Annotated in this window: 51 protein-coding genes and 1 pseudogene (1 of these 52 running past the window's edge); 47 read left to right on the forward strand and 5 right to left on the reverse strand. The window is 56.4% G+C overall.

Going from position 1 to position 57,671, the window contains the following annotated elements; translation table 11 throughout:
* Positions 1 to 366: 366 nt before the first annotated feature.
* The 5 genes and pseudogenes from ACEE09_RS05650 to ACEE09_RS05670 form a co-directional block, all read left to right on the forward strand.
* Positions 367 to 645, forward strand: a pseudogene (locus ACEE09_RS05650) (transposase family protein); the annotation flags it as partial.
* 652 nt (positions 646 to 1,297) lie between these two features.
* A complete protein-coding gene (locus ACEE09_RS05655; RefSeq protein WP_449082860.1) occupies positions 1,298 to 1,570 on the forward strand; it encodes a type II toxin-antitoxin system RelB/DinJ family antitoxin in 273 nt (90 codons plus the stop codon).
* Complete coding sequence (locus tag ACEE09_RS05660; protein ID WP_449082862.1) at positions 1,570 to 1,866, forward strand: type II toxin-antitoxin system RelE/ParE family toxin; 297 nt, start codon at positions 1,570 to 1,572, stop codon at positions 1,864 to 1,866. Before ACEE09_RS05655 ends, ACEE09_RS05660 begins: the two co-directional genes overlap by 1 nt.
* A gap of 150 nt (positions 1,867 to 2,016) precedes the next feature.
* On the forward strand, positions 2,017 to 3,300 hold the full coding sequence (locus ACEE09_RS05665; protein ID WP_449082864.1) for a carboxylesterase family protein: 1,284 nt from the start codon (positions 2,017 to 2,019) through the stop codon (positions 3,298 to 3,300).
* A 168-nt stretch (positions 3,301 to 3,468) separates the two neighbouring features.
* Complete coding sequence (locus tag ACEE09_RS05670; RefSeq protein ID WP_449082866.1) at positions 3,469 to 4,017, forward strand: HIT family protein; 549 nt, start codon at positions 3,469 to 3,471, stop codon at positions 4,015 to 4,017.
* Positions 4,018 to 4,149: 132 nt separating this feature from the next.
* Here the strand turns inward: ACEE09_RS05670 and ACEE09_RS05675 are convergent, their stop codons facing one another.
* Complete coding sequence (locus ACEE09_RS05675) at positions 4,150 to 5,139, reverse strand: hypothetical protein (protein ID WP_449082867.1); 990 nt, start codon at positions 5,137 to 5,139, stop codon at positions 4,150 to 4,152.
* 116 nt (positions 5,140 to 5,255) lie between these two features.
* Between ACEE09_RS05675 and ACEE09_RS05680 the strand changes: the two genes are divergently transcribed.
* The 10 genes from ACEE09_RS05680 to ACEE09_RS05725 all read left to right on the forward strand — a co-directional run bounded on the left by ACEE09_RS05680 (position 5,256) and on the right by ACEE09_RS05725 (position 16,427).
* On the forward strand, positions 5,256 to 6,563 hold the full coding sequence (locus ACEE09_RS05680) for a MurT ligase domain-containing protein (protein ID WP_449083053.1): 1,308 nt from the start codon (positions 5,256 to 5,258) through the stop codon (positions 6,561 to 6,563).
* On the forward strand, positions 6,563 to 7,342 hold the full coding sequence (locus tag ACEE09_RS05685) for a type 1 glutamine amidotransferase (protein ID WP_449082869.1): 780 nt from the start codon (positions 6,563 to 6,565) through the stop codon (positions 7,340 to 7,342). Before ACEE09_RS05680 ends, ACEE09_RS05685 begins: the two co-directional genes overlap by 1 nt.
* A 63-nt stretch (positions 7,343 to 7,405) precedes the next feature.
* Positions 7,406 to 8,164, forward strand: coding sequence for a YebC/PmpR family DNA-binding transcriptional regulator (locus ACEE09_RS05690; protein ID WP_449082871.1), 759 nt, complete (start codon positions 7,406 to 7,408; stop codon positions 8,162 to 8,164).
* Positions 8,165 to 8,187: 23 nt separating this feature from the next.
* On the forward strand, positions 8,188 to 8,859 hold the full coding sequence (gene ruvC, locus ACEE09_RS05695; protein WP_449082873.1) for a crossover junction endodeoxyribonuclease RuvC: 672 nt from the start codon (positions 8,188 to 8,190) through the stop codon (positions 8,857 to 8,859).
* A 41-nt stretch (positions 8,860 to 8,900) separates the two neighbouring features.
* Positions 8,901 to 9,518 (forward strand): Holliday junction branch migration protein RuvA, encoded by a 618-nt coding sequence (ruvA, locus tag ACEE09_RS05700; protein WP_449082874.1) that lies wholly within the window; start codon positions 8,901 to 8,903, stop codon positions 9,516 to 9,518.
* Between the two features lie 7 nt (positions 9,519 to 9,525).
* Positions 9,526 to 10,563: a Holliday junction branch migration DNA helicase RuvB gene (ruvB, locus tag ACEE09_RS05705; protein WP_449082875.1), complete on the forward strand. Its 1,038-nt coding sequence runs from the start codon at positions 9,526 to 9,528 to the stop codon at positions 10,561 to 10,563.
* Positions 10,564 to 10,702: 139 nt separating this feature from the next.
* Positions 10,703 to 11,053, forward strand: coding sequence for a preprotein translocase subunit YajC (gene yajC, locus ACEE09_RS05710; protein WP_449082877.1), 351 nt, complete (start codon positions 10,703 to 10,705; stop codon positions 11,051 to 11,053).
* 86 nt (positions 11,054 to 11,139) lie between these two features.
* Positions 11,140 to 12,846, forward strand: a complete 1,707-nt coding sequence (gene secD / locus ACEE09_RS05715) for a protein translocase subunit SecD (RefSeq protein WP_449082878.1) — start codon at positions 11,140 to 11,142, stop codon at positions 12,844 to 12,846.
* Positions 12,839 to 13,915: a protein translocase subunit SecF gene (gene secF / locus ACEE09_RS05720; RefSeq protein WP_449082880.1), complete on the forward strand. Its 1,077-nt coding sequence runs from the start codon at positions 12,839 to 12,841 to the stop codon at positions 13,913 to 13,915. Before secD ends, secF begins: the two co-directional genes overlap by 8 nt.
* Positions 13,916 to 14,048: 133 nt before the next feature.
* The gene (locus ACEE09_RS05725; RefSeq protein ID WP_449082882.1) at positions 14,049 to 16,427 is read left to right on the forward strand and encodes a RelA/SpoT family protein; all 2,379 of its coding nucleotides are present in this window, start codon (positions 14,049 to 14,051) and stop codon (positions 16,425 to 16,427) included.
* Here the strand turns inward: ACEE09_RS05725 and ACEE09_RS05730 are convergent.
* Both ACEE09_RS05730 and ACEE09_RS05735 read right to left on the reverse strand, forming a co-directional pair.
* Positions 16,424 to 17,176 carry a hypothetical protein gene (locus tag ACEE09_RS05730; protein ID WP_449082884.1) on the reverse strand — a complete coding sequence of 251 codons (753 nt, stop codon included), beginning with the start codon at positions 17,174 to 17,176 and terminating at the stop codon, positions 16,424 to 16,426. The two genes, ACEE09_RS05725 and ACEE09_RS05730, sit on opposite strands and share 4 nt — an antisense overlap.
* A 160-nt stretch (positions 17,177 to 17,336) precedes the next feature.
* Positions 17,337 to 18,626, reverse strand: a complete 1,290-nt coding sequence (locus tag ACEE09_RS05735) for a DUF349 domain-containing protein (protein ID WP_449082885.1) — start codon at positions 18,624 to 18,626, stop codon at positions 17,337 to 17,339.
* Between the two features lie 304 nt (positions 18,627 to 18,930).
* Here ACEE09_RS05735 and hisS point away from each other — a divergent pair, with 304 nt between their 5' ends.
* From hisS to ACEE09_RS05885, 30 genes are all read left to right on the forward strand, one after another.
* Positions 18,931 to 20,283 (forward strand): histidine--tRNA ligase, encoded by a 1,353-nt coding sequence (gene hisS / locus ACEE09_RS05740; protein WP_449082887.1) that lies wholly within the window; start codon positions 18,931 to 18,933, stop codon positions 20,281 to 20,283.
* Positions 20,284 to 20,390: 107 nt separating this feature from the next.
* A complete protein-coding gene (gene aspS / locus ACEE09_RS05745; RefSeq protein WP_449082889.1) occupies positions 20,391 to 22,163 on the forward strand; it encodes an aspartate--tRNA ligase in 1,773 nt (590 codons plus the stop codon).
* A 118-nt stretch (positions 22,164 to 22,281) separates the two neighbouring features.
* Entirely contained in the window at positions 22,282 to 23,676 is a 1,395-nt protein-coding gene (locus ACEE09_RS05750; protein WP_449082891.1) for a replication-associated recombination protein A, read from the forward strand.
* 199 nt (positions 23,677 to 23,875) lie between these two features.
* A complete protein-coding gene (locus tag ACEE09_RS05755) occupies positions 23,876 to 24,736 on the forward strand; it encodes a hypothetical protein (RefSeq protein ID WP_449082893.1) in 861 nt (286 codons plus the stop codon).
* A gap of 251 nt (positions 24,737 to 24,987) precedes the next feature.
* The gene (locus ACEE09_RS05760; RefSeq protein WP_449082895.1) at positions 24,988 to 25,791 is read left to right on the forward strand and encodes a hypothetical protein; all 804 of its coding nucleotides are present in this window, start codon (positions 24,988 to 24,990) and stop codon (positions 25,789 to 25,791) included.
* Between the two features lie 336 nt (positions 25,792 to 26,127).
* Positions 26,128 to 26,760, forward strand: coding sequence for a 30S ribosomal protein S4 (gene rpsD, locus ACEE09_RS05765; protein ID WP_449082897.1), 633 nt, complete (start codon positions 26,128 to 26,130; stop codon positions 26,758 to 26,760).
* Between the two features lie 144 nt (positions 26,761 to 26,904).
* Positions 26,905 to 27,333 carry a DUF948 domain-containing protein gene (locus tag ACEE09_RS05770; protein WP_449082899.1) on the forward strand — a complete coding sequence of 143 codons (429 nt, stop codon included), beginning with the start codon at positions 26,905 to 26,907 and terminating at the stop codon, positions 27,331 to 27,333.
* Positions 27,333 to 27,803, forward strand: a complete 471-nt coding sequence (locus tag ACEE09_RS05775) for a peptide chain release factor 4 (RefSeq protein ID WP_449082901.1) — start codon at positions 27,333 to 27,335, stop codon at positions 27,801 to 27,803. Before ACEE09_RS05770 ends, ACEE09_RS05775 begins: the two co-directional genes overlap by 1 nt.
* Before the next feature lie 45 nt (positions 27,804 to 27,848).
* Complete coding sequence (alaS, locus tag ACEE09_RS05780) at positions 27,849 to 30,536, forward strand: alanine--tRNA ligase (RefSeq protein WP_449082903.1); 2,688 nt, start codon at positions 27,849 to 27,851, stop codon at positions 30,534 to 30,536.
* 28 nt (positions 30,537 to 30,564) lie between these two features.
* On the forward strand, positions 30,565 to 31,083 hold the full coding sequence (ruvX, locus tag ACEE09_RS05785; RefSeq protein WP_449083055.1) for a Holliday junction resolvase RuvX: 519 nt from the start codon (positions 30,565 to 30,567) through the stop codon (positions 31,081 to 31,083).
* A complete protein-coding gene (gene mltG, locus ACEE09_RS05790; protein WP_449082905.1) occupies positions 31,076 to 32,296 on the forward strand; it encodes an endolytic transglycosylase MltG in 1,221 nt (406 codons plus the stop codon). The genes ruvX and mltG overlap by 8 nt, the downstream gene beginning before the upstream one ends.
* The gene (locus ACEE09_RS05795; RefSeq protein ID WP_449082907.1) at positions 32,296 to 33,225 is read left to right on the forward strand and encodes a shikimate dehydrogenase family protein; all 930 of its coding nucleotides are present in this window, start codon (positions 32,296 to 32,298) and stop codon (positions 33,223 to 33,225) included. The genes mltG and ACEE09_RS05795 overlap by 1 nt, the downstream gene beginning before the upstream one ends.
* A gap of 101 nt (positions 33,226 to 33,326) precedes the next feature.
* Complete coding sequence (aroC, locus tag ACEE09_RS05800; protein WP_449082909.1) at positions 33,327 to 34,541, forward strand: chorismate synthase; 1,215 nt, start codon at positions 33,327 to 33,329, stop codon at positions 34,539 to 34,541.
* Between the two features lie 2 nt (positions 34,542 to 34,543).
* On the forward strand, positions 34,544 to 35,164 hold the full coding sequence (locus tag ACEE09_RS05805) for a shikimate kinase (RefSeq protein ID WP_449082911.1): 621 nt from the start codon (positions 34,544 to 34,546) through the stop codon (positions 35,162 to 35,164).
* Entirely contained in the window at positions 35,161 to 36,255 is a 1,095-nt protein-coding gene (gene aroB, locus ACEE09_RS05810; protein WP_449082913.1) for a 3-dehydroquinate synthase, read from the forward strand. Before ACEE09_RS05805 ends, aroB begins: the two co-directional genes overlap by 4 nt.
* Before the next feature lie 184 nt (positions 36,256 to 36,439).
* Complete coding sequence (gene efp, locus ACEE09_RS05815; RefSeq protein WP_449082915.1) at positions 36,440 to 37,003, forward strand: elongation factor P; 564 nt, start codon at positions 36,440 to 36,442, stop codon at positions 37,001 to 37,003.
* A gap of 5 nt (positions 37,004 to 37,008) precedes the next feature.
* Complete coding sequence (gene nusB / locus ACEE09_RS05820) at positions 37,009 to 37,419, forward strand: transcription antitermination factor NusB (protein WP_449082917.1); 411 nt, start codon at positions 37,009 to 37,011, stop codon at positions 37,417 to 37,419.
* 175 nt (positions 37,420 to 37,594) lie between these two features.
* On the forward strand, positions 37,595 to 38,215 hold the full coding sequence (gene pyrR, locus ACEE09_RS05825) for a bifunctional pyr operon transcriptional regulator/uracil phosphoribosyltransferase PyrR (RefSeq protein ID WP_449082919.1): 621 nt from the start codon (positions 37,595 to 37,597) through the stop codon (positions 38,213 to 38,215).
* Between the two features lie 2 nt (positions 38,216 to 38,217).
* Positions 38,218 to 39,201 (forward strand): aspartate carbamoyltransferase catalytic subunit, encoded by a 984-nt coding sequence (locus ACEE09_RS05830; protein WP_449082921.1) that lies wholly within the window; start codon positions 38,218 to 38,220, stop codon positions 39,199 to 39,201.
* Positions 39,202 to 39,221: 20 nt separating this feature from the next.
* Positions 39,222 to 40,526: a dihydroorotase gene (locus ACEE09_RS05835; RefSeq protein WP_449082923.1), complete on the forward strand. Its 1,305-nt coding sequence runs from the start codon at positions 39,222 to 39,224 to the stop codon at positions 40,524 to 40,526.
* Positions 40,527 to 40,545: 19 nt separating this feature from the next.
* A complete protein-coding gene (locus ACEE09_RS05840) occupies positions 40,546 to 41,076 on the forward strand; it encodes a PH-like domain-containing protein (RefSeq protein WP_449082925.1) in 531 nt (176 codons plus the stop codon).
* Positions 41,077 to 41,128: 52 nt separating this feature from the next.
* Complete coding sequence (gene carA, locus ACEE09_RS05845; RefSeq protein WP_449082927.1) at positions 41,129 to 42,292, forward strand: glutamine-hydrolyzing carbamoyl-phosphate synthase small subunit; 1,164 nt, start codon at positions 41,129 to 41,131, stop codon at positions 42,290 to 42,292.
* A gap of 12 nt (positions 42,293 to 42,304) precedes the next feature.
* Positions 42,305 to 45,610 carry a carbamoyl-phosphate synthase large subunit gene (gene carB, locus ACEE09_RS05850; protein WP_449082929.1) on the forward strand — a complete coding sequence of 1,102 codons (3,306 nt, stop codon included), beginning with the start codon at positions 42,305 to 42,307 and terminating at the stop codon, positions 45,608 to 45,610.
* The gene (pyrF, locus tag ACEE09_RS05855) at positions 45,610 to 46,452 is read left to right on the forward strand and encodes an orotidine-5'-phosphate decarboxylase (protein WP_449082930.1); all 843 of its coding nucleotides are present in this window, start codon (positions 45,610 to 45,612) and stop codon (positions 46,450 to 46,452) included. The genes carB and pyrF overlap by 1 nt, the downstream gene beginning before the upstream one ends.
* A gap of 238 nt (positions 46,453 to 46,690) precedes the next feature.
* Positions 46,691 to 47,005, forward strand: coding sequence for an integration host factor, actinobacterial type (gene mihF / locus ACEE09_RS05860; protein ID WP_449082932.1), 315 nt, complete (start codon positions 46,691 to 46,693; stop codon positions 47,003 to 47,005).
* A 7-nt stretch (positions 47,006 to 47,012) separates the two neighbouring features.
* The gene (gene gmk / locus ACEE09_RS05865) at positions 47,013 to 47,588 is read left to right on the forward strand and encodes a guanylate kinase (RefSeq protein WP_449082933.1); all 576 of its coding nucleotides are present in this window, start codon (positions 47,013 to 47,015) and stop codon (positions 47,586 to 47,588) included.
* A 155-nt stretch (positions 47,589 to 47,743) separates the two neighbouring features.
* Entirely contained in the window at positions 47,744 to 48,130 is a 387-nt protein-coding gene (gene rpoZ, locus ACEE09_RS05870; RefSeq protein WP_449082935.1) for a DNA-directed RNA polymerase subunit omega, read from the forward strand.
* A 13-nt stretch (positions 48,131 to 48,143) separates the two neighbouring features.
* Entirely contained in the window at positions 48,144 to 49,415 is a 1,272-nt protein-coding gene (gene coaBC / locus ACEE09_RS05875; RefSeq protein ID WP_449082937.1) for a bifunctional phosphopantothenoylcysteine decarboxylase/phosphopantothenate--cysteine ligase CoaBC, read from the forward strand.
* A 32-nt stretch (positions 49,416 to 49,447) separates the two neighbouring features.
* Complete coding sequence (gene metK, locus ACEE09_RS05880; RefSeq protein WP_449082939.1) at positions 49,448 to 50,653, forward strand: methionine adenosyltransferase; 1,206 nt, start codon at positions 49,448 to 49,450, stop codon at positions 50,651 to 50,653.
* A gap of 14 nt (positions 50,654 to 50,667) precedes the next feature.
* On the forward strand, positions 50,668 to 52,761 hold the full coding sequence (locus ACEE09_RS05885; protein WP_449082941.1) for a primosomal protein N': 2,094 nt from the start codon (positions 50,668 to 50,670) through the stop codon (positions 52,759 to 52,761).
* Positions 52,762 to 52,792: 31 nt separating this feature from the next.
* On the opposite strand, the gene ACEE09_RS05890 is transcribed toward ACEE09_RS05885, so the two are convergent.
* The gene (locus ACEE09_RS05890; RefSeq protein ID WP_449082943.1) at positions 52,793 to 53,905 is read right to left on the reverse strand and encodes a glycosyltransferase family 4 protein; all 1,113 of its coding nucleotides are present in this window, start codon (positions 53,903 to 53,905) and stop codon (positions 52,793 to 52,795) included.
* A 1-nt stretch (position 53,906) separates the two neighbouring features.
* Positions 53,907 to 54,824, reverse strand: coding sequence for an alpha/beta fold hydrolase (locus ACEE09_RS05895; protein ID WP_449082945.1), 918 nt, complete (start codon positions 54,822 to 54,824; stop codon positions 53,907 to 53,909).
* A 176-nt stretch (positions 54,825 to 55,000) separates the two neighbouring features.
* Here ACEE09_RS05895 and leuS point away from each other — a divergent pair, with 176 nt between their 5' ends.
* Complete coding sequence (gene leuS / locus ACEE09_RS05900) at positions 55,001 to 57,496, forward strand: leucine--tRNA ligase (protein WP_449082947.1); 2,496 nt, start codon at positions 55,001 to 55,003, stop codon at positions 57,494 to 57,496.
* 123 nt (positions 57,497 to 57,619) lie between these two features.
* Positions 57,620 to 57,671, forward strand: partial view of a DegV family protein gene (locus tag ACEE09_RS05905; protein WP_449082949.1) — the 5' end (the start) only. It continues 857 nt past the right edge of the window; only the first 52 of its 909 coding nucleotides appear in the window; its start codon is at positions 57,620 to 57,622; its stop codon lies off the right edge, out of view.

Genomic DNA, 57,671 nt, shown 5'->3' on the forward strand with positions numbered 1-57,671 from the left:
GGGTTGTATGGGCGGGTGTTTGCGGTGGTGCGGGGGTTGGTGTTTTTGGCTGCGGGTGGGACTTTTGAATAAGCCTCATAGCTTCCAGCAATTTTAGCCAAATAGCGTCAATTTAGCTTCTGACACATTGAGGCTTATTCACAAGTAGGAACACACCCCACACCCGCCAACTAAATAACAGCCCCACCAGTAGCAAAAAATGAGCATTAAACCTCTACACATAACCTTACACCAACCGGAAAAGACCGTTACCCCACCAACGTACAACCAGGCTAACAACTACGCAAAACACCCACGCTACTACACGCCCTAAACAACCATCTCACCTAGGGAAAACCAGGAGGCAGACCACCAGCGCTCACCCTACCCCAGGCACTCAAAGCTACTTTGCCCTACCACCGGCACAACCTCACCGACGAGCTCCTCCCAGCCCTCTACGGCATATCCCAACCGACAGTTTCAAGAACCATCAACCGGATCAAGACGGCACTGGATAAAATCCTCACACCACTGATCCAACCCCTAGACAAAGCACTCAAAGCACCAGGTTCACTGGTCATCAACAGCACACTGGTACCGGTTTGGAACTGGCGAGGTGAAATAAACTTTTCAGGCAAAGATAAACGTGTTGGCTACAACCACTAGGTCATCTGCACCATTGACGGTAGACTCCTTGTTATTACTGACCGGCTACCTGGTGCTTGGCGTGATGTTTATGCCGTCAAGGAGCACGGTTTTACACAAGTATGTGGAGGAGATGATCCTTGTTGATAGGGGCTACCGTCGGGTTGAGGTTGTTGAATCCCTTGCTCAGTGTAAGTCTGGGGTGAAAACGCTCACTTGAGGCTGTAAAGGAGATAGTAGCCGTATTATCGATAAGCTGTGAGCGGTGGTGGAATGTCATTGCGCAGGTGAAGATTTAGGGTGTTTTGTAATCGGGTTTTCGGCGGCTGCTTGGGGTCTTGTGGGTAGGTGTTTTTGGCGGTGGGGGTGTTTTTAGTTGTTGGGCACTCTTTATGAATAACCCTCAGCTTTCTGCGAGCCAGACTGAGTGCGTGCTTTTTTGAAACGCCCTTGGGCTTCTGCATCCCAGTCAAAGAGTTCCTGGGTGTCCTCTTCAGACAGCCTGCCTAATCTGACATCGAGTAAAGGAATGACCTTGAACTTATTCTGCGAGACAAACATTAGCCGGTAGTCGGGTATAAAAAAGCGTTTCTAGATTGCCAGCAGGGGGTGCCACCCCACCACTATGATGCTACGCTGTATATACAGTGTATTTTTCTTTAGGAGGTTTGTAGTGGCTACTACCAGTATTAGCGTCCGTATGGATGCTCAAACGAAACAAGAAGGCGAGGCTCTCTTTAAGGAGCTTGGGCTCAACATGTCCACCGCAATCAACATGTTCGTCAAGCAGGCTATCAGAGAGAACCGAATCCCCTTCATGGTGGGCGACCCCAAACCCAATGCCGATTCGCTTGAAGCTATTCGGGAAGCAGAAGAATTCTTCGCCAGCGGTCGAAAAGGTAGGTTCACTAACGCTGAAGAGCTCTTCAACGACCTGGGTATCTAATGGGCCTTACCGCAGATTACAGCTCTGCATTTCACCGAGACGTAAAGCGTTTAAAAAAGAAGCATACGGATATGGCTCCCTTGCGAGAAGTCATCAGCCTAGTGCTAGAAAATACAGCCGAGGCTCAACAGGTACTACGTCAACGGCACCGAATACATTCTCTCAAAGGTGAGTGGCTGGGGAGCCAAGAATGCCATATAGCTAATGCTGGCGACTGGTTATTAATTTGGTACGAAGATAACAAGACTGCCTACTTCCAGAGAACTGGGACACATGACCAGCTGGTCAGGAAATGAAGGGGCACCCCGCACACATACAGGGGTACTCTTTGCTGCAATCATCGAACATCGCAACCACTCAACAGTTGTTGACCACAGCAACCACCTGATTCTGTGGAACATCAGCACAGTCATCGCTGATATACACCTACCTGCAAGGACCACCCTATGAACATTGCCCGTCTCGGTGAAACAATTAAGGCCGCCCACTACTATCGCGGTATTCCCTACGCGCGGGCAGAGAGGTTTGCGTCGCCGCGTCCGCTCGGTTTAGAGAACTTACCCGCAGACTTCACCGCAACCGACCCGGCACCTGCTGCACCCCAGCACGTGCGCCCCGGCAAAAAGGGTATGCGGCAGACGGCGCACCTGAGCGAAGATTGCCAGAACCTCACCATCGTCACCCCGGCCGGTACAGCGCCGGGCGAGAACCTGCCGGTCATGGTCTTCTTCCACGGTGGATCCTACATTTACGGCTCCGGGGACGGGCAGCGATACGACCCCTACCTGCTGGTCATCGAGCACCGCCTGATCGTGGTCAAAGTGACGCACCGGCTGGGCTACCTGGGGTTTATGGGCGGCACGCCAAGCCGCCCGGCCAACTTAGGGTTACTTGATGCCCGCCAGGCCCTGCGCTGGGTGCAACGTCATATCGCAGACTTCGGGGGAGACCCTGACCGCGTCACCGCCTTTGGCCAATCAGCCGGTGGCGACCTGGTAGCCCGCCTCATGATCACAGACGGCGTGGCCCAAGAAAACCTCTTCCAGCAGGCCATCATTCAAAGCGCCCCCTTGCACCTTATCCACGGCAAGGACGCCATGACCCGCCACCTACTCACCGCAACTCAGGGCATACCGCAGGGAGCACCAGCACAAACCTGGGGAGAAGCCGCCCACAAGCACGTCATGGCCAATCCTTTCCGTTTTGGCCTTGACCGCGCCATGATGCCCTTCGGCTGCCAGTACGGGCACTACCCCCTACCTGCCGAAGAGGACGAGGACGCCGCCTACCGGGCCGTCGCAGGGAAGTTCAAGGTGCTGGTGGGGTCCATGGAACGAGAATCCGGCTATTTCACCCCGCACCTAACTGGGAGGGCAGGGCGTGCCCAGCGGGCCGTCCTTGACCGGTTGATCTGCCAGTTCTCCCGCAGGCTCTACGCCCAACCGGCCCGTCACTTTGCCCAGCGGCACCAGGACGCCGGCGGCCAGGCCCTTGCCTACCAGCTGGCAACAGGCGCAGTGGGGCACCCTATGGAATCTGTTCATTGCACTGATTTGGCTCTGCTCTTTGATAACCCTATCTGGGAGGGTAGTAGCCTCTGGGCTGGGGCAGACCGGGCCCAGCAGCAGACCCAGGGGGAGGCTCTGCGCGCTATCTGGGCTGGTTTCGCGCATACGGGGCAGTACCCCCGGGAGCATTTCGAGGCCGCCAGGCTGCGGGAGATACCCTAGAGTGGTGTAAACGCGGGGGAGACTTACCGCAACAAAGCCTTGACCAACTAAATTGGAAACTGTGAAAGCCACACCCGAAACTCTCAAAGAGGCAGTTGCGCTATGAGCCGTCCACGCGCACCCGGCGCTAGACGGCGTCCTGCCTGCACCTCGGGATAAACTGGGTTCATGGTAGAAAACCCCAGCTACACCACCGACGATTTTGAGCTCCCCGGCGTCCCAGATGCTTTTCAGCGTCTCTGGACGCCCCACCGCCGCGCCTACGTGAAGGGCGGGCAGAAGGATTACACCGAGAACACCTGCCCCTTCTGCGAGGCCCCAGCCCGCAGTGACGCTGAGTCGCTGATTGTGCACCGTGGCGAGCGCGCCTACGTCATTCTTAACCTCTACCCCTATAACCCGGGGCATCTGCTGGTCTGCCCCTACCGGCACATCCCGAATTATGATGACGCCACGCCTGAGGAAACCGCTGAAATTGCTGCTCTCACCCAGAAGGCTATGGGCATTTTGCGGCAGGTCAGCAGGGCGGAGGGGTTCAACATCGGTATGAACCAGGGCAAGGTTGGCGGGGCAGGGGTTGCTGCTCACCTGCACCAGCATATTGTGCCGCGTTGGAGCGGGGACACCAACTTCCTGCCCATTGTTGCGGGCACCAAGACGGTTACGCAGACTCTGGGTGAGATTCGGGATCTGCTCAGTGCTGCCTGGGATTGCTAAGCGGAGGCAGCAGGAAAGCTAAGTAAGCCCGCTGGCTCGGGGCTGGCGTGAATGATATCGAGCGCCCCAGCGCGAGATATCAGAGGGTCGGCGGGCGTTTGGCTTGCCTGCTGCCTTATGGCGACTATATTTCTAGAACAGGGATTCCTGCACGGACGCTGGGGGAGTGAGTTCCCCGAAGCTGCGGCAGGCCCTGTTGGAGAGTTCTGCGGTGTTGATGAGGAAGGTCTGGTCGGGGTCCCCGAAGTGGGCGGTGAGGAATTTGCCGGTGCCGCCGCTGATGTAGAAGCCGTGTGCGCCTTCTGTGAGGGTGGGGTGGGCGCTGAGCGGTTCGGGGTTTTCTGCCCGTAAGGACGCGTAGGCGCGGCTCATCGCAGCTGAGGGCACCCAGCGGTTTGCGGTGATGTCGAAGCCGTCGATGGTGTCTTGGGCGTTGTCGAGTGCCCAGGTGGCGTTTTCTACGGCCATGTAGTGTGCTGATTTGAGGTGTTCGGTGCTGGCGGGGTCTACCCAGGCCTTGTATTTGGTGGAGGCGTGTTTGAACTGGGTGAGGTTGGCTTCGTGTGAAACGAGGTCTTCTAGCTGGCGTATGATGATGCCGGTGTCAGCTCGGGCTACGAAGGTTGCGGCGGCGACTGCCTGGTCGTCTAGGCGGCGTGGGTTGGAGTGTAGGGAGGCGGTTCCGACTTTGGAGGTGCCGTCGGGGAAGGTTGCTATGTAGAGGTAGTGTTCTAGGTTGACGTAGGCTAGGGCTGCTTCGGTCATGCGGGAGCCTATGTGTATGCGGTGGATGGGGGCGAATTCGTCCCGTGCGAAGCATAGGTTGCACTGTTTGCCTTTGGTGAGTGTGGCGTGGTGGGGGCAGGGGACTTGGTGGAAGCCGATGCTGTCGGTGTTGGCTTTGGCGTAGCCGGTGCAGTAGGTGCCTGCGCCGCGTGCGTCTGCTGGGAGGGTTTGCAGGCCGAGGAAGCTGCCGGGGGTTATGGTGATAGTTTCAATCTTGCCGCTTGGTTGACCGTCTGTAAGGGGCTCAATTTTGAGGTAGGGGGCGCGGTTGCGCCAGGTGATGTCACGCCAAATAAATTCGGGGTGGGTTACGAGTGGGTTGATGGGGTTATTCATGGGTGTGGTAGGTTTCGTTGGTCGGCGTTTTGGTGTTCTCTTTTCTCAATTTTACGTGTGGTAGTACGTAGGGGGTAGGTGCGTTCTCTCTTGCTGCCTGGTGTGTGCAAGGTATGATAGTCACCATGTCACGACCTGTTGTTCGCCTTGTTGGCCAAGGCATTCGTTATGCGACCAAGTTGCGTGGGGGCGGTTCTGCTTTCCCGGGCTTGGTGATGGAGAAGTTGCACCCTAATTTTGTGGCTGAGGAGCTTGCTAAGCTGCCGCGCGGTGTGGTTGTTGTTTCGGGTACGAACGGTAAGACCACCACAACCAAGATGGTTGTGCAGTTGTTGGAGGCTCAGGGGCTGAAGGTTTTCACTAACCGCACTGGCTCTAATTTTGTGCGTGGTGTGGCTGCGGCTTTGCTGGGTGAGATGAGCCTGAGCGGCAAGCTGGATGCTGATATTGCGGTGCTTGAGCTAGATGAGGCGCATGCCGTGCACTTTGTGCGTAAGGTCAAGCCCGATTACGCGCTGCTCTTGAACGTTTTGCGGGATCAGTTGGATCGTTTCGGTGAGATTGATGCGACCCGCCGCATGCTGGCTACTGTGGCCGGTGCAACCACTGGCACGGTGGTGCTTAATCGTGAAGACCCGCGTATTCGTTCTTTGGCTGAGAATGTTCAGCCTGGTACGCAGGTGAGCTACTTTGGTTTGTCTGAGAAGTTGCGTGCTCTTTTCCCTTCTGATGATGGTTTGCGTACGAGCCCTGAGGGTGCTGGGGGTGCGGACGCCGGTGGTCTGGCACCGGAGTTGCCGGGGGCGTCCGTCTTGCTTAAGGATTTTAAGGGAGCTGCCGCTACCTTTGATGTGGCTGGTAAGGAGTTGGCGGGCACCATTAACCTTTACGGTGTCTATAACATTTTTAACGCTGCAGCTGCTATGGCCCTGACGCGTGAGGTCATGGGAGATGCTCTCAACGAGACTAAGCTTTTGGCTGAGCTTGAGCATATTGCCCCGGCTTTTGGTCGCGGTGAAACCCTCAACGTTAAGGGCCAGACCCTGCAACTGCTGCTGGTGAAGAATCCGAGTGGTTTCCGCCTGTCTCTGGCGTCCGCTGATGCCCAGGACTATGCCACTATGATCACTATCAATGATGCTTACGCTGATGGGCGCGATGTTTCCTGGCTCTGGGATGTTGATTTCCATTCCTTGGTGCAGGGCGGTGTCACTATGGTTTCTGGTGTGCGCGCCTACGATATGGCCCTGCGTTTGCAGCACGATGATGTTTTTGTTGAGAACATCAATGAGAACCTTGAAGAAGCTTTGGCCACTTTTATTGCTAAGTCTGAGGGGCGCCCCATGCGCATCTTCTGCACTTACACCGCCATGCTGGCTATCCGTAAGGAACTGGCAAAAATTACCGATGTGGAGGAAATCTAATGAACGATTTTGAGAATGCACCGGTAGAGGCGGGCGAGCAGATTATCACCCAGACCGGGAACAATAAGAGCCTCAAAATTGTGCAGCTTTACCCTAGAGACATGAACATCTATGGGGACTGGGGCAACACCCTCTCGCTGTCTCGTCGTGCCCAGGCCCACGGTTTTACCACTGAAATTGTGGACTACAACCCCGGTGATGAATTCCCGCTTGACGGTGATATCTTTGTGGGTGGCGGTGGCCAAGACTCGGGCCAGTCGGTGATTCAGGAGGACCTACTGGCTAACGCTGAAACCCTGCGTATGCTGGCAGAGGACGGCACCCCCATGCTGGTCATCTGCGGCCTGTACCAGCTCTTTGGTAAAGAGTTTAAAACGGTCAGTGGCGCCACCTTGAACGGTATCCGTGTCTTTGATGCTAAGACTGTCGGCGGCGAAGAACGCCTGATTGGCAACATCGTTGAAGAATCTGAAGAGTTCGGCACCATTATTGGCTTTGAAAATCACTCGGGTCTGACCTATCTAGCCGGTGACACCAAGCCCCTGGCCACCGTGACTAAGGGGGAGGGCAATAATAAGGAAGATTCTGGTGAAGGTGCCCGCGTGCATAATGTCATCGGAACCTACCTGCACGGCTCCTTGCTCCCTAAGAACCCTGCTATCTCGGACTTCCTGATTAAGCAGGCAGCTATCAAGAAGTACGGTGAGTTCACCCCCGTCGTCATTGACGACACCCTGGTGGAGAAGGCGCGCGCCTCAGCGTCCGCCCGTCCGCGCTAGAATAGTACGAGGTACATCGCGCCTACCCCCGTGTGTGGGCGCATCAGACGAATAAGGAGAATCATGTCAGGTCACTCCAAATGGGCCACAACCAAGCACAAGAAGGCCGCCATTGACGCCAAGCGCGCCAAGGCTTTTGCTAAGTACATCAAGGCAATTGAAGTTGCAGCGCGTATGGGTGGGCCCGACCCGGCAGGTAACCCCGCCCTGGACCTGGCTGTCTCAAAGGCTAAGAAGAACTCTGTGCCCAACGACAACGTTGAGCGCGCCATCAAGCGTGGTGCCGGTCTGACCGGTGAAGCCATTGACTACACCGAAATCATGTACGAGGCTCGTGGCCCCCAGGGTACCGCCCTTTACATTGAATGTCTGACCGATAACCGCAACCGTGCAGCAGCAGAGGTTCGTACCGCTGTGACCCGCAACGGCGGCACCATGGCAGACTCCGGTTCTGTAGCCTTCCTCTTTGAGCGCAAGGGCGTTGCCGAAGTCGCTAAGACTGAGGGCCTGACTGAGGATGACGTCCTCATGGCTGTGTTGGACGCAGGTGCTGAGGAAGTTATTGACGAGGGCGATATCTTCACCGTTGTTTCTGAGGCTACCGACCTGCCTGCTATCCGTAAGGCTCTGGAAGAAGCAGAACTTGAATACAACAACGATGACCCGGTCTTCCGCCCCACCATGCAGGTAGATTTGGATGCCGAAGGTGCTAAGAAGTTCCTCAAGCTGGCTGACGCTATTGAAGAGCTTGACGATGTTCAGAACGTCTACTCTAACGCAGACATCAACGAAGACGTGATGGCCGAGCTGGAAGCTGAATAAACGGCTGTAGAAAGGGGGAGTGCGTGAGCCCTGTTCACGGCACTTCGCACCAGCGCCCGGAACCCGCCCAGCGAGTTCCGGGCGCTGCCCGCATTCTGGGGGTTGACCCAGGTTTGACCAGGTGCGGTTTTGGCTTGGTTGATATGACGGCTAACCGTAAAGCCCATTTTGTGAATGTGGGGGTGGCAGGTACTGCCGCATCGGAGAGCCTGGATGCCCGTATTTTGAAGATTTTTCGGGCGGCTGAGGCCTGGCTTGATACTTATCAGCCTGATGCGCTGGCGATTGAGCGTGTGTTTGCTCAGGAGCAGGTTAATACGGTCATTGGTACCGCTCATGCGTCTGGTGTGGTGATTGCTGCGGCTGCTGCGCGCGGTGTTCCGGTGCATTTTCATACTCCTTCGGAGGTGAAGGCTGCGGTGACGGGTTCGGGCCGGGCTGATAAGGCTTCGGTGGGGCGTATGGTCACACGTATTTTGGGGCTTGATGCTATGCCTAAACCGGCGGACGCTGCGGATGCTTTGGCTCTTGCTATCTGTCATGGCTGGCGTGGTGGTGGTATTGGTTCTGGTATTAATATGGCTGCTAGGACGCAGACTCACCAGGGGTCTAACCCGGCTGCTGCTAGGCGGTCTGCCCAGCTTACTCCTGCCCAGCGGGCCTGGATGCAGGCGGAGGCGAGGGCCCGCCGGTAGGCTCCTTGTATTAGTACATATATTCGAATAGAATTGGTTTCATGATTAGCTCACTGACCGGTACTGTCACCCACTTGGGGTTAGAGACCGCTGTTATCGACGTCAATGGTTTTGGCATGCTGGTGCATCTCAATGCCCGCACCGCCTCGCAGTTGCGTCTGGGGGAGAAGGCTACGGTTCTGACCACCATGATTGTGCGTGAGGACTCGATGACTCTCTACGGGTTCGCTGAGCCTGCTGAGCGTGAGGTCTTTGACATGATGCTATCGGTCTCTGGTATCGGCCCGCGGATTGCTCTTGCCGTGTTGGGTGTGCATACCCCGGCTGAGGTTGAGCGTGCTGTTGCCACCGGTGACGATAAAGCTTTCACTAAGGTGCCCGGTATTGGCCCTAAGGGGGCGCGCCGCATCGTCTTAGAGCTTGCTGGCAAGCTGATTTTGGCAGATGGTGCCACTGACCAGTTGCCCATGGATCAGGGTGTGAGTTGGAAGCCTCAGGTGCAGGACGCTTTGACTAGCCTGGGCTGGTCTGAGCGGGATGCTGAGGGCGCTATTGGGTCCTTTATTGAGCATAATCCGGCTGCTGAAACTATGGGTGTGGCTGAGGCTCTGCGTGGGGTTTTGGCCTCTTTGGGGAGCCAGAACACGGTGGGGCGATAGGTAGAGTATGAGTCAGTTCCCTCACGCTGATAGCCAGATTCCTGGCCAGCGCCTGGTGTCTATGGATGAAGAGCCAGAAGAAAAGATGATTGAGGCCGCCCTGCGCCCCAAGTCACTTGATGATTTTGTGGGTCAGCAGCGGGTGCGGCAGCAGTTGTCTTTGGTGCTTGAGGCTTCAAAGATGCGCGGACGCTCGGCCGACCATGTGCTCTTATCTGGCCCTCCTGGCTTGGGTAAAACTACTCTGGCTATGATTATTGCCGCTGAGATGGATGCCCCGCTGCGTATTACTTCTGGCCCGGCTATTCAGCATTCTGGTGATTTGGCCGCTATTCTTTCGTCGCTGACTCCTGGTGAGGTACTTTTCCTTGATGAAATTCACCGTATGAGCCGCCCGGCTGAAGAGATGCTCTATATGGCCATGGAAGATTTCCGTGTGGATATTGTGGTGGGTAAGGGCGCTGGCGCTACCTCTATCCCTCTGGAGCTGCCGCCTTTTACTCTGGTGGGTGCTACTACCCGTGCTGGTCTGCTCCCTGGGCCTTTGCGTGACCGTTTTGGTTTCACCGGCCACCTTGAATTTTATTCGGTGGCGGAGTTGGAGAGTGTTATTCGCCGCTCTGCTGGTCTGATGGAACTAAGTATCAGCCCTGAGGGCTTCGCTGAGATTGCGGGCCGTTCCCGTGGTACGCCGCGTATTGCCAACCGTCTTTTGCGCCGTGTGCGTGACTGGGCCCTGGTGCATGGTATTAGCCGTATTGAGGCCTCTGCTGCTGCTACTGCCTTGAACATGTATGAGGTAGATGAGCGCGGCCTTGATCGCCTTGACCGGGCTGTCCTTGAAGCTCTTATCACTAAGTTTGGTGGGGGGCCGGTGGGTCTATCTACTCTAGCTATTGCTGTGGGTGAAGAGACTGAGACTGTTGAGACGGTGGCTGAACCTTACCTGGTGCGTGAGGGTCTGATAGGTCGCACACCTCGCGGGCGTGTTGCTCTACCTGCTGCCTGGGAGCACCTGGGGCTTGAGGCACCAGAACTGCCTTGAGTGTCCCGCCTGTGCCAGTGCTGCTGGCGCCTTACCGGTGCTTGTAATATCGGGGGCTAATCAGCTAACTGCAAGCTAGGTGGCATAGAATGGGGCTTTAGTTTGTTTACCCCCATCACTTACGTTAAGAGGGAATCTCGTGGAACCCGGTTCACCCGTATTTATGCTTCTACTTCTGGGCATTATGATGCTCGTGCTGATTGTATTGCCGGCACGTCGAGCAAAGAAGGCTCAGCAGCAGATTAAAGAACGTCAGGACGCCATGGTGCCCGGCACTAAGGTCATGACCAATTTCGGTCTTTACGGTTCTGTTGTTTCGATCGATAAAGAAGCCAGCACCGCCCAGCTTGAAATCGCTCCGGGCACCGTGGTGAAGGTTCACCTCATGACGGTGACCAGCATCGAAGAAGACACTGTTGCTGTTGCTCCGGTAGCTGAGGCTGAGCGTCCTACCATTCAGGGTCAGGTCGCAGAAGACCCCAAAAACTAAACCATCATCTAGGGTGCGCTACCTCTTGGAAGAGAGGTAGCGCGCTTTTTCACGTTTTACGCAATCACTTACTTGAAGGGGCGCTGATGGCTCAACCATCCTACGCCGCCAAGGCCAGGGGCGCACTTGCCTCTATGGCCCTGGTGCTGCTCTTACTTGCCGGAGCAATCTTCGGCACCACCTTTGCCGGGGGCACCTGGCTACCTAAGCTGGCTCTGGACCTTTCAGGGGGCACCCAGCTGATTCTGTCACCTGAGTCTAATGATTCGTCAGGCCAAGCGATTACCGCTGACCAGCTCGACCAGGCGGTTGAGATTATCCGCCAGCGCGTCGATGGTTCGGGTGTAGCGGAGGCTGAGGTTACCACCCAGTCTGGTCAGAATGTGGTGGTTTCGGTGCCTGGTACTTTGAGTGCCGAAACCCGCGACCTGATTCAGACCTCGGCGCAGATGAGCTTCCGCCCCGTCATTAATTCTGGTGCCCCTCAGGCTGTTGCGGCGGACGCTGCTGCACCTGAGGATTCTCTACCGGAACCGACCGCTGAGCCAGCTGACGGGTCTGACTATAACTGGGTCACCCCTCAACTGTGGCGTGAGTTTGAGCAGCTAGATTGTACTGTACCTGCCAACCTTGATAGCTCTGGCCAGGACCCTAACTCCGCTATTGTTGCCTGCGCTTCAGATGGAGGCGAAAAGTATATTCTGGGCCCCATTGAAATTGAGGGCACCGATATTAGCACTGCCTCCTACTCGCAGGTGTCCAGTTCGACCGGTTTTGCGACCGGCCAGTGGGGTGTGAACATTGTCTTTAACGATGCTGCCACCCAGACTTTTAAGGACGTCACCACCCGCTTGAACGCAATTCGTGGGGCGAACCCGTCCGACCCGCGTGCCCGTTTTGCCATCATGCTTGATGGGCAGGTGCTCTCTTCTCCTGTCACTCAGGCAGTGATTACTAACGGCCAGCCCCAGATTACCGGTAACTTTACTGAGCAAGAGGCAGCGAATCTGGCTGAGCAGCTCAAGTACGGTGCTCTGCCTATTAGCTTCACGATTCAGTCTGAGCAGCAGATTTCTGCTACCTTGGGTGCTGACCAGTTGAAGATGGGCCTCATTGCTGGTCTGATTGGTCTGCTCCTGGTCTTTATGTATTCTCTTTTCCAGTACCGTCTGGTGGGTCTTGTTAATATCACTTCGATTATTGTGGCGGGTCTGCTCTCTTACGGTGTGATTGTGCTGTTGGGGCACCTGATGAACTATCGCCTATCGCTGGCGGGTGTTGCCGGTCTGATTGTTTCGATTGGTCTGATGGCTGATTCTTTTATCGTCTACTTTGAGCGTATTCGTGATGAGATTCGTGCTGGGCGTACTATTCCGGCTGCTATCGACCACGGTTGGTTGCGCGCCAAGCGCACCATCATGGCCTCTAAGGCTGTGAACCTGTTAGCTGCTGTGGTTCTTTATTTCGCTTCGGTGGGTAACGTGCGTGGTTTTGCTTTTACCTTGGGTTTGACCGCGATGTCAGACCTGGTGATTACCTTCCTCTTCATCCACCCGCTCATGGTTCTACTGGGCCGTAAGGATTACTTCCTCAATGGTGGGCGTTTCTCTGGTATGGATCCGGTGGCGCTGGGTGCAACTCCGCTGTATCGGGGTGCCGGGCGCGTCCGCACTCTTGATGATGCTGAGGCTTCTTTGTCTTTGGCTGAGCGTAAGCGCCGCCAGCGTCTTGCCGCTGAGGCAGCTGAGGCAGCTGAAGATTCCACTAACCTTGAGGAGGCCCGCCGTGGCTAATAAACTGGCTCAGTTCGGTAACGAACTACATTCTGGTCAGCGATCCTTTGCCTTTGTGCCTAAGCGCCGTCTGTGGCTGATGCTTGCCCTGCTCATTGTGGTGCTTGCAGCCCTGGTGCCGGTGGCACGTGGGGGCTTTAACCTGGGCATTGAGTTCCGGGGCGGCTCGGAGTTCACTGTCTCGCAGGTGGCTGATGCTGATATCGCAACCGGTCAGCAGGCTATTGCGGACGCTGCCCCTGAGGCTACCGATGTGCGCGTCACCAATATCGCTGCGGGAACTGTGCGCGCTCAGATGGGTGAACTAACTGATGATGAGACTCTTGCTGTGGGGCAGGCCTTGCAGTCAGCCTATGGTGTGGGCGCCCACCAGGTAACCTCATCTTTTGTGGGCCCTACCTGGGGTGAGGGGGTCACTCGGCAGGCTCTGATGGGTCTGATCTGGTTTATTGTGCTGGTGATGGTGGGCATGGCCCTGTATTTCCGCACCTGGAAGATGTCAGTCTCTGCGATTGCTGGCCTGGTGTTCACTATCGTGACTACGGTGGGCCTTTATGCCCTGATTGGGTTTGAGATTACTCCCAGCGCGATCATCGGCTTTTTGACCGTCTTGAGCTACTCGCTCTATGACACCGTGGTGGTTTTCGATAAGATTCGTGAGAACACTGAGGGGCTAGAGAAACGCCGTGATGCGACCTTTGCTGAGCAGGTTAATCTGGCGGTTAATCAGACTCTGGTGCGTTCTATCAATACTTCGATTGTGGGTATTTTGCCGGTGGGGTCGATTCTCTTTATCGGTTCTCTCCTACTGGGCGCTGGCACCCTCAAAGACCTGTCGCTAGCTCTCTTTATCGGTATTATCGTTGGCACCTTGGGCACTCTCTTTGTGGCTGCTCCTGCCTATGCTGCCCTGCGTTTGAGTGAAAAGAGTGTAGGTGAGCATACTGAGCTGGTGCGCCGTGCCCGCCGGGGTCAGGCTGAAGAGGCCAGGGAGCGTCCGGACGCTTCTGCCCAGCCGGTTGCGCCGGTTACGGTGACTGTGCATGAAGTTAACCTAGAGCGAAACTAGCCCCCTTAGCTTGGGCTTTGTGTCTTAAGAACGGGAGTAGACCTAGTGTCTGCTCCCGTTTTTGTGACGTAGGGTGCTGAAATATTCTAAGATAGTCCCACACGAGTATTTCAGTTTCGAGGGGGAGTTGGGCATGAGCCGGTCAGAAGAGAGCAGTCAGAAGATTGCCCGCGCAGAGCAGAAGCGGCCGGTTCGCGGGTCGCACCGGGTGATGTCCGCTTCGGGGCGTGTGCCTACCCGCCTGGTCTTTGGGCGGGAGCAGGAACAGAACCCTGCCCCACGTTTTTCCCCGGTGCTGGCCCCGGTGATTCGTACTGTTAAGAAGTTCCACCCTGATGAGAATCTTGAGGTTCTTCAGCGGGCTTTTCAGGTAGCAAACCATTACCATCGGGGGCAGAAACGTAAGAGCGGTGACCCTTATATCACCCACCCGGTAGCTGTGGCCACTATTCTTGCTGAGCTGGGTGCTACCGGCACGGTGCTGGTCGCTGGTCTGCTGCACGATACGGTTGAAGATACCGATTATACCCAGGAGCAGCTAACCGCTGATTTCGGTGCGGAGGTCGCCTACCTGGTAGATGGCGTGACCAAGCTCGATAAGGTGAGTTACGGTGAAAACGCCCCTATTGAGACGATTCGTAAGCTGGTCATTTCAATGTCGCAGGACGCCCGCGTGCTGCTTATTAAGCTGGCTGACCGTCTGCACAATGCTCGAACCTGGCGGTTTGTTTCTGGTGCTTCTGCGGCTAAGAAGGCTGAGGAGACCTTGCAGATTTATGCTCCGCTAGCTCACCGTCTGGGCTTGAACACTATCAAGTGGGAGCTTGAAGATCTGTCTTTTGCCGCAATGAGCCCCGATATTTACGCTGAGATTGTGCGTATGGTCGGTGAGCGCACCCCTAAGCTTGAGAAGTATCTGGCTGAGGCTCGTGTAACCATTGAAGACCGTCTGGCTCAGGTGGGCCTTGAGGGTACTGTGACGGGCCGCCCTAAGCACTATTACTCGATTCATCAGAAGATGAAGACTAAGGGTAAGAGCTTTGATGAAATCAACGATATTCTGGCTGTGCGTATCATGGTGGAGACCGAGGCGGATTGCTATACCGCTTTGGGCCATGTGATGTCCTTGTGGATGGCTGTGCCCGGTCGTTTTAAGGATTACATTAAGCAGCCTAAGAATAACCATTACCAGTCGCTGCACATGACGGTGCATGGGCCTGGCGGGCTGCCTCTTGAGGTTCAGATTCGCACCTATAAGATGCACGAAGAGGCTGAGTATGGTGTGGCTGCGCATTGGCGCTATAAGGCTGCTTCACGGGGGGAGAAAGTTGATCTTACCCCCAAGGAGCCGAGCACCCATACTGCTGCTTTCAATATCGGGATTTTGCAGTCAATTTCTGAGATTTCCTCATCTAACCCTGAGTCTGAGCAGTTCTATCAGCAGTTGTCTGAGCGCCTAGAGACTGATGAGATTGTGGTCTTTACCCCGCAGGGTAAGCCGATTACTTTGCCGGTGGGCGCTACCCCTGTTGACTTTGCTTATGCTATCCACACTGAGGTGGGGGACCGCACTATTGGGGCCAAGGTCAACGGTAGGCTGGTGCCCCTGCATACTGAACTTGAGACTGCTTCTACGGTTGAGATTCAGACGACCAAGGACGAGAACCATGCCCCGAGTGAGGACTGGCTGAAGTTTGTGCGCACCAGTAAGGCTCGCACGAAGATTCGCCAGCACTATGCTAAGGGTCGGCGTATTGAGGCCATGAACCGGGGCAAGGAACGCGTGGTGAAGGCTATGCGCCAGCACGAGTTGCCTTTGACGAAGATGATGACGCCGGAGCTGATGCTTCAGGTGGCTCACGATCTGCATAAGCACGATGTTGCCAGCCTCTACCATGCTGTGGGTGAGAATGAGGTTGAAACCCAGGCTATTATTACTTCCCTGGTGAACCTCTACTACGGTGAGGACGAGGTTGATCAGGCTGTTGAGCTTGATAGTTTTGATGCTTCTTTGGTCTCTAGCCGCCCGTCAGCTGGTGACGATAATGGTGTGGTCGTGCCCGGTGCTGAGGGTATTTTGACGAAGATTGCTCGCTGTTGTACCCCTGTTCCGCCTGATGAGATTGTGGGTATTGTGACCCGTTTGCAGGGTATTTCGGTGCACCGCACTGATTGCCCTAATGTGCTGAGTCAGGCTGATGATCCCCGCCAGACCGCGGTGGAGTGGGCCTCCCACAGTAATTCTGTCTACCGGGTTTCGATTCAGGTGGAGGGCATTGACCGTAAGGCTTTGCTATCTGATACTATCCGTGTGATTTCTGAGGCTGGCTGCAATATTGTAGATGCCAAGGTGCACACCAGTGATGACCGTTTTGCGGTGAATCGTTACACCGTGGAGCTTTCTGACCGGTTCATGCTGGAGCACCTATTGAATCAGATTCGTAACGTTCCAGGTATTTATAATGCTTACCGTCTGACAGGTTCCCGCCCCCTGAAGAATAAGCAGGGCTAGATTTCATGTGCGGCGGCTGCTACTTGGTGGGCTAAATGTTGGGCTCTCAGCAGGGCCGGGGACTTTCGGGCTAGGTGCTCTCGGGCGCTTTGTAGCAGCAACTGCGGGGTGACGCTGTTGTGGCTGTCGATCAGGATTTCTTTGACGATCATCAGCTCTTGGTCATCGGTGGAGTGAATGATGATATCTAGGGCTGTTTTGAGTGGGCTGGTTAGTTTGATGGGGCCGATTGTGATGGTTTCGTAGGGGCGCAGTACAGCCTGGTGGGTAGCGAACCCTGCCCGATAGGGGCGGGGGAGGTTGCACCTGTTATCACGGTCGTAGTCTACGTGTAGCCGCCCTTCTGGTAGTTCTGGCAGGTAGCCTAGTACCCAGGCAGCGGTGCTTCGTGAGTAGCGGATACGGTGGTGATACCCTGACGGGGTGAGTAGGCCTAAGCTGGCGGCCCGGGTGAGGGGCGTGGGCTCATCTTCTGCTTCCCGGTAGATATCGTGGTGAAAGGGTACGAGGTTGCGGTCTTTGATGAAGGCTCGCCAGAGGCGGGTTTGTAGCCCCGTGGTTTCTTGCGTGTAGAGGCGGACGAGGGTGGGTGAGTTTTGCCAGCTTACTTGCTGGTTCTCAGCCTTGATGGGTGCGAATGATTTTTTATCGCGGGCGATAATTTGCAGGGTATTGCCTGCCCTGAGGGGGCCTGGGGCTAGGGGCAGGGGTAGCTCGGAGAGAGCACCAAGTGAGTTGAGATGTGCCATGCCTATGTTTCTAGCACACTGAGAAAGGTGCGGGCTTGGGATACTAGCAGATTGTGGATAACGTCCCTCATCAGAGCTTATTTATCCACAGAAATCCCCCGCCTACCGGCCGGTAGACGGGGGTTCCTTGTCATAAAGACGTCACAGAAAATGCTGGGGTTTAGGCACCGAACTCAGCGGAAGAAGCCTTAAGGGTCTCTAGCCACTGCTTGCGGGCGTCCAGGGCTTCCTGGGCCTTCTTAATCTTCTGGGCGTTGCCGCTCGCTTCAGCCTTGGCCAGGTCTGCTTCTAGACCGGCAATAGCGTCTTCAAGCTGGGTGAGCATGGAGTTGGCGCGGGCCTGCTTAGCGGGGTCGGTCTTCTGCCACTTAGCGTTTTCGGCGCGGTGGATTTCGTCTTGAACCTTACGCAGCTCCTGCTCGATACGGCGCACGGAGTTGCGCGGTACGCGTCCGATGGCCTCCCAGCGGTCAAGGATACCTTCTAGGGATTTCTTGGCTGCGGTGATATCGGTGACGGGCAGGATGGCGCGGGCTTCTTCAAGCAGGGCTTCTTTAGCTTCGAGGTTTGCCTCAAATTCCTTGTCCAGTTCGGCGTTAACGGCGGTACGGGCGTCGAAGAAGACGTCCTGGGCTGCACGGAAGCGGGCCCAGAGGGCGTCATCTTCCTTGCGGGTGCCGCGGGGGGCAGCCTTCCATTGGTCCATTAGGTCGCGGTACTTAGCGGTGGTAGCGCCCCAGTCGGTGGAGTTTTGCAGGGCTTCAGCTTCAGCGATGAGTGCTTCTTTCACGCGCTTAGCCTTGGCGTTTGCTTCATCGAGCTGGGAGAAGTGGGCGCGGCGGCGGCGGTCGAAGCTGGTGCGGGCTGCACGGAAACGCTTCCACAGCTCGTCCTCGATGCTCTTGGCTAGGTGATGTTCTTTCTGGGTTTTCTTCCACTCTTCAAAAAGCTCGTTCATGCGGGCGTGGGAGTTCTTCCAGTGAATGCTGGAATCGTCTTTAGCTACGATAGTTTCAGCTTCTGAGACGATGGCTTCGCGGGCTTCGAGGGCAGCCTGGCGGGCTTCGGCGTTTTCAGCTTTTTCTGCTTCTTCACGCTCATTGATTTTGCTGACCAGGGTAACTAGGCGTTCTTGTAGGGCTGCGTAGTCGCCAACCATGTTGCGGGCTGCAACCTGCTGGCCCAGGTGGGCTGCGGCTTTCTGCAGGTCGGCGGCTTTGGCTTTGCGCTCTACGCGCTCTTCAAGCAGGGCAACCTGAGCTTCAAAGTTCTCAAATTTGCGGGCAAAGTAGGTGAGGGCTTCGTCGGCGGTTACGCCGGGTACCTGGCCTACTGCGTATTCTTCACCGTCAACGATGACGAATACGTGGCCGTCTTCGTCTACGCGGCCGAACTGGCGGGCCTTTTCGAGGTCTACGTTGAGGGTGGTGTCGTCGGATTGGGTAGTCACCGCTATAACTCTTTTCGCATCAGTAGTGGGGGAGTATGTCTCCCTGTTTAAGTAATGAAAAGCGCACCAGACCGGGCCGTGTCGATAGGGCTGGTTGCTGCTTCATGGTGAGGCGGCAATAATCTATCGGGCGCAGGTGGCGCAGTTACCAGCATAGCGTGTTTGTGGCGCTTACGGGTGTAATTACCGGGCTGGTGCCCCTTCGGTCTAGTATTAATAGGGACTGTGCTCTTTCAAGAGATTGTTTCTTGGGTGAGGGCAGGCTGTTTACTTCGACCGTTTTCATTCGATAAAAGGGGAGCACATGGCTCGCAAACAATCGCTTTCTGGTTTTCCGGAGCACCTGCCTGAGGAGCGCCTGGTAGAGAATTTTGTTCTCGATACTTTGCGAGAGACCTTTGAGCTGCATGGTTTTTCCTCGATTGAGACTCGTTCGGTTGAGACCATTGAGCAGCTTCTGCGTAAGGGCGATATTGATAAAGAGGTCTACGCTGTTTCTCGCCTTTTGGACGATGCGGACGAGTCCCGCAGTGGCAAGAAAGAAAAGCTGGCCCTGCACTTTGATTTGACCGTACCTTTTGCCCGCTACGTGGTAGAGAACGCCGGTTATCTTTCTTTCCCTTTCATGCGCTACCAGATTCAGAAGGTGTGGCGTGGTGAGCGCCCCCAGGAGGGTCGTGCCCGCGAGTTCACTCAGGCTGATGTGGATGTCGTTGGCGATGGCACCCTGCCTTTCCGCTACGATGTGGAGCTGGCCCTGGTCATTGTTGATGCGCTCTCTAAGTTGCCTATCCCTGATTTCAAGTTGCGGGTTAATAACCGCAAGCTCTCGGAGGGCTTCTACCTGGGCCTTGGCCTGACCGATACTGCCGGGGTTCTGCGCAATATCGATAAGCTTGAAAAGATTGGTGCGGACGCCGTCGCCCAGCTCCTTAAAGAGGAGGTCGGCGCTACCGATGAGCAGGCTGCTGCCGCTTTGAAGCTGGCTAGCATCCGCGCTGAAGATGTTTCTTTTGCTGACCAGGTGCGGGCCTTGGGCGTAACCCATCAGCTACTTGATGAGGGTCTGGCAGAACTGACCGAGGTGATCGGTGAGGCTGCTAAGCGCGCCCCTGGTAGGGTCGTTGCTGATCTTTCTATTGCCCGCGGCTTGGACTACTACACCGGTACTGTTTATGAGACTGTGCTGGTGGGCCACGAGCAGCTAGGTTCTATATGTTCTGGTGGCCGCTATGAATCTCTGGCCTCAAATGGTAAGAAGACTTACCCTGGTGTGGGCTTGTCCATTGGTGTGACCCGCCTGGTGGCTCGTATCTTGTCTCAGGGTTTTGCTGAGGCTACTCGTAAGGTGCCCACCGCCGTCCTGATTGCCCTCACTAACGATGAGATGTGGTCAGGTGCCCAGGATGTGGCCGATGCCTTGCGCGCCCGCGGGGTTGCCTGTGAGGTTTCCGCTACTGCCGCTAAGTTTGGTAAGCAGATTAAATATGCTGAGAGGCGCGGAATCCCCTTTGTCTGGTTCACCTCAGTAGGGGAGAGCGGCGAGCTGACCCATGAGGTTAAAGATATCCGTAGCGGCGAACAGGTAGCCGCAGACCCCGCCACCTGGGCGCCACCTGCCGAGGACCTGCACGTGCGCGTGCTCCCTACCGCCTAATTCACACCCGACTAACCGGTGCCAGGTGCACCACAACACGGTAAAATCGGGTGCAAACTGAACTTTTACAGTGCCTCCCGGTACCGTGCCCCATCGAAAGGAACTCAGTGCTACGCACTCATACCCTCGGCGAGCTGACCGCCGAGAACATCGGAGAAACCGTTACCCTCTCTGGCTGGGTATCTCGCCGCCGCGACCACGGTGGCGTGGCCTTCGTTGACCTGCGTGACCGTGAAGGTGTCACCCAGGTAGTTTTCCACAATGAAGCCGACTTCGAGCACCTGCGCAACGAGTACGTCCTCAAGGTTGTGGGCGAGGTAACCCGCCGCCCTGAAGGCAACGAGAACCCCAACCTGACCACCGGTGAGATTGAGGTGATGGTCAAGGAGACTGAGGTGCTTAACACGTCAGCGCCTCTACCTTTCCAGATTGATGAGCACGTTGAAGTGGGTGAAGAGGCTCGCCTTAAGTACCGTTACCTTGATTTGCGTCGCCCGGAGCCTGCCCGTCTGATGCGTCTGCGCTCGGAGGCTAACCGTGCAGCCCGCGAGGTTTTGCACGGCCAGAGCTTCACCGAGGTTGAGACCCCCACCTTGACTCGTTCCACCCCTGAGGGTGCCCGTGACTTCTTGGTGCCTGCGCGCCTGGCACCTGGCTCCTGGTATGCCTTGCCTCAGTCGCCCCAGCTTTTCAAGCAGCTTTTGCAGGTGGGTGGCCTTGAGAAGTACTACCAGATTGCCCGCTGCTACCGTGATGAGGACTTCCGTGCCGACCGTCAGCCTGAGTTCACTCAGCTTGATATTGAGGCTTCTTTCGTTGATCAGGAAGACATTATTGACCTGGGTGAGCGTATTGTTGAGGCGGTCTGGGGTCTTATTGATGTGAAGGTTCCCCGCCCCATTGAGCGCATCACTTATAAGGACGCCATGCAGAAGTATGGTTCAGATAAGCCTGATTTGCGCTTTGGCCTGGAACTGACTGAGCTGACTGACTACTTCAAGGACACCACTTTCCGCGTCTTTAAGGCACCTTATGTTGGTGCTGTTGTGATGCCTGGTGGTGCTTCTCAGGCCCGCCGTACTCTGGATGCTTGGCAGGAGTGGGCTAAGCAGCGCGGCGCTAAGGGTTTGGCTTATGTGCTGATTCAGGAGGACGGCGAGCTGACCGGCCCCGTTGCTAAGAACATTACTGATGCTGAGCGTGAGGGCCTGGCTGAGGCTACCGGTGCTAAGCCCGGTGACTGCATCTTCTTTGCCGCCGGTGAGGCTAAGGCTTCCCGCGCCCTGCTGGGTGCAGCCCGTGTTGAGATTGGCCACCGCACCGGCCTGATTAAGGAGGGCGACTGGTCTTTTGTTTGGGTGGTTGATGCCCCCATGTTTGAGTCTGCCGCTGACGCTACCGCTTCTGGTGACGTTGCCCTGGGCCACTCTGCCTGGACTGCTGTGCACCACGCTTTCACTTCACCTAAGCCTGAGTTCCTTGACTCTTTTGATGAGAACCCTGGTGAGGCCCTGGCCTATGCTTACGATATTGTTTGTAACGGTAACGAAATTGGTGGCGGTTCTATCCGTATTCACCAGCGTGATGTGCAGGAGCGTGTCTTCAAGGTTATGGGTATTACTGAGGAAGAGGCCCAGGAGAAGTTCGGCTTCTTGCTGGAGGCTTTCAGCTTCGGTGCGCCCCCCATGGGTGGTATTGCTTTCGGCTGGGACCGTGTGTTGCAGCTAATCGGTGGCACTGATTCAATTCGTGATGTGATTGCCTTCCCCAAGACCGGTGGCGGCTATGACCCGCTGACCGCAGCCCCTGCGCCGATTACCGCGCAGCAGCGTAAGGAAGCCGGTGTGGACTTCAAGCCTAAGAAGGACGGCGAGAAGTAAGCGCCCCTTCTCGGGCTGTATAGCAGTTTGCCTTGATGTTCCGAGAAAAGTGCCCAGGTTTTTGCTGGGCACTTTTGTGTAGGTGGGTGTGTCTTACTGGCTTGGAAGGAAATGGTGTATGGAACCTTCTCTGTTCTTTTTTGATGATTCTCAGCCCGATACCGATAGTGAGCAGGTGACGCGTAGGCGGGAACGGGCTCCTTTGGCGGTGCGTATGCGCCCGCGTAGCCTCGATGAGGTGGTGGGGCAGAAGCATTTGCTGGGCCCTGGCTCACCTTTGCGGGTTCTGGCGGGTGAGGGTGGTGGGCCGGCTGGCCCGAGTTCGGTTATTTTATGGGGCCCGCCCGGTACAGGTAAGACTACGCTGGCCAACGTGATTGCCGGGGGAGCCGGGCGTAAGTTTGTTGAGCTCTCTGCCATTACTGCCGGGGTTAAGGACGTTCGCGCCGTCATGGATCAGGCCCTTGAGGACCGTGATTTTCGTGGGCTGACTACCGTACTTTTTCTTGATGAGATTCACCGCTTCACTAAAGCCCAGCAGGACGCCCTGCTGCCGGGGGTGGAGAACCGCTGGGTGGTGCTGGTGGCGGCAACCACTGAGAATCCTTCTTTTTCGGTGATTTCGCCTTTGCTGTCGCGTTCTATTCTTCTGACCCTGCAGGGGCTCACCGATACAGACATCGCTGAACTGCTCCAACGGGCGGTTGCGGATGCTCGTGGTTTTGCTGGTGTGATTGACCTAGATGAAGAGGCCGCTGAGCATCTGGTTAAGATGGCGAATGGGGATGCCCGTAAGGCTTTGACGTCTTTGGAGGCTGCTGCGGCTGTGGCTTTTGGTGAGGCTGAGGACGCTGAGATTGAGTTTTCGGTGAGTGAGCCTTTGCCGGTGACGGCTGAGCACGCGGCTTTAGCTGTTAACAGGTCAGTTGTGCGCTACGACAAGCAGGGGGATCAGCACTATGACGTCACCAGTGCCTTCATTAAGTCCATTCGGGGCTCAGATGTTGATGCCGCCCTTCACTACCTTGCCCGCATGATTGAGGCGGGGGAGGATCCCCGCTTCATTGCCCGCCGCTTGATGGTGCATGCCAGTGAGGATATCGGAATGGCTGATCCGACTGCCTTGACCGCAGCGGTGAACGCTGCCCAGGCGGTACAGCTAGTGGGGCTGCCCGAGGCTCGTTTGAATTTGGCGCAAGCGACGATTCATTTGGCGTCTGCCCCTAAGTCGAATGCGGTGTATCGGGCTATTGATGGGGCGCTGGCGGACGTCCGCGCTGGCTTGGCTGGGCCGGTGCCGCTGCATTTGCGGGATGGTCATTACCCTGGGGCTGCTGAGTTGGGGCATGGGAGGGGTTATGTTTACCCCCATAATGAGAAGAGTGGGGTGGCCCGTCAGCAGTACGCGCCTGATGCTCTGGTGGGGAAGGTGTATTACTCGCCTACGGTTTTTGGTGCTGAGAAGGAGTTGGGGGATCGGTTGCGGCGTATTAGGGCCTTGCGGGGCTTATAAGTAATGTGGGCTGTTCTGCCGACATCTTAGTGTGCTGCATGCCATACATGTAGGCTGGTGTGTTCTCTGGTTTTTTGCCAGGAAACCTTTAGACTTTTGTGTAGACCTTATAAGGGCAAGGCGCTGAGCACTAGGGTGTACTTGTTCTTTGTAGTGAGGTCACGTCTTTTTACACCTTATGATGAGGATTTATAACATCATGACTCACAATGTTTCACGCCGTACCCTGGCTAAGGGTGCCGCTTGGGCGGCTCCTGCAGTTGTTGCAACCACTGCAATCCCTGCCTATGCTGCTTCCCCTACTGCCTATGCTGCTTCCCCTACTGCCTGTAGCACTGCAACTATCAAGGCAATCGATACTGCCTTTGCTGAATTTAAGCAGACCTATCCATGCGCTAATTATGACATGGAGCTTAATATCTACTCCATGGGCGATTTCAACGGTTTCGTTGCCGAAACGTATGTAAACGTTAAAAACAACTCAGCCTGTGAGGCGGTTTTCACTGCTACCAACCCTTTGGTGATGAAGATTGAACTTGTTGACCTCAACGATACTAACTGCTCTTCAACTGGCCGCTCTGTAACGTCAACAGCGACTTCTTGGGGAAACGTGCAGGATCGGGGGTACAACGCTGCCACCAAGACCCGCACCTACATTTGGACATTTGTTGGGGTTATTCCCGCTTCAGGATCTGGAGATAATGAAGCTGACTTCAGGATTGGTATTGGTGATGGCATCTGTGGCTTTGGGCGTATTACAAGCAAGATAGTTCTCACTCCTCTTGCACTTGTGCCCCCCTCACCCAAGCTGCCTGATACTGTTGATCTTACCAATGCGGCATGTGCTGAATACTACAAGTCAAAGCTTGCTGTTCACGAATCAACAACTAAGGCTGCATACACCTTCCGTGGCGATTTGGGTAACACCAACGGTTCAGTTCCTTACACCACTGAAACTCCTGTTTATGTAAACACTCCTGTGGATTCTACTGTTACCGGTAACTTCACTGGCTACGCGAAGACTGATTACTACCGCCGTACCCGCGATGGTATCTTCTAAACAATAGAATTCAGCGTACTGTAATAGCAGAATCAGGATAAGAAACCCTATGGAAGCCCATAGGGTTTCTTCCGTTTTTAGAATGATGGATAAAAATTTGTCCACTAAAGTGTGCATGGAATAGTAGTGATACAAAGAGACTGACTCCTATAAATAATTGATATATTAGGAGAAGATAAGATGGAAACTAGCTAGGTATCTTGTCTGAATACATTTTTCTGTTCATACTAAAGTAATTAGGGGATACGATTATGATTTCACTCAACCGCCGTTCTGCGCTTAAAGCAACTGTAGCGGGTTCACTTAGTTCACTGGCTCTTACTGCTTTACCATCTCAGGCATCTGCTGCAGAGACCAGTTCAGAACCTGCTATTAATCGCGTACTTGCAGCCATGATTGACCAAGCATTTGCTTCATCAAACACCGTTCGCAATGGTGAAATTACTGTTGATTTCTTTTCCCCGCTCTCTGCACTAGATGGTTTCGCTCAAGATGCCTACGTGAATGTTCGTAATAACGACCAAGCACCTACCGAGCACCTACTGCAATTCCGTATTGACCTGCCCAAGACTAGTGTTACAGAAAATTCAGCTACTCGTTGGATGACACGTGCATTGAGCTCCTATGGCAAAGTCGCAGAAATTCATAGCGGAGTAGCTGGGCAAAAATCCTACATTTGGACTATTGATCGTTTCCTGGGCGGTTCTGTTTCCAGTTTCAAGAACTCAGCTGATATGGTCTTTGGTTTTGGTGATGGGCTTTCCCGTAGCGGCCGCATCAAGAACGCAATCGTTGTCACCCCCCTAACTGATGGTGCACCTGACCTGCGTAGCATTGTTGGCGATAACTACGTAAACGATTCCAAAGTTATCGCATACTACGAAGCTGCACGTGCCACCTGGCGTGCTGCTGGCTATGGTTACAAGTACGGTTTTAAGGCTTTCTCAAGTCGCGTACCGGTTACACCTATCGCATGGGGTGAATCAGTTGATTCCCGGATTGCCTTAAACGCTGCACCTTCAGGCCTCAACTACGACCACAACGGCATTTACTAAAATACCCCTCTAACCTAACAGTGTGGACAAACCCACACCGCTACAGCTCTGCCTGCTAGAGACTTCTAGCAGACAGAGCTGTATGCTTAAATCTTGGCTGGCAGACTACCCAAAACGCAGCGTCCGCCCCGGCAAGGGCGCAGAAACTGATCACCGGGTAGCTCGTAGTAGCAAGAGTGCGGCTGCTCTCTACTCTCCACCGCCCAAACCGTGGGCGGCCCACCGGAGGCCAGACCACCAGAACAATGGCACACCCACACCCGTGGGAAAAGCCCAGCACACCACCGTATATGCGTTACAGGCCGTGCCAACCGCTAAAGAAAAGGAATACGAACTGTGGCAAACCACAACCGTACCCGCCGTACCGTGCGTCAGTCACGTGCCCTCGGCATCGCACTGACCCCCAAGGCAGAAAAGTACCTCGAGCGTCGTCCCTACGGCCCCGGCCAGCACGGCCGCAGCCGCAAGAAGGCAGACTCAAACTACGCCACCCAGCTGCGCGAGAAGCAGCGTCTGCGCGCACAGTACAACATCCGTGAAGCACAGATGCGCCGCGCCTACCTCGAAGCCAAGCGCATCGAAGGCCAGACCGGTAAGAACCTGGTCGAGATCCTCGAAACCCGCCTAGACGCCCTCGTCCTGCGCTCAGGTTTCGCTCGCACCATCGCACAGGCACGTCAGCTCGTCGTCCACCGCCACATCATGGTAGACGGCATCCGCGTTGACCGCCCCTCTTTCCGCGTCAAGCCCGGCCAGCTCATCCACGTTCACCCCAAGAGCGAGAAAATGGCACCCTTCCAGGTTGCAGCCACCGGCGCACACCAGGACGTCCTGCCTGACACCCCCGCCTACCTGAACGTAGAGATCGAAAAGCTCCACGCCAAGCTAGAGCGTTCACCCAAGCGTGAAGAAATCCCCGTGACCTGCGAAGAGCAGCTCGTGGTTGAATACTACTCACGCCTGGCCTAAACACGCCAAGCACAACCAGCCCGCCCACCTGCCCCCACAATAGGGACAGGGGAGCGGGCTGGCTCCTTAATGCCATGTAAAGTAAGATTGTTATCAAATCGTGTCCTTTACCAGCCGGGTACCACGGCAGAAAGCAGGAAAGCCATGAGCGGAGCAGATATTGCAGGCCTCATAGCCGCAGGAGTATTCGCAATCCTCGTGGCCCTGCTCGCCCTACCCATCCTCAAACTCGGCAAAGTCTTCGACGAACTCACCGCAACCATACGGTCCCTCAACAACGAAACCACCCCCCTCATCGGTGAAGTCACCAAAACAGTGGCCAGCACCAACGCCCAAATCGACAAGGTAGACAACATCACCAGCAACGTCTCTGACGCCTCAGCAAACGTTTCTGCCCTCTCATCCCTCGTCACCTCCACCGTAGGCCAGCCCCTCATCAAGGTCGCCGCCTTCTCCCACGGCATCCGCAAAGCAGTGAAGCGAGACGCCCCCTCCTCATCAGCGGCACCCACCGCAACAAGCTCACCCGCTGCAGCACAACCCCACCCCGGCAGCTCAACTGAAGGCCACTAATGGGACTGCTCAAAAATGTACTGCTCATCGCCGGTGGTGCCGCCGCAGGCTATCTAGCCACACGCACCCGCACCCCCTCACCAGCGTCCACCGACCTTGAAGTCTCAGCCCGTCACACCCTGCAACGATTCACAGCAGAAAATAGCACCATGGCTCACTTTTTTGACTCCAAATACGGCGCCCCCTTCAAAGGCGCAGCCCTCAAAGCCATCAGCTTCGCAGCCACCGTCAAAGCAGGTATGGACGAAAAAGAAACCGAACTCAAAGAGCGCTTCGACACCCAAACCAAGGACGTCCGCCCCGGCTCACTCGACACCTGGCAACAGCAAGGTACAGCACAGCAACTAGACGACGGCCTGATCATCGAATCAGAAGCCCTGCCCCCGTCTCAGAAACTGACCGGGCGTGAAGCCGAGATACGACGCCGCCTAGAGCGCGATGCTGAACTCGGCAAAGACTTTTTCGCATAAGCGAACCACCCAAGATTTAAAACCAACCGAAGGAAGAAAGCCTCGATGCTCTCACAGGAAATCTCAAAGCGCTGGATCGAATTCTTCGAAAAGCGCGGGCACACCGTAGTTCCCTCAGCCTCACTCGTATCACACGAGCCCGGTGCCATGTTCACCATTGCAGGCATGGTGCCCTTCATCCCCTACTTCCTAGGCCGTGAGACCCCCAAGTTCTCCCGCGCAGTGAGCGTACAGAAGTGCATCCGCACCCTCGACATTGATGAAGTAGGTAAAACTGCCCGCCACGGCACCTTCTTCCAGATGGCTGGTAACTTCTCCTTCGGTGACTACTTCAAAAAGGACGTTATCCCCTGGGCCTACGAGCTGCTCACCTCCTCAGTTGAAGATGGCGGCTATGGCCTAAACCCTGAGCGCCTCTGGGTTACCGTCTACGAAGGTGACACCGAAGCCTACGACATCTGGACCAAAGACGTAAACTTCCCCGCCGAACGCATCCAGAAGATGGGCATGGCAGAGAACTACTGGTCAACCGGCCAGCCCGGCCCCGCAGGCCCCGACTCCGAAATCTTCTACGACCGCGGCCCCGAATACGGTAAAGAAGGTGGCCCCGCAGCAGATGATGACCGCTACATCGAAATCTGGAACCTGGTCTTTATGCAGTACCAGCGCGGCGAAGGCACCGGCAAAGACAGCTTCGAAATTCTAGGCGAACTACCCAAGAAGAACATCGACACCGGCCTGGGTGTAGAGCGCCTAGCCATGCTCCTGCAAGGTGTAGAGAACTTCTACGAAACCGACCAGGTGCGCCCCGTCCTTGATGCCGCCTCAAAGCTCTCTGGCAAGAAGTACCACGGCTCAGAAAACGCCAACGATGCGGGCTACGAAGACGACGTGCGCATGCGCGTGGTTGCCGACCACATCCGCTCATCCCTCATGCTCATCGCAGACGGCGTGACCCCCTCCAACGAAGGCCGCGGCTACATTCTACGCCGCCTCATGCGCCGCGCTATCCGCGCCATGCGCCTGCTGGGCGTCACCGAGCCCTGCCTGCCCGTCCTCTTCCCCGCCTCAAAGGACGCCATGGCCGGTGCCTACCCCTACGTTGCAGAAGACTTTGAGCGTATCTCACGCATTGCTTACGCCGAAGAGAAGGCCTTCCTTAAGACCATCGAATCTGGCACCACCCGCCTAGAAGAAGCCGTTGCCTCAGCTAAGGCCGCCGGCAAGGGCGAAGTCTCAGGTGCAGATGCCTTTGCCCTGCACGACACCTACGGTTTCCCCATCGACCTAACCCTCGAAATGGCTGAAGAAGCTGGTGTAAAGGTTGATGAAGCCCAGTTCCGTGCCCTCATGGAAGAACAGCGTCACCGTGCCCAGGCCGATGCTAAAGCTAAGAAGGGCGGCATGGCCGACCTCTCAGTCTTCCGCCAGCTCGCTGACGAACGCGGCTCAATCTTCACCGGCTACAACGAGCTACGCACCGAAACCACCCTGCGCGCTATTCTCGTCGATGGTGTCTCTGTACCCGCGGCCTCTGCCGGTCAGAAGGTTGAGATTGTTCTCGATGAAACCCCCTTCTACGCAGAAGCAGGTGGCCAGGCCGCCGATACTGGCGTTATTACCGGCAGCGGCTTCATCATCGACGTCTCAGACGTTCAGCAGCCGGTCAAGGGCCTCTCCGTCCACCGTGCTATTGTGCGCGAAGGTGAGGTCGCTGCTGGTGTTCCCGTGGTAGCCCAGGTTGATGTACAGCGCCGTCAGGACGGCGAAAAGGCCCACTCCGGTACCCACATCATCCACGCAGCCTTGCACCAGGTACTCGGTAACGAGGCAACCCAGCGTGGCTCCTTCAACAAGGAAGGCTACCTGCGCTTTGACTTTGCCTGGAGCGAAGGTCTTTCCGACGCCGCAAAACAGGAAGTTGAAGAGGTAGCTAACACCGCTATCCGCGATAACTTCCAGACCATCACCCGCGAAATGCCCCTGGACGAGGCCAAGAAGCTGGGCGCCATGAGCCTCTTCGGTGAAAAGTACGGTGACACCGTGCGCGTCGTCGAAATGGGCGGCGACTTCTCCCGAGAACTCTGCGGCGGTACCCACGTTGGTTCTACCGCCCAGATTGGTTCCCTGACCCTGCTCACCGAGCAGTCCGTCGGTTCAGGCAACCGCCGTGTTGAGGCTCTAGTCGGCCTGGATTCCTTTAATCACCTGGTTGCTGAGCGTACCCTGGTCAACCAGCTCACCGGCCTGATGAAGGTGCAGTCCTCCAATGAACTGCCCGAAAAGATTAACCAGACCCTGGCAAAGCTCAAGGAAGCTGAGAAGGAGCTAGCTAAGCTCCGCAAGGAGAAGCTCCAGGCTGAGGCCGGTAAGCTGACCGAAACCGCCCAGATGGTTGGCTCCGTCCGCACCCTACTGCACAATGCGGGGGAGCTAGATGCCAACGCCGTGCGCGAGCTTGCCCTTGACCTGCGCTCACGCCTGGGTGAGGACGCCGCCACCGTAGCAGTTGCCGGTGTCAATAATGGCCGCCCCGTCATTCTGGTTGCCACCAACCAGGCTGCTCGTGACGCTGGTGTGAAGGCAGGCGCCCTGGTCCGTATTGCCGCCGGTGTGCTTGGCGGCGGCGGTGGCGGTAAAGACGACGTCGCCCAGGGCGGCGGCCAGGACGCCACCAAGATTGACGAGGCTTTCACCGCTATTCGATCAGCTATCTCAGAGCTGGGAGCCTAACCCAGTGACCTTCACCAGAGGCCGCCGCATGGGAGTCGACGTGGGTAACGCCCGCGTCGGCCTGGCCCTATGCGACCCCGACGGCATACTCGCAACACCCCTCAAAACCCTGCGCCGAGATCTCAAAAAGAACTCGGACCGGCGGGTACTTCGCAAACTTATTGAGGTTAACGAAGTCACCGAAGTATTTGTGGGGCTACCCAAAACCATGCGCGGGGGAGAGAGCCCCTCAACCCTCATGGCTCGCGAGTATGCCGAGGCCCTGGTGGAAGAACTCGCTGCCGATGGTGCATCTGTGCCCGTATGGTTGGTCGATGAGCGACTTACCACGGTCAGCGCTCACCGCTCACTGCACGAGGCCGGGGTGTCGAGCAGAGATTTTAAAACCATGGTCGATCAGGTAGCTGCCGTCAACATCCTGCAGCACGCTGTTGACACTCTCAAAGCTGGTCAGCACCTAGCTGGCTACCAAGTTGAGCTCAGTGACCCACACGATGCGCTTATTCCCAGAACCTCCACAGACGAAACGGAGAACCCGAATGACTGAAAACTCGAGTTCTAACCGCCCCCCGCGCCATATGGCTAAGAACCACCAGACCGACCTGGACGGGCTATTAGCCTCCAATAAAGAGACCTCCAACAGCTACAGCTTTTTTACAGCCATTGACGAAGACGAATACACTGCAGATGAGCGTGCCAGAACCCGCCGCCGCTCCCGCAACTTCATTATTTCCGCTGGCCTAGTATTTGCAGTAGCCCTGGTGCTCATCGTCTCAGTGTTAGCACCCCAGTTCGGTTGGTTTGAGCGTAAAGACTTTGCGGGCGATGGTAACGGCACCGAGGTTACTTTCACCATCCCTGAGGGAGCTTCGGCAATTGGTATCGCTAATTCTCTAGAGGAGCAGGGCATTATCGCTAATGCTGACCGCTTCCTCAAGGAGTATTCTGAAAAAGGTCAGGGCCAGTTCTTCCAGCCTGGTGAGTACACGATGCAAGAAGAGATGAGTAGTTCTGCTGCCCTGGGCGAGCTCTTGCGTTTTGATGAGGCTAACACTAACTATGTTGCTGTTGCCCGTACCTGGCGTATGGATAAAACTTTTGAGGCTCTATCAGCTGGCACCGGTATTAGTGCCCAGGAGTTCAAGGCCCTGTCTACCGACCCGACCCGCTTCGGCATACCCTCTCAGTTCCCCACCATTGAAGGTTTCCTCTTCCCCGGCGAATACCGCTTCCCCAAGGACGCCGATGCTCAAGAGATTCTGCAGATAATGGTTGATAACACCTTCAAGGCCCTGGAGGAAGCTGGCGTTTCGGGAGACGACCGCATTTTCCATGTGGTCACTGTTGCCTCCATCCTGGAATTTGAGGGCCGTGAGGCTGACTATTACCCTATTGCCGGGGCTATTGAGAACCGCATGAACAACCCTGAGGGTGAGACCAGCGGCTACCTTCAGTCTGATGCGACTGTGGCCTACGGTCTGGGTATTCAGAGCTATCACATCTCCAACGAGCAGAAGCAGGACGCCAACAACAAGTACAACACCTTCTACTACAAGGGGCTACCGGAAGGTCCCATCGGTTCTCCGGGTCTGGCTGCCATTAAGGCTGCTGCTAACCCTGAACAGAACGACTACTACTTCTGGGTGACCGTTGATCTCTTTACCGGAGAAACTCTCTTCGCGAAGACCTACGAGGAACACCTCAAGAATGTTGAAGTGTACAACCAGTTCTGTGCGACTCATGAAGGTGTCTGCTCCTAATGAATGGGCAAGTAGCAAAGTGCCCCAAGGCTTTTGTCTTGGGGCACCCCATTACACACAGTAAGTCACCCCTCTTGCACCGGGCTGCCTACCAGGTGATGGGCCTCGACATCAGGTATGAGCGTTTAGATACCCGTGAGAATCAGCTGGCAGAGGTTTTTGCTCGCTATACTCCGCAGCAGGGCACCCGCGGTTTTTCCGTGACCATGCCCCTCAAATCTGCGGTTAAGGGCTACCTCGATTATTTGACTCCCTTTGCTCAAGCCGTGGGTGTTGTTAATACTGTCTACTGGCAACAGGGCCCCGACGGTAAGTTCGTCTCGTACGGTGATAACACCGATGTCTCAGGTATTGTCAATGCCCTGCGCCAGGCAGGTTTTACAGGTCAGCCTGTCACCCCTGCCATTATCGGTGGTGGTGGCACCGCAACCGCAGCCCTAGCTGCTGTGCGCGCTATGGGAGCTCAGAGCGTCCGTGTCTTTGTGCGAGATGCTAGCCGTGCTCAGGGGGTTGCGGACGCCGCCACCCGCCTGGGTTTGCGCCTTGACTTCCTGCCCATTGCCGACTTTGCTCAGCGGTACGCCGAGTTCGATATTACTATTTGCACCCTACCAGCGGGGGCTGCTAACCATTTGCTGGCTACTGCTGGCACAGACCAGCAGGCCGGTTACCTACTTGATGTTTCGTATGACCCTTGGCCATCGGCCTTAGCCGAGGAGTGGGAATCTCTCGGTGGGGTAGTGACCAGCGGCTTAGAGATGCTGATGTATCAGGCTGTAGACCAGGTGAAGCTTTTTACCGGTCACCCCCGGTCGCTCCCACTGCCACAACAAAATGAGGTTCTTGCGGCCATGCGTCACGCAGTGGGTCTTCCTGTGACGGGCTTTGCCCCTGAACCGATTAACGAAATCAGCTCAATCATTCGCTGAGACTCTTTATACCGAATGATGAAGCGGCGGTTTGCTATCGACCGCTATTTTTGGAAATCTTAGAACACAAGACTCATAGGCAAAGGTAAAGAAGGTTAGAGATGCTGCGTTGGCTCACAGCCGGTGAATCCCACGGTGAAGCCCTGGTAGGAATTATTGAAGGCGTACCGGCAGGTGTTGAACTTACCAGTGAGATGGTGCGCGATGCTCTAGCCCGCCGCCGCCTCGGCTACGGCCGCGGTGCCCGCATGAAGTTTGAAGAAGACCGCGTGCGCATCCTGGGCGGTGTGCGCCACGGCAAGACCCAGGGCGGGCCGGTAGCAATCGAGATTGCTAACACCGAATGGCCCAAGTGGGTTGATGTTATGTCATCTGACCCTGTTGACCCTTCCCTGATTGAAGGTAGGGCCCGCAACGCGGCTCTTACCCGCCCCCGCCCCGGTCACGCAGATTTCGCTGGCATGCAGAAGTACGGTTTCGATGAGTCCCGCCCCATTCTGGAGCGAGCCAGCGCCCGTGAAACCGCAACCCGTGTCGCCCTTGGCGTTGTTGCAGCCCAGATTCTCAAGGCTCTAGGCGTGGAGCTTGTCAGCCACACTACCGCTATCGCCGAGGTGGCAGCCCCTGCTGATGCCCCGCGTCCTACCCCTCGTGACGTTACCGCCCTCGACGCTGACCCCCTGCGCTGCTTTGATGCTGCCACCTCTGAGGCCATGGTAGCTACCGTAGACCAGGCCCATAAGGACGGCGAAACCCTCGGCGGCGTGGTTGAGGTTCTAGCCTACGGCCTACCCCCGGGACTTGGCTCCTACGTCCACTGGGATCGCCGCCTTGATGCCCGCCTGGCTGCTGCCCTCATGGGCATTCAGGCCATCAAGGGCGTAGAGGTAGGCGATGGTTTTGAAACTGCCAAGCGCCCCGGTACTCGCGCCCACGACGAAATTGTGCCCGGCGAGCACGGCGTACAGCGAGTCTCAAACCGTGCAGGCGGTATCGAAGGCGGCATGACCATTGGCGACCTGCTGCGCGTCCGTGCAGCCATGAAGCCTATCGCCACCGTACCTAAGGCCCTGGCAACCATCGACACCGCCACCGGTGAGGTCGCCCGCGCCCACCACCAACGCTCAGACGTGTGTGCGGTACCTGCTGCCGGTGTTGTCGCAGAGGCGATGGTGGCGCTCGTTCTTGCAGAAGCTGCCCTCGAGAAATTTGGTGGAGACTCCATCACTGAAACCCGCCGCAACATGGACTCCTACCTAGCTGCCATTCCCGAGTCCCTGGCCTGGGAATCTAACGTAGCAGGGTGGGACGCCTAACCATGACCCCCCGATCACGTGACCACGCGATCGACATGACCGAGGTTCTCGCACCCAACCAGGTGCGTGAGGTGCAAGAAACCTATATCGAAAAATCCCGGCCGGTCGTGATCATCGGCCCCATGGCAGCAGGAAAATCGTATATAGGCACGCACCTGGCGCGCTTCTACGGCTACGAGTTCCTCGATTCTGACCACCTCATCGTTGAACAATACGGTGAGGTGTCACAAATATTTGCTGACTACGGTGAGGCAGAGTTCCGTCGTATTGAAGCAGAGGTTATCCGGGAGGTGCTGACCTCACCTGCCCGGCGCAACACCATCTTCTCCCTAGGCGGGGGAGCGCCCATGACCTCAGAGGTAGCTAGCCTGCTCAAAGACGAAACCGTTATCTATATTAAGGTCGATGCTGAGACTGTGGCCCCGCGCATTCAGAACAGCAAAACCCGGCCCCTTCTGCAACCTAACCCAGTGCAAAAGTGGACCGAAATTTTCAAAGCCCGCCGCAGCCGCTACGAAGAGCTAGCCAGCTACACCCTTGACGCCCGCGGCGGCAGAGGAATTGCAGACATGGCAGCAGAAATTCAGAACTTCATCATCAAAACCCGAAAGGCTCAAGCGTGAGCGACCAGGCTACCACCGTCATCCCCGTTACCGGCACCCAGCCTTCTGAAAACTACGATGTCTATGTAGGCCATAACCTGCTCGGTGCAATCCCTGAGATTCTCGGTAACCGCACCCAGCGCATCCTGGTCATTCACCCCCGCGCCCTGCGTTCCACCGGGGAGCTGGTCATGGAGCAGATGCGTACAGCAGGTTTCCAGACTTTTTCTGCTGAGATTCCGGACGCCGAAGAAGGCAAACACATTCAAGTAGCAGCTTTCTGCTGGCAGGTACTGGGTCAGAATGATTTCACCCGCACCGATGCGGTAATCTCCGTAGGCGGCGGTGCAGTCACCGACCTGGCCGGGTTCGTGGCAGCTACCTGGTTGCGTGGAGTCCGCGTCATTCACATTCCTACCACGCTACTGGGCATGGTGGACGCAGCAGTCGGCGGTAAGACCGGTATCAACACCGCAGAGGGCAAGAACCTGGTAGGAGCCTTTCACCCACCGGCCGCCGTCCTCTGTGAGCTAGGAGTGCTACGCACCCTACCTGAGCATGAACTACTGACTGGCATGGCCGAAGTCATTAAGTGCGGTTTCATTGCAGACCCGGTGATACTCGATCTGATGGAGGCAAACCCTGCTGCTATTCGTGACTCACAATCTGATGTGGTGCGGGAACTGATTGAGCGTTCTATCCGGGTTAAAGCTGAGGTCGTGTCGGAGGACCTGAAAGAATCGGGCCGCCGTGAATTCCTCAACTACGGTCACACTCTGGGGCACGCCATTGAACATGCCGAGCGTTTCCAGTGGCGTCACGGGGCTGCTGTAGCGGTCGGTATGGTCTTCGCCGCAGAGCTTTCCCTTGCAGCTGGTTACCTTGATGAAGCAACCGTTGAACGTACTCGGGCTATCTGCACCGCCCTTGATTTGCCCACCACCTACCCGGCAGACCGGTGGCCCAAGCTCCTTGACACCATGCGCCGTGATAAGAAGGCCCGCGGTAACATGCTGCGTTTTGTGGTACTTGAAAGCTTGGGTAAACCCCGTATCTACGAGGTGCCTGACGATTCCATTCTTTACATGACCTACCAAGAAATTGCCGCCTAATGCGTAGGGACCAGATTACTCCCAAAGTACTTCATGCCAAGACATACCATTGAGAGTAATCTGGTCCCTAATATCTCGTGTGAGCCTCACCAAGAAACTCCGCAAACGTGCAAAGCACACTGTAGACTTATCTACGGTTTACCCCGCAACGCTTATTGAAAATTTCAGTTTAGAGGAGAGTCTGTTGGCTACTACCGCAGATATCAAGAACGGTGTCGTTCTCAAGATTGACGGCAACCTCTGGTCCGTCATCGAATTCCAGCACGTCAAGCCCGGTAAGGGTGGCGCTTTCGTGCGCACCAAGCTCCGCAACGTCACCTCCGGCAAGGTTGTTGATAAGACTTTCAACGCTGGTGCCAAGATTGAGACCGCAACCGTGGACCGCTCCGACTACCAGTACCTCTACCAGGACGGCACTGACTACGTCTTCATGGACATGAAGACCTACGACCAGATCAACGTATCTGAGGTCACCGTGGGCGACGCCGCCAAGTACATGCTGGAAAACCAGACTGCAACCATCGCCATGCACGAAGGCTCACCTCTTTACATTGAGCTTCCTGCCTCTGTCGTCCTTGAAATCACCTACACCGAGCCTGGCCTGCAGGGTGACCGTTCCACCGGTGGCACCAAGCCTGCAACCGTAGAGACTGGCGCTGAGATCCAGGTACCTCTCTTCCTGGAAACCGGCACCAAGGTTAAGGTCGATACCCGTACCGGCGATTACCTCGGCCGCGTTAACGACTAAGCACCGTGAATTCAAGAACCAAAGCTAGACTTCGCGCCCTGGAAGTCCTGTTTGAGGCTGATCAGCGCGGTGAGGACGTCATTGACGTCCTAATTCGCCGTCGCACCTATACCTCAGCACAGATTTCTCTCTACTCTGAACAGATTGTTCGTGGCGTCCGCGACCACGACGAAGAGATCCGTGAGTACATTGAAACCTACGCCCAGGACTGGACTATGGACCGTATGCCCAGCGTAGACCGTGTGGCTCTGCGCCTGGGTGCCTGGGAACTCCTCTTTAACGATGAGGTCCCTGATGCTGTGGCTATCTCAGAGGCAACCGGCCTGGTTCGCCTGCTATCGACCGATGATTCACCCAAATTCGTGAATGGTCTGCTCGATCGCCTGCGTCAGGTAAAGCCCACCTTGCTGGCCTAGACTCATAGGTATCATCTACATGAGAAAAACCCACCTAGTCGGTGGGTTTTTCTGGTTTAATCGCTAGCTATTGAAACGTGTCTCACGTTTAGCCCTGATGAGGGTGAACATGGTAGATTGAGGGGTGACAGCAACCTTTAAATTCGTCCTGTGAGGCGGGGAAGGAGGCCGGCATATGACCGATACCAAGGGTGTATCCACCGACCAAGCAGTAGGCTCTCACCGGGTTATCTTGGAGTCAGCCGACATTGAGCGAGCACTTACACGCATCGCACACGAAATTCTTGAAGCCAATAAGGGCAGCGATAACCTGGTTCTTCTAGGTATTCCGCGCCGGGGCTTCCCCTTAGCGCAGCGTCTGGCAGAAAAAATTGCCCAGACTGATTCTGGGTTTAACCCTGCTTTTTCTTTGGGGCAACTCGATATCACCATGTACCGTGATGACCTGCTCTCCAAACCGGGGCGGACGCCTGAGCCCACCCGCCTGCCCGCAGCAGGAATTGAGGGGCGCACCGTTGTGCTAGTAGATGACGTCCTTTTCTCCGGTCGTACTATCCGCGCTGCTCTTGATGCTCTTAAAGACTATGGCCGGCCCGAAGCCGTCCGCTTAGCTGTGCTGGTTGACCGGGGCCACCGCCAGCTGCCTATCCGTGCTGATCATGTGGGGAAGAATCTTCCCACCAGCACTCACGAATCTGTGAAGGTTCTGCTTTCGCCTATCGACGGTGGGGATGACAAAGTTATCATCTCTCAGCCTGCCCGCTCCATGACCTCAGCTCAGGAAGGAGGGGAGTAGCCGTGCGTCATCTGCTTGATACCAAGGATCTCTCCCTGGATGAAGCCCTCAATATCCTTGATACCGCGGATTACATGGGCGAAATCGGCAAGCGCGAAGTGAAGAAGCTACCTGTCTTGCAGGGCCGCACCGTGGTCAACCTCTTCTTTGAAGATTCAACCCGCACCCGCCTATCTTTTGAGGCCGCCGAGAAGCGTCTTTCTGCTGACATCATTAACTTCTCTGCCAAGGGTTCCTCGGTCTCTAAGGGCGAGTCGCTCAAAGATACCGCCCAGACCCTAGCGGCCATCAACGCTGATGCGGTGGTTATCCGCCATAGTGCATCAGGGGCACCGCAACGGCTGGCTGAGGCTGGCTGGATTGATGTTCCGGTGCTCAACGCGGGGGACGGCACCCATGCCCACCCCACCCAGGCTCTGCTGGACGCTATGACTCTGCGCCAGTTCAAGGCTCAGGTTGAGGGGGTAGCAACCCGTGGCCTGACCCTTGAGGGACTGCGCGTAGCCATTGTGGGCGATATTCTGCACTCTCGTGTGGCCCGCTCCAATCTCTGGTTGCTTCATACCCTGGGTGCAACCGTTAAGTTCGTTGCCCCGCCCACCCTGCTCCCGGTTGATATTGACAGCTGGCCTGCAGAGATTTACTACAACCTCGATGACGCTATCGAATCTGGGGTCGATGCGGTCATGATGCTCCGCATTCAAAAAGAGCGTATGAATGCTGCCTTCTTCCCTTCCTCAGAGGAATACTCGCGGCTGTGGGGCCTAACCCCTGAACGCTTTGCCCGTCTCGATGCTGCCTCCCATGAGACTGCCATCCTTCACCCCGGCCCGATGAACCGTGGTCTTGAGATCTGTGCTGAAGCAGCCGATTCGCCTCGCTCCTGGGTGCTGCGCCAGGTAACCAACGGGGTGTCTGTGCGCATGGCGGCACTTTACTTACTCATGACCGGTGGCTCTGCCCAAGACTTCTACGCTCATTCCTAAGCCTGCACGAAAGAGAAACAATGACTGAATCTGTTTACCTCATTAAAGGCGCCTCACTCTTAGGTGAGAAAACCGCCGATATCCTCGTCAAAGACGGCCTCATCGCCGAGGTCGGCCAGAACCTTGAGGACGCTACCGCCCAGGTCATCGAGGCAGAAGGGCTCATTGCCCTGCCTGGCTTCGTTGACCTTCACACTCACCTGCGCGAACCTGGCCAGGAAGACGCCGAAACCGTTGAAACCGGTACTCGCGCAGCAGCCCTGGGCGGCTACACCGCCGTCTTCGCTATGGCTAACTCAAACCCTGTGGCTGATACCGCTGGTGTTGTGGAGCAGGTCTACGAGCTGGGTAAGAACTCCGGCTGGGCCAAGGTACAGCCTATTGGTGCTGTGACCGTTGGGCTAGCAGGGGAGCGTCTCTCCGATATTGGTGCTATGGCTGAATCCCGTGCCCAGGTACGCGTCTTCTCAGATGATGGTGTCTGCGTGTGGGATCCTGCCCTGATGCGTCGCGCCCTGGAATACGTCAAAACCTTTGACGGCGTGATTGCCCAGCACGCCCAGGAGCCCCGCCTGACGGAAGGCGCCCAGATGAACGAAGGGCAGGTATCCGCTGAGCTCGGTATGGCTGGTTGGCCTGCTGTGGCTGAAGAGTCCATCATTGCCCGCGATGTGCTGCTGGCTGAACACGTTGGTTCCCGCCTGCACATCTGCCATCTCTCCACCAAGGGCTCGGTTGAGATTGTGCGCTGGGCTAAGGAACGCGGCATTAAGGTGACCGCTGAGGTGACCCCCCACCACCTGCTGCTCACTGATGAACTGGTGCGCACCTACGACCCGGTGTATAAGGTGAACCCGCCCCTGCGTACCGAAGAAGACGTTATGGCCCTACGCCAGGCTGTAGCCGACGGCATCATCGACGTGATCGGCACCGACCATGCGCCCCACCCGGCTGAGTCCAAGGACTGCGAATGGGCCTGCGCTGCTAATGGTATGACCGGCCTGGAACAGGCTCTTTCCATTATCCAGAAGACCCTAGTTGACACCGGCTACATCACCTGGCCTGACGTTGCCCGCATCATGAGCACCAAGCCTGCCGAAATCGGCCTTGCAGCTGACCAAGGGCGTCCGCTCGAAGCGGGGGAACCTGCCCACCTGGTACTGGTGGACCCTGCCGCTACCCGCGTGATTGAACCTGCCGACCAGGCCACCAAGGGCAAGAACAATCCCTTCCGGGGCTTGGAAGTGCCCGGCGCGATTATTGCCACCTTCTACGGCGGCCACCCCACCGTACTCGATGGCAAGCTCAACACCCCCGTCCGCTAAATAACTGCTAGGAGTGCCTGTGTCTGACAAGCTCATTCCCACCCTCGTTCTGGCCCTTATCGCTGCCCTCATTTTCTGGGCCATGTGGTACGGCTGGAAGAGCCGGAAGCAGCGTCAAGCACACACAGGCACCCTGATTGATGTGCCTCAACGGTATGAGGAAACCGAATCCCTGCTAGCGGTACCCGGCACCTACGTGGCCACCACCGTCATGGGGGACTGGCTTGACCGTATCGCCACCAACACCCTGGGCGTGAAATCAACCGGTACTTTCTTCGTCTACGAAGATGCAGTGATTATCATGCGCAATGGCTCCCAAGATATCTGGATCCCTGCCGGGGATATTATCGGGGTACGCACGGAAGCTGGAATGAACGGTAAATTTGTAGAGAAGGACGGCCTGGTCGTGCTCTCCTGGTCACTGAATGGTAACCCCGTTGATACAGGTTTCCGCACCCGGTATGCAGCCGATAAAACATCAATTCTTGATGCTGTGGCAGCTATTGCACCTCAGGCTACCGCTGATGACGGCACCCTAACCCGCCCCTAAGTTTCCACCTGTCAGAGGCAGGTGACTACACCAATCAACAGGAAGTGTGTGAATGTCCCACCAAGCACCCACCCCAAGTGCAGCAGTACTCGTCCTTGAAGACGGTACTTTCTACCGTGGCGAAAGCTACGGCGCTACCGGCAAGACCCTCGGCGAGGCGGTCTTCTCAACCGGTATGACCGGCTACCAGGAAACCCTGACTGACCCCTCCTACGCAGGGCAGATTGTGGTTCAGACCGCACCCCACATCGGTAACACCGGTGTCAATGATGAAGATGCCGAATCCCGCAAAATTTGGGTTGCAGGTTACGCCGTGCGTGACGCAGCCCGCCGCCCCTCAAACTGGCGTTCAGAGCGTTCCCTAGACGAAGAGCTCGTAGCCCAGGGCATCGTGGGTATCCAGGGTATTGACACCCGCGCCCTCACCCGCCACCTGCGCAGCGCCGGTTCCATGCGCGCCGGTATCTTCACCGGTGCGGACGCCGAACGCCCCCTCACCGAGCTGGTTGCCGAAGTACAGGCCGCCACCGAAATGAAGGGCCAGAAGCTAGCTGACACTGTCTCCATCGATGAGGCCTACATCGTAGAGCCTGCCGACCAGGGTTGGGACGGAGACGTCAAAGCTACTCTGGTAGCAATCGACCTGGGCATCAAGGCCATGACCCCCAAGCGTTTTGCCGAGCGTGGTGTGCGCGTGCACGTGCTGCCTGCAACCGCAACCCTTAAAGATATCACCGCCAAGAACCCCGACGGCGTCTTCTTCTCTAACGGCCCTGGTGATCCCGCCACTGCTGATGAGCAGGTAGAACTACTCCAGAGCATCCTGCGCCAAGGCACCCCCTTCTTCGGGATTTGCTTTGGTAACCAGATGCTAGGCCGCGCCCTGGGCTTTGGCACCTACAAGCTGCCCTTCGGCCACCGAGGCATCAACCAGCCGGTCATGGACCGCACTACTGGCAAGGTAGAAATCACCGCCCAGAACCACGGTTTTGCCGTTGATGCACCCCTGGAGGGGGCCGTCACCGCACCCAATGCTGAATTTGGTCGCGTTGAGGTTTCCCACGTGGGCCTGAACGACCAGGTTGTTGAAGGCCTGCGTTGCCTAGACATTCCTGCTTTCTCAGTGCAGTACCACCCCGAAGCAGCAGCAGGGCCGCACGATGCAGCCTACCTCTTTGACCGCTTTATCGACCTCATGCTTGAGAAGAAGAACTAAGGACACCGAACCATGCCGAAGCGTAACGATCTCAACTCAATTCTCGTCATCGGTTCTGGCCCGATTGTTATCGGTCAGGCCGCCGAATTCGACTACTCGGGCACCCAGGCCCTGCGCGTACTCAAAGAAGAAGGGGTACGCGTCATTCTGGTCAACTCCAACCCGGCCACCATCATGACCGACCCCGAGTTCGCCGACGCCACCTACATCGAACCGATCACCCCTGAGGTCATCGAAAAGATTATTGCCAAGGAAAAGCCTGACGCTATCCTGCCTACCCTTGGTGGCCAGACCGCACTGAACGCGGCAATCTCCTTGGATGAGCAGGGCATTCTCGCAAAGTACGGTGTCGAGCTTATTGGCGCCAACATTGAAGCTATCAACCTGGGTGAGGACCGTGAGGCCTTCAAGGGCGTAGTAGAACGTGCAGGCGGCGAGTCAGCCCGCTCTGTCATTGTTCACACCATGGACGAAGCCCTCAAAGCTGCCGAAGAACTGGGCTACCCCATGGTCGTCCGCCCCTCCTTCACCATGGGTGGCCTGGGCTCAGGTATGGCCTACAACGAGGAAGACCTGCACCGTATCGCCGGTGCTGGCATCCAGTACAGCCCCACCAGCGAAGTTCTGCTCGAAGAGTCCATCTTGGGCTGGAAAGAGTACGAACTGGAAATGATGCGAGATAAGAATGACAACGTAGTTGTTATCTGCTCCATCGAAAACTTTGACCCGGTGGGCGTACACACCGGTGACTCCATCACCGTAGCCCCCGCGCTGACTCTGACCGACCGTGAGTATCAGAAGCTCCGCGATATCGCTATCAATGTGATTCGTGAGGTTGGTGTTGATACTGGTGGCTGTAACATCCAGTTCGCTATCGACCCTGCAACCGGGCGCATCATCGTCATCGAGATGAACCCCCGTGTCTCCCGCTCCTCAGCACTGGCATCAAAGGCAACCGGCTTCCCGATCGCTAAGATCGCTACCAAGCTTTCCTTGGGCTACACCCTGGATGAAATCCCCAACGATATCACCCAGAAGACCCCGGCCTCCTTCGAACCCACCCTCGACTACGTTGTGGTCAAGGTTCCCCGTTTTGCTTTCGAGAAGTTCCCGGCCGCAGACCCCACCCTGACGACCACCATGAAGTCAGTGGGCGAGGCTATGGCCCTGGGCCGTAACTTCACCGAGGCCCTGCAGAAGGCTATGCGCTCCATGGAGCAGAAGGGCTCAACCTTCCGCTTTGATAACCCCGAGCTGGGTTCAGATGAGCTGGCTACTCTGATTGAGCAGACCAAGGTTGCCACTACTGACCGTATCTTCCAGGTTCAGCGTGCCCTGCTAGCTGGTGCTACCGTTGAGCAGATGTACGAGGCAACCGCTATCGACCCCTGGTTCCTGGACCAGCTGGTGCTCTTGAACGAGGTTGCCGCAGAAATCGCCTCTGCCAAGTCCCTCGATGAGCGCACTATGCGCCTGGCCAAGCGTCACGGTTTCTCTGACGCTCAGATTGGTGAGATTCTGGGTATGAGCGAGGCCGTGGTTCGCGGCATCCGCCACGCCCTGAACATCCGCCCTGTCTTCAAGACTGTTGATACCTGTGCTGCCGAGTTTGAGGCTTTCACCCCTTACCACTACTCCTCCTACGATCAGGAGGACGAGGTTGCTCACCACGAGAAGCCTTCCATCATGATTCTGGGCTCTGGGCCCAACCGTATCGGTCAGGGCATTGAGTTCGATTACTCCTGTGTGCACGCTTCTATGGTGTTGCGTGAGGCTGGCTATGAGACTGTTATGGTCAACTGCAACCCTGAGACCGTATCAACTGACTACGATATTTCTACCCGTCTCTACTTTGAGCCCCTGACTCTAGAGGACGTCCTTGAAATCGTTGAGGCTGAGCGTCGTACCGGTGGTCTGCTGGGCGTCTTCGTTCAGTTAGGCGGCCAGACCCCCCTTAAGCTGGCTCAGGAGCTCAAGGCTGCTGGCATCCCCATTCTGGGTACCTCACCTGAGGCCATTGACCTGGCTGAAGACCGCGGCGAGTTCTCTCGTGTGCTGGAAGAAGCAGGTCTGATTTCCCCCAAGAACGGCACCGCCTACACTTTCGAGAACGCCAAGAAGATTGCGGATGAGATTGGCTACCCCGTACTGGTGCGCCCCTCCTACGTTCTGGGCGGACGCGGCATGGAGATTGTCTACTCTGAGGCTCAGCTAGCGCGCTACTTGGAGAACGCTACTGAGGTTTCTTCCTCTCAGCCTGCTTTGATTGATAAGTTCCTTGAGGACGCCGTTGAAATTGACGTTGATGCCCTCTACGATGGCCAAGAGCTCTACTTGGGCGGCGTCATGGAGCACATCGAAGAGGCAGGTATTCACTCAGGTGACTCTGCTTGCACCCTGCCCCCCATTACCCTGGGTCCGGACGTCATCGAGCAGGTCAAGGAGGCAACCTACAAGATTGCCGCTGGTGTGGGCGTGCGCGGTCTGATTAACATTCAGTTCGCTGTCGCTTCTGAGATTCTCTACGTGATTGAAGCTAACCCGCGTGCTTCTCGTACCGTGCCTTTCGTCTCCAAGGCAACCGGTGTGCAGATGGCGAAGGCTGCTGCTCTGATTGGTACGGGTAAGACCATTGCTGATCTCAAGGCTGAGGGCTACCTGCCTGCCACCATGGATGGTGCTTCACTTCCTGTTGAAACCGCTATTGCGGTCAAGGAAGCTGTACTGCCCTTTAGTCGCTTCCGCACCCCCGAGGGTGTTGTGGTTGATTCCCTGCTTGGCCCTGAGATGCGTTCGACCGGTGAGGTCATGGGCTTGGACCGTCATTTCGACACTGCTTTTGCTAAGGCTGAGGCTTCTGCTGGTTCCAAGCTACCTACCGAGGGTAAGGTCTTTGTGTCCGTTGCTAACCGCGATAAGCGTAACTCCATCATCTATGTGAAGATGTTGCAGCAGCTGGGCTTTGAGATTGTCTCTACCGGCGGCACTGCCGATGTTCTGCGTCGCAATGGTGTTGAGTCGCTGGTTGTTCCTAAGATTGCTGAAACTCAGGAAGGAGAGCGTTCCATCGTTGATATGGTGCGCGATGGCGATATCGACCTGATTTTCAACACCCCCTCTGGCGGTCAGGCTCGCGGCGATGGTTACGAGATTCGCGCTGCGGCAACCTCCGTTGGTTGCCCGGTGATGACCACTGTCTCTGAGTTTGGTGCAGCAGTTCAGGGTATTAACGCTCTGCGTGAGTACAGCTGGGATGTTATGAGCTTGCAGGAACACGGCGCTTCTATTGAGGCTGCTCTGGAAGGCCGTGAATCCTAATGTCAGGCGGTTTTGGTGATCGCCTGGCTCAGGCCATGGGGGAGAAGGGCCCCCTCTGCGTGGGCATTGACCCCCACCCTGCTTTGCTGGAGGCTTGGGGTCTGCCCGACGCTGCGGCATCCCTAGGCGCCTTCGCTTCTACTGTGCTTGAGGCTTGCGGCCCGGTGGTTGCTGCCCTCAAGCCCCAAGTGGCGCTTTTTGAGCGTCATGGCTCGGCTGGTTTAGCTGCCCTGGAGCAGTTGCAGCGTGATGCTGCGGAGGCCGGTGTGCTGGTAGTTGCCGATGCTAAGCGCGGTGATATTGGCTCCACGATGGCTGCTTATGCGGACGCTTGGCTGGGGGAGAACTCGCCCTTGGCCACTGACTCGGTGACTTTGAGCCCTTACTTGGGGTTTGAGTCCTTGCGTCCGGCTCTTGAGGTGGCGGACCGCAATCAGCGGGGTACTTTCGTGCTGGCACTTACCTCGAACCCTGAGGGGCGGACTGTGCAGCATGTTGGTGGCACTTCATCTGTGGCTGCAACCATTATTGCAGCAGCTCACGCTGAGAACAGCCAGCGTCAGTGGGAGGCTATGGGCCCCTGCGGCCTGGTCGTGGGTGCTACCGTAGCTGATGCCTTACAGAAGCTCGAGATTGACCTCTCCGCTTTCAATGGCCCTATTCTGGCTCCAGGTTTTGGTGCTCAAGGGGCTACTGCTGGTGATCTCTATACTGTCTTTGCTGGTATTGAGAAACAGGTGCTGGTGAACTCAAGCCGTGGCGTCTTGTCTGCTGGGCCGTCAGCTCAGGGGCTGCGTCAGGCTGCTGAAGCTGCTCGTGATGAGCTTTTGAAGGCTCGATAGAGTCTTTATCGGAAGAATGGTGGGAATTTATTTCAAATTCCCACCATTTTTCTTTAAATAAGGTTACTCACGGGTAACTATCTTCCCTAACCATCTCTGACATGGTATTTTGTAATTGTTGGGTCGCAAATAAATAAGCAATACCCCCAAGACTGAGCAAAGCTGCTCGGTTGCTTATTTATTCCAACAAACCCCGCTCTTTGCCTCATTGGCATCTCGCACAGAAGGACAACATACTATGCCTCTTCAGCCCCTCACCGAAGAACAGCGCATCGCCGCCCGCGAAAAGGCCAAAAAGGCCCGCATTACCCGCGCTGAAATTAAGGACGCAGTTAAGAACAAGCAGATTACTATCGCAGAAGTTCTCAAGCGTGCCGAAACTGATGAGGCAGTCGCTAGACTAAAGGTAACTGACCTGCTCACTTCCCTGCCGGGCGTGGGAGAGGTTCGTACTGAGAACATTTTGAACGATTTGAATATTGCTGCGTCCCGCCGTCTGCGTGGTCTTGGTATCCACCAGCGTAAGGCACTCATCAATCTTCTTGACCGATAGGTAGACTATGGCTGAACAGACCTCTGCACCTAAATTGACCGTGCTCGCTGGCCCCACTGCTGTGGGTAAGGGAACCGTTTCTGCTTATATTCGGGAGCACTACCCCCAGGTGTGGTTCTCTGTATCAGCTACGACCCGTGACCCTCGCCCCGGTGAAGAAGACGGTGTGCATTACCACTTTGTCTCTGAAGAACTTTTTGAGTCAATGGTAGAGAACCGCCAGCTGCTGGAATGGGCTACCGTACATAACTCCTATAAGTACGGCACCATGCGGTCCATAGTTGAAGAGCAGCTTAAAGCTGGCAAACATGTTTTGCTTGAAATCGACTTGCAGGGGGCCCGCCAGGTACGTAACGCCATGCCCGAGGCTCAACTGATTTTCTTAGCTCCTCCTAGCTGGGATGAACTGGTTTCCCGGCTGATTGGCCGCGGTACCGAGTCCCCCCAGGAGCAAGAGGCCCGCCTCGAGACAGCCAAAATTGAGCTAGCTGCTGAGCCTGAGTTCGATCACACTGTCATTAATGAGACTGTGGCAGAAGCGGCAGAAGAAATTGTGCGGCTCATGGGCGCCCAGGGCAAGTAGAAAACCTATCTACTAGGGCGGCGGTGTAGGGGAATATCACCCCTGCACCGCCGCCCTTTTGCGTGACAAAAAAACGGTTGACCGATAGTATAGGTAGAGTTTTATGCCACCGGTATAACCGGTGGTGAGCAAGCACAGTCAAGATGGAGTCTTACGTGGCAAACGCACACAACGATGAAGGTATCATCAATCCCAGCGCAGACGCTCTGATCCAAAAAGCTGAGTCGAAGTACGGTCTGGTGATTTTTGGTGCTCGCCGTGCTCGCCAGATTAACGCCTACTACTCACAGCTTCACGAGAACCTGTACGATTACGTAGGCCCTCTGGTAGATTCTGAGCCCAACGAGAAGTCGCTCTCTGTGGCTATGCGTGAAATTAACGAGGGCCTGATTGAGGCCCGCCATATTGCTGATGGCCAGTTCGATGAAAATGGCACCCTGCTTCATGAAGAAGAGCCCAGCGCTTTCCTTGCTGGTGGCGATTTCTACATGGAAGAGCCTTTCGTTGAATACGTCGACGCTGAAGACGCAGATCAGGCCTAATCTGCAGTAGCTCATGCGAGTTGTTATAGGCATTGGAGGGGGCATTGCGGCCTATAAGGCGGCAATGCTCCTTCGTCTTTTTGGTAAAGCTGGGCACGAGGTTATTGCCGTGCCGACCGAGGCTGCCCTCAAATTTGTGGGCCAGCCAACTCTAGAAGCTCTGAGTGGAAACTCAGTATCGGTGGACGTTTTTGAGAGGGTTCCCGAGGTCAACCACGTGCGGCAGGCTGAAGAGGCTGACGCTGTGATTATTGCCCCGGCAACGGCAGATCTTATGGCCCGGTTAGCGGCTGGTCGGGCTAACGACCTACTCACCGCCACCGTACTGACCACCTACGCCCCGGTTATTCTGGCCCCTGCCATGCACACACAGATGTGGGAGCACCCGGCCACTCAGGCTAACGTGGCTACTTTGAAGTCCTATGGCTATCAGGTGATTGAACCTGCCGTGGGGCGTCTGACCGGCCCCGATTCTGGTGTGGGGCGTCTACCTGAGCCTGAAGATATCTACGCCCAGGCCCTTGCGCTTTTAGGCTGGAAGCAGAAGGAGGCAGGGGAGAACCCCCCGGTAGAAACCGATGATCTGCCTCTGGCGGGGCAGCGGCTACTTATTACAGCCGGTGGCACCCGTGAAGCCCTTGACCCGGTACGCTTCTTGGGCAACCGTTCCTCCGGCAAGCAGGGTATAGCCTTAGCGACTGCCGCCAGCGAACTGGGCGCCCAAGTTCACCTCATTGCCGCCCATGTAGAAGTGGATATCCCTGAGAACCTTGATCAGGTCACACGGGTTTCAAGTGCCCTGCAACTGCGCGAAGCTGTTGTTGAGCACCTAGCGACCACCGACGTCCTCGTGATGACCGCAGCGGTAGCTGACTTTAGGCCTGCACAGTACATTGACTCTAAGATTAAAAAGACGGACGACCCCGGCCAGGACCCGGTGATACGTCTGGTCCGTAACCCCGATGTGTTAAAAGAAGCGGTGCTTTATCGCCAGGAGAACCCACAGCACTCACCCCACACGATTGTCGGGTTTGCCGCTGAGACTGGCGATGCTACCACCAGCCCGCTGGATTACGGCCGGGCCAAGCTGGTACGTAAGGGCTGTGACTACCTGGCTGTAAATACTGTGAGCACTACCCAGGGCTTTGGGGCAGATAACAACGCTATTACGTTACTGTCAGCCAAGAGCGACCAAGAGGTAACCCTAGAAGGTAGCAAACTCCATGTCTCCCGCGCAATGCTTCGTCATATAGCGCAAGAACTCAACAAACATTCACAAAAGTAGCCCCGCCGGGCCGAGAGAAGTACAGTAAAACCGTGACTGAAAATAACCACCTCCGTTTATTCACCAGTGAGTCCGTCACCGAAGGTCACCCTGACAAAATCTGTGACCAGATTTCTGACTCAATTCTGGATGCCCTCTTGACCGTTGACCCGCTCTCTAACGTAGCGGTTGAAACCATGGTCACCACCGGCCAGGTTCATGTGGCCGGTGAAGTGACCACCAACGGTTATGTCGATATTCCCCACATCGTGCGCAAAACCATCCTCGATATTGGCTACAACTCCTCAACACACGGTTTTGACGGCGAATTCTGCGGGGTCTCTGTATCGATTGGTGAGCAGTCACCGGATATCAACTCGGGTGTCTACAACTCCCTTGAAGCCCGCCAGGGCACTGCCGCCGATGATCTGGACCTTCAAGGTGCAGGCGATCAGGGCATCATGTTCGGTTACGCCACCAACGAGACCGAAGTGCTCATGCCCGCCCCCATCTACGTGGCTCACCGTCTTTCCGAGCAGCTCACCAAGGTACGTAAGGACGGCACCCTGCCCAACCTGCGCCCCGATGGTAAGACTCAGGTAACCCTGGGTTACGACGAGAACTTCAAGCCCGTGATGATTGACACCGTTGTGGTCTCAACCCAGCACACCGCAGACTACGACCTTGACCAGTTGGCTGCTGATATTCAGCAGCACGTTATTGAGCCTGTCCTTGCCAGCTTTGATTTTGACTCATCTGAGGCCACCTTCATCATTAACCCTGCTGGACGCTTCGTGCAGGGCGGCCCCGTGGGTGATGCCGGTCTGACTGGCCGCAAGATTATTGTGGATACTTACGGCGGCATGGCCCGCCACGGCGGCGGTGCCTTCTCAGGTAAGGACCCTTCCAAGGTAGACCGTTCTGCCGCCTACGCTATGCGCTGGGTTGCTAAGAACATCGTTGCTGCCGGCCTGGCCGACCGCGCCGAGGTTCAGGTCGCCTACGCCATTGGTCAGGCTGCCCCTGTGGGTATCTACGTTGAAACCTTTGGCACCGAAAAGGTTGAAATCTTCAAGATTGAGCAGGCTATCCGCCAGGTCTTTGACCTGCGCCCCCTAGCTATCATCCGTGATCTAGAACTGCGCCGTCCTATCTACGCTAAGACCGCAGCTAACGGCCACTTCGGCCGTGAGGACCGCGAATTCACCTGGGAACGCACCAACCGTGTCAACGAGCTCAAGGCGGCTGTAGGCCTCTAAGCTAAAATGTCTGTATGACAACGGCACCCAACCCCGAATCCCTGCAACCAGATTTGTTGCAGGGATTCGACATACCCGATGCCAACCTCGTCGGCTCCACAGCCGCTGAGGACGCCGCCGTGCAGCTACCGGTTGCCCGGGTACACATCGACACCCATGTGCCCCACCTTGACCGGCTCTTTGACTACCAGGTTCCGGCAGCTATCGACCAAGAAGCCCAGCCCGGGGTGCGAGTACGGGTCAAGTTCGGTGGGCGAGAAGTTACCGGCTGGTTACGGGAACGCGTAGAACGGTCGGACGCTCCTACCCGCCTGGTGCCTCTACACAAGGTGATATCGCCCCTGCCTGTGGTCGCCCCAGAAGTCTTTGAGCTAGCTGATGCCCTAGCTGAGCGCTATGCGGGGTTGGTTCCTGATGTGTTGCGGCTTGCTGTGCCCCCGCGGGTTGCTAGCGTAGAGAAAACCTTTTTAGAAGAAGCAGGGGGAGAGGCGGCACCTCAACCGGTTGAGCCAGACTGCCCAGATCTCACCGGTTTTACTGACTACTCCCAAGGTGTTGAATTCTGTGAGGACCTACTGGCAGGGCATCAGGCTCGGGCTGTGATGGCTGTGCTCCCCTCGTACCCGGAGCGAAGCTGGGAGCAACTACTGGCGTCCGCCCTGGTGGCAACTGCCTCTACCGGCAGGGGAGCGCTGGCTATTGTGCCTGACCATAAGAGCCTTGACCGGCTCACCACCGCACTTGAAGAGCTAGTGGATTCGGATTCTTTTGTGCGGCTTACTGCTAACGACAAGCCCACCCCCCGCTACCGTAGCTACCTCAAAGCCCATACCGGTCAGGTGCCTATTGTCATTGGTACCCGCTCAGCCGCCTACGCGCCTGTGGCGAACCTGGGGCTGGTTGCCTGCTGGGATGACGGGGATTCTTCCCTGATAGAGCAGCGGGCCCCTTACTGCCATGCGCGGGACGTCCTCTTGCTGCGCGCCACCCTTGAAAAAACTGCTGGCCTCTTTATGGGCTACGCTGTCTCCAGCGAAGCTGCGCGTTTGGTGCGCACCGGGTGGGCCAGCTACCTGGGGGCAGATCGGGCGGTAGTGCGCTCTTTTACCCCGCGTGTGATGCCAACCGGTGATGATTACCAGTTAGCCCGTGACCCTCTAGCCGCTATTGCCCGCATACCCCACCAGGCTTTTGCGGTGGCTAAGGATGCGCTGACTACTGGGCCGGTGCTCATTCAGGTGGCCCGGGCGGGCTATATTCCGGCTTTGGCCTGCCAGCGGTGCCGTATGCCTGCCCGCTGCGACAACTGTAGAGGCCCCCTTACTCAACCGAGAGGGGGCAGTGCACCCCAGTGTGGTTGGTGTGGACATCTGGCCCACCATTGGCATTGCCTTGATTGTGGTTTTAATCGGTGGCGTACTGGTATCGCAGGGGCCTTGCGCACAGCCGAAGAGCTTGGCCGGGCCTTCCCGGGTGTACCTGTGATTACTTCTAGTGGTGAAAACGTTAAAGCCAGTGTTGGGGCAGAACCGGCTCTGGTGATTGCTACCCCCGGTGGTGAGCCTGTGGCTGAGGGCGGTTATGCGGCGGCTCTTTTGCTGGATGCTGACCGGATGCTCCAGTTTGATTCCCTGCGTGCCCCTGAGACGGCCCTGCGGCGCTGGCTAAATGCTGCGGCACTGGTCCGCTCTTTTGCTGTAGGCGGGCGCGTGGTGACTACCGCCAGCCCTTCGGCAGCCTTGGAAGCCTTGGTGCGCTGGGATCCTATGGGCTTTGCCCTGTGGGAGATGGATGAACGCGCTGAAATTGGTCTACCGCCGGCCGTCCGTACCGCCGCTATTACTGGTAGTGAGCGGGCTGTTCAGGTCTTTCTTGAGGCAATTACCCTGCCTGAGGAGGTTCGGGTGAATGGCCCCATGCCCCTTGCTGACTCTACCGGCTACTATGAGGGGGAGGTCGATAGCGACCTCTACCGCGCCATTATCTTCTTCCCCTACGCGGTGGGGGCCAAGCTTACCCACCACCTGCGTTCCACTAAGGCGTCTCTGGCTGCCCTCAAAAAGAGTGAGCCGGTGCAGATACGCTGTGACGGGCTCGATATTCTCTAAGCCCCCGGCGGAAGAGCCAGCGGCTCAGCCCTTAGGGCTGGTGGAGGGAAGAAGCCAGCTCAAGTAAAGTCAGAGCGCTCTGCTCCCAGGTATAGCGGGAAGCGTCCTCTAGCCCGCTGATAATGTTAGCCTCTTGGAGCTTACGGCCCTCCAGGGCACGTACGGCCTGAGCAAAAGCAAAGGGGGAGTCAGCTGGGGCGAAAGAAGCCCCGGGGGCAATCTCACGGAAAATAGGGATATCTGAGAGCACCACCGGGCAACCAGCTGATTGGGCTTCAACGACGGGCAGGCCATAGCCTTCATCGCGGGAAGCGGTGAGCAAAGCGGAGGCCGTGCCTAGGAGCTGGCGGTAGTCCTCATCGCTGGTTCCCCCGTGGAACACCACGTTATCGCCTGTGAGGGGTTTAAGCTCAGCCAGACGGGCCGGGGCTATCTTGGAAAGAAGATGCAACCGGTAATCGGGGAGGAACTTCATGGCCTGCAAGAGGGTTTCCACATTCTTATAGGGCATGAAAGAGCCCATGTAGAGCACATCTTTACTACGATGCGGGGCTAGAGCCAAGGCCTGCTGGCGGCTCACAAACCCGTCAGCCTGCGGGGCGTTAGGTACTACCGTAATGGGCTTGGTGGTCAGCTTGTGTTCGTGCATGAGAGCTGCCGTGGTGCGCGAAACCGTGGCCACGGCGTCCGCCTTATTCAGCAAAAAGCGTTGGGGAGCATAGGTGGTGTGGAAGGCCCGCCAGCCCAACCGCACCGGTAACGGCAGAAAACCTGGTGGGGTGGGGTGGGAGTAATAAATTAAATCGTGCAGGGTCACCATGAGTTTAAATTTTCTGCCCAGCCCGCCCAGGCCGATCGTTTGCATGGGGGAGAAGACCACATCGGGGTGGTAGCGGTTTAGCTGTAAGGCCGCGGTGGGTTCCAGGGCGGACGTCGGCGCACAGATTGTGAGGTAGGGCAGGTTAGGGAGCATGGCAAGCTGGCGCTCATCGCTAATGACCATTGTCAGTTCCAGGCCAGGGGGAAGACGCTTATCATTGGCATCTGACAGGTCTTTGAGGGCAAAGAGTAAGGAGGCAGTGTAGCGGCTGATACCGTCGTGGAAGCCGATGCGGGTATAGCGGGCGTCAATAAATAGTTTCATGCTAGTGACTCTGCTCTAGGTTCTGTTGGTGAAAATCGGCAATGAGGGTAGCAGCGCGACGGGGAGTCTCGTAATGAATCAGGTGGCCGACCTGGGGGATGATATCTAGGCGTCCGTGCTGTAGGTGCTGGGCCATCTTATGCTGAAGTTCCAGGGTTCCTAAGTCGTCCTTCTCAGCCACAATCAGTTGAACCGGCATGGGCAAAGCTGGGGTGAAATCAGCTGCCGTGGAGCTAATAGAGGCCCGATAGGCTTGGAGCACTGCCTCACGCGAGGCAAAGGCACCAAAATAGGCATCGTGCTGGCCGTTGATGAAACGGCGCAGAGCTGGGTCCTGATTTTTCATCATGAACTCGCTGCTGAGTCTAGTTACCAGGCGCGAGCGCAAGAGGGCAAAACCTAGGGGAGCGGGCAGGGCAGCCCCCGCCCCGTAGTAGAGTTCTGCAAGCCTGCTCATGATCTTTTGGTCCCCCTCTAAGGCAGGCTGGCAGATGGGGTTAATGAGGGTCAATTGCTCCACGAGGGTTGGGCGCACCAGGGCAGTGTAGGAGCTTAGGATTGAGCCGAAGGAGTGGCCTACCAGGTGTACGGGGCTACCTACAGTGGTGTTTATGAAGTCTACGAGCCAGGCTGCGTAGGTGCTTACCGTATGTTCGGCATGGTCGATGGGGGCGGTCTTGCCGAACCCTGGTAGGTCGGGAATGTAGAGGCAAAAATTTCTCAGATGGACGGCAATGATTTCTAGGCCGTGGTGATCTCCCCTGAAACCGTGCACGAGGACGAGGGGGGCGGCGTCCTTTTTCCCGTAAACCCACCAGCGGCTATAGGTGCCACCGACCCAGCCTTCGTGGCGGGTCCCGGCAGGAACCTGTTGGGGCACCGGTTCAAAGACCTCTGCTGGATGTGGGTGTGCAGGCATGGTGACTCTTTCTCTTGACCCCCACCACTGTACCGCTTTGCGGGGTACTTCTCAGCGTGTAAACACCGGCAGGGCAAAGCAGGCTCAAGCGCGGTACACTAGGAAACAAACTATTGACATCTTAGACTTGTGCGCGCCCAAAAAGTGCAAACACCACTCGACAGACAGGAAACACGGTGACTGCTGAGGTAGAACCTGCCGAACAGAAAGAAACCACCTGGGACTTCCGCTCTATGGAAGCCAAGTGGCAGCCCTACTGGGAAGAAACCAAGGTTTTTGAACCCACCAACGATGAGGGGAAAGAAACCCGCTACGTGGCGGATATGTTCGCCTACCCCTCAGGTGACCTGCACATGGGCCACGCTGAGGCTTTTGCCATTGGTGATGTCACCGCCCGCTTCTGGAAGCAGAAGGGCTATGATGTGCTGCACCCCATCGGTTGGGACTCTTTCGGCTTGCCGGCAGAAAATGCGGCCATTAAGAACAACACTCACCCCAAAGAGTGGACCTACAAGAACATTGAAACCCAGGCAGGGTCTTTTAAGCGCTACGGCATTATGGTTGACTGGTCCCGCCGCCTGCATACCTCAGACCCTGAGTACTACAAGTGGACTCAGTGGCTCTTCCAGCAGTTCTATAAGAAGGGTCTAGCTTACCGTAAGTATTCCCAGGTGAACTGGTGCCCTAATGATCAGACCGTGCTGGCTAATGAGCAGGTTGTTAACGGTGAATGCGAACGCTGCCACAGCCTGGTAACGAAGAAGTCTTTGAATCAGTGGTACTTCAAGATCACTGATTACGCCCAGGAACTGCTGGACGATATGAAGGAGTTGGAGGGGCACTGGCCTGACCGTGTGTTGGCTATGCAGCGCAACTGGATTGGCCGCTCTGAAGGTGCCGAGGTTACCTTCGAGGTGGAAGCTGCTGAAGGCAAGGAAGCTGCTAGCGTGGATGTCTTCACCACTCGCCCCGATACCTTGTATGGCGCTACTTTCTTCATTGTGGCAGCTGATGCTGATTTGGCACTTGAGCTGGTGACAGAGGATCAGCGGGCTGCTCTGGAAACCTACCGTGAAGAGATTAAGGTTCTCTCAGATATTGATCGTCAGTCTAATGACCGTGAGAAGACCGGCGTCTTTTTGGGCCGCTACGCTATTAACCCTTTGACTGGCGATAAGCTTCCGGTCTGGGCTTCTGATTATGCGCTGGCTGATTACGGCACTGGTGCTCTCATGGCGGTCCCGGCACACGATCAGCGAGACCTTGATTTTGCCCGTAAGTTCAATATTCCTGTGGTGACTGTGGTTGATACTGGTGAGGAGGACCCGGCTGAGACTGGTATCTCTACCACCGGTGATGGCGCCCATATTAACTCTGGCCCCCTCAATGGCCTGAATAAGGCTGAGGCTATTACCAAGGCCATCGAGATTCTTGAAGAAAAGGGTGTGGGTACTGGCAAGGTGAACTTCCGCCTCCGTGACTGGTTACTCTCCCGCCAGCGCTTCTGGGGCTGCCCCATCCCCGTCATTCACTGTGAGGAGCACGGCGAACAGTTAGTTCCGGAAGATCAGCTGCCTGTGCTGCTTCCCGATAATCTGGCTGGTGAGGATCTGGCACCTAAGGGCCAGTCGCCCCTGGCTGCAGCTACCGACTGGAACACCGTTCCCTGCCCGATTTGCGGTAAGCCCGCTAAGCGCGACTCAGATACCATGGATACCTTCGTGGACTCCTCCTGGTACTTCCTGCGCTACGTTTCACCTCACTTCGATGGGGCTATCTTCGACCCTGAGCAGATGAAGAAGTGGAACCAGGTCGATATGTATATCGGCGGTGTTGAGCACGCTATCTTGCACCTGCTCTACGCCCGTTTCTTCACCAAGGTGATTCGTGACCTGGGTCTGATTGAGCACTCTGAACCCTTTAAGTCCCTGATAAACCAGGGGCAGGTGCTCAATCAGGGCAAGGCTATGTCTAAGTCGCTGGGCAACGGCGTTGATTTGGGTCAGCAGCTTGATAAGTTCGGTGTGGATGCTGTTCGCACCGTCATGGTCTTTGCTTCACCCCCGGAGGACGATGTTGACTGGGCTGATGTTTCCCCGGCCGGTATGCAGAAGTTCCTGGCCCGCGCCTGGCGTGTTGCACAGGATGTGACCAGCGAGGTTGGTGCGGACGGCGCAACCGGCGATGCTGCCCTGCACAAGCTGGTGCACCGCACCGTGCACGATGTTGATAGCCTGGTTGAAAACGGTAAGTTCAATGTTGCCGTTGCTAAGACCATGGAGCTGGTCAACGCTACCCGTAAGGTTATTGACTCCGGTGCGGGTGCTGCTGACCCGGCCGTCCGCGAGGCTGCTGAAACTATCGCTATTCTGCTCTCGCTTTATTCCCCCTACACTGCTGAGGACGCCTGGCACCTGCTGGGCCATGACACCCCGGTGCTGACTGCTGGTTGGCCTGAGGTTGACCCGGCCCAGTTGGTAGACGATACTGTCACTGCCATTGTGCAGGTCAAGGGCAAGGTCAAGGACCGCCTTGAGGTGGCTAAGGATATTTCTGAAGCTGATCTTGAGGCCTTGGCTTTGGGGTCAGAGGCTGTCCAGCGTGCTATGGGAGATGCCCCGGTGCGTAAGGTGATTGTGCGTGCTCCTAAGCTGGTTAATATTGTGATTTAGTCGCCTTGGTTGGCTGGTGAACGGGTGCCCCTTTGTTACGAGGGGCACCCGTTTTATATCTTCTGGGCACTTGTTTTTCGGGCGAATCCCTCCAGGCACCTGACTAGGCGGTATAGTAGTTGCGTGCGTACTATTGCTCTGGTCACCGATTCATCTGTTGCCTTACCCGATGATG

The sequence above is a fragment of the Rothia sp. 88186D007BW genome, assembly GCF_053544215.1.

Bases quoted from the DNA above. Each gene is read 5' to 3' on its own strand.
- carA (WP_449082927.1), top strand. From the start codon at position 41,129: ATGTCCCACCAAGCACCCACCCCAAGTGCAGCAGTACTCGTCCTTGAA.
- ACEE09_RS05665 (WP_449082864.1), top strand. From the start codon at position 2,017: ATGAACATTGCCCGTCTCGGTGAAACAATTAAGGCCGCCCACTACTAT.
- ruvA (WP_449082874.1), top strand. From the start codon at position 8,901: ATGATTAGCTCACTGACCGGTACTGTCACCCACTTGGGGTTAGAGACC.
- ACEE09_RS05885 (WP_449082941.1), top strand. From the start codon at position 50,668: ATGACAACGGCACCCAACCCCGAATCCCTGCAACCAGATTTGTTGCAG.
- mihF (WP_449082932.1), top strand. From the start codon at position 46,691: ATGCCTCTTCAGCCCCTCACCGAAGAACAGCGCATCGCCGCCCGCGAA.
- gmk (WP_449082933.1), top strand. From the start codon at position 47,013: ATGGCTGAACAGACCTCTGCACCTAAATTGACCGTGCTCGCTGGCCCC.
- ACEE09_RS05795 (WP_449082907.1), top strand. From the start codon at position 32,296: ATGAATGGGCAAGTAGCAAAGTGCCCCAAGGCTTTTGTCTTGGGGCAC.
- aroC (WP_449082909.1), top strand. From the start codon at position 33,327: ATGCTGCGTTGGCTCACAGCCGGTGAATCCCACGGTGAAGCCCTGGTA.
- ACEE09_RS05890 (WP_449082943.1), bottom strand. From the start codon at position 53,905: ATGAAACTATTTATTGACGCCCGCTATACCCGCATCGGCTTCCACGAC.
- ACEE09_RS05775 (WP_449082901.1), top strand. From the start codon at position 27,333: ATGGGACTGCTCAAAAATGTACTGCTCATCGCCGGTGGTGCCGCCGCA.
- carB (WP_449082929.1), top strand. From the start codon at position 42,305: ATGCCGAAGCGTAACGATCTCAACTCAATTCTCGTCATCGGTTCTGGC.
- ACEE09_RS05755 (WP_449082893.1), top strand. From the start codon at position 23,876: ATGACTCACAATGTTTCACGCCGTACCCTGGCTAAGGGTGCCGCTTGG.
- ACEE09_RS05670 (WP_449082866.1), top strand. From the start codon at position 3,469: ATGGTAGAAAACCCCAGCTACACCACCGACGATTTTGAGCTCCCCGGC.
- hisS (WP_449082887.1), top strand. From the start codon at position 18,931: ATGGCTCGCAAACAATCGCTTTCTGGTTTTCCGGAGCACCTGCCTGAG.
- pyrF (WP_449082930.1), top strand. From the start codon at position 45,610: ATGTCAGGCGGTTTTGGTGATCGCCTGGCTCAGGCCATGGGGGAGAAG.
- ACEE09_RS05805 (WP_449082911.1), top strand. From the start codon at position 34,544: ATGACCCCCCGATCACGTGACCACGCGATCGACATGACCGAGGTTCTC.
- ACEE09_RS05685 (WP_449082869.1), top strand. From the start codon at position 6,563: ATGAACGATTTTGAGAATGCACCGGTAGAGGCGGGCGAGCAGATTATC.
- ACEE09_RS05675 (WP_449082867.1), bottom strand. From the start codon at position 5,139: ATGAATAACCCCATCAACCCACTCGTAACCCACCCCGAATTTATTTGG.
- ACEE09_RS05690 (WP_449082871.1), top strand. From the start codon at position 7,406: ATGTCAGGTCACTCCAAATGGGCCACAACCAAGCACAAGAAGGCCGCC.
- secD (WP_449082878.1), top strand. From the start codon at position 11,140: ATGGCTCAACCATCCTACGCCGCCAAGGCCAGGGGCGCACTTGCCTCT.
- ACEE09_RS05660 (WP_449082862.1), top strand. From the start codon at position 1,570: ATGGGCCTTACCGCAGATTACAGCTCTGCATTTCACCGAGACGTAAAG.
- ACEE09_RS05760 (WP_449082895.1), top strand. From the start codon at position 24,988: ATGATTTCACTCAACCGCCGTTCTGCGCTTAAAGCAACTGTAGCGGGT.
- ruvB (WP_449082875.1), top strand. From the start codon at position 9,526: ATGAGTCAGTTCCCTCACGCTGATAGCCAGATTCCTGGCCAGCGCCTG.
- ACEE09_RS05730 (WP_449082884.1), bottom strand. From the start codon at position 17,176: ATGGCACATCTCAACTCACTTGGTGCTCTCTCCGAGCTACCCCTGCCC.
- pyrR (WP_449082919.1), top strand. From the start codon at position 37,595: ATGACCGATACCAAGGGTGTATCCACCGACCAAGCAGTAGGCTCTCAC.
- ACEE09_RS05725 (WP_449082882.1), top strand. From the start codon at position 14,049: ATGAGCCGGTCAGAAGAGAGCAGTCAGAAGATTGCCCGCGCAGAGCAG.
- ACEE09_RS05770 (WP_449082899.1), top strand. From the start codon at position 26,905: ATGAGCGGAGCAGATATTGCAGGCCTCATAGCCGCAGGAGTATTCGCA.
- ACEE09_RS05835 (WP_449082923.1), top strand. From the start codon at position 39,222: ATGACTGAATCTGTTTACCTCATTAAAGGCGCCTCACTCTTAGGTGAG.
- coaBC (WP_449082937.1), top strand. From the start codon at position 48,144: ATGCGAGTTGTTATAGGCATTGGAGGGGGCATTGCGGCCTATAAGGCG.
- ACEE09_RS05895 (WP_449082945.1), bottom strand. From the start codon at position 54,824: ATGCCTGCACACCCACATCCAGCAGAGGTCTTTGAACCGGTGCCCCAA.
- ACEE09_RS05750 (WP_449082891.1), top strand. From the start codon at position 22,282: ATGGAACCTTCTCTGTTCTTTTTTGATGATTCTCAGCCCGATACCGAT.
- ruvX (WP_449083055.1), top strand. From the start codon at position 30,565: ATGGGAGTCGACGTGGGTAACGCCCGCGTCGGCCTGGCCCTATGCGAC.
- alaS (WP_449082903.1), top strand. From the start codon at position 27,849: ATGCTCTCACAGGAAATCTCAAAGCGCTGGATCGAATTCTTCGAAAAG.
- mltG (WP_449082905.1), top strand. From the start codon at position 31,076: ATGACTGAAAACTCGAGTTCTAACCGCCCCCCGCGCCATATGGCTAAG.